This is a genomic window from Rhodococcus sp. BP22, assembly GCF_014281965.1.
In the GTDB taxonomy this organism is placed as follows: Bacteria; Actinomycetota; Actinomycetes; order Mycobacteriales; family Mycobacteriaceae; genus Rhodococcoides.
Genome location: NZ_JACFTB010000001.1, coordinates 634,388 through 692,058 on the forward strand (window position 1 = coordinate 634,388; position 57,671 = coordinate 692,058).

Annotated in this window: 48 protein-coding genes, 2 tRNA genes and 1 other RNA gene (2 of these 51 running past the window's edge); 25 read left to right on the plus strand and 26 right to left on the minus strand. The window is 62.0% G+C overall.

Annotated elements, in window-relative coordinates:
• Window positions 1–958 carry the 5' portion of a GTP 3',8-cyclase MoaA gene (gene moaA, locus H2510_RS02960; RefSeq protein WP_186626840.1) on the minus strand. It extends 149 nt beyond the left edge of the window, so the window shows 958 of its 1,107 coding nt (coding positions 1–958); the start codon lies at window positions 956–958; its stop codon lies off the left edge, out of view.
• A gap of 174 nt (window positions 959–1,132) precedes the next feature.
• Here moaA and glp point away from each other — a divergent pair, with 174 nt between their 5' ends.
• Genes glp through H2510_RS02975 form a run of 3 tightly spaced genes read left to right on the plus strand, consistent with a single transcriptional unit; the run spans window position 1,133 to window position 3,725 of the window.
• A complete protein-coding gene (gene glp / locus H2510_RS02965) occupies window positions 1,133–2,320 on the plus strand; it encodes a gephyrin-like molybdotransferase Glp (protein WP_186626841.1) in 1,188 nt (395 codons plus the stop codon).
• The gene (gene moaCB, locus H2510_RS02970; protein WP_186626842.1) at window positions 2,317–3,315 is read left to right on the plus strand and encodes a bifunctional molybdenum cofactor biosynthesis protein MoaC/MoaB; all 999 of its coding nucleotides are present in this window, start codon (window positions 2,317–2,319) and stop codon (window positions 3,313–3,315) included. The genes glp and moaCB overlap by 4 nt, the downstream gene beginning before the upstream one ends.
• Window positions 3,312–3,725 (plus strand): molybdenum cofactor biosynthesis protein MoaE, encoded by a 414-nt coding sequence (locus H2510_RS02975; protein WP_186626843.1) that lies wholly within the window; start codon window positions 3,312–3,314, stop codon window positions 3,723–3,725. Before moaCB ends, H2510_RS02975 begins: the two co-directional genes overlap by 4 nt.
• A 21-nt stretch (window positions 3,726–3,746) precedes the next feature.
• On the opposite strand, the gene H2510_RS02980 is transcribed toward H2510_RS02975, so the two are convergent.
• Entirely contained in the window at window positions 3,747–4,802 is a 1,056-nt protein-coding gene (locus tag H2510_RS02980; RefSeq protein WP_186626844.1) for a GTP-binding protein, read from the minus strand.
• An 11-nt stretch (window positions 4,803–4,813) separates the two neighbouring features.
• Window positions 4,814–5,857, minus strand: a complete 1,044-nt coding sequence (locus H2510_RS02985) for an N-acetylmuramoyl-L-alanine amidase (RefSeq protein WP_186626845.1) — start codon at window positions 5,855–5,857, stop codon at window positions 4,814–4,816.
• A 255-nt stretch (window positions 5,858–6,112) separates the two neighbouring features.
• Between H2510_RS02985 and H2510_RS02990 the strand changes: the two genes are divergently transcribed.
• Complete coding sequence (locus tag H2510_RS02990; protein WP_186626846.1) at window positions 6,113–7,819, plus strand: FAD-dependent oxidoreductase; 1,707 nt, start codon at window positions 6,113–6,115, stop codon at window positions 7,817–7,819.
• Window positions 7,820–7,994: 175 nt separating this feature from the next.
• Window positions 7,995–8,342, plus strand: coding sequence for an Lsr2 family protein (locus H2510_RS02995; RefSeq protein ID WP_186626847.1), 348 nt, complete (start codon window positions 7,995–7,997; stop codon window positions 8,340–8,342).
• 142 nt (window positions 8,343–8,484) lie between these two features.
• Here the strand turns inward: H2510_RS02995 and H2510_RS03000 are convergent.
• The 4 genes from H2510_RS03000 to pgm form a co-directional block, all read right to left on the minus strand.
• Window positions 8,485–8,557, minus strand: a tRNA-Ala gene (locus H2510_RS03000).
• A gap of 96 nt (window positions 8,558–8,653) precedes the next feature.
• The gene (locus H2510_RS03005) at window positions 8,654–9,406 is read right to left on the minus strand and encodes a thioredoxin domain-containing protein (RefSeq protein WP_186626848.1); all 753 of its coding nucleotides are present in this window, start codon (window positions 9,404–9,406) and stop codon (window positions 8,654–8,656) included.
• Window positions 9,407–9,461: 55 nt separating this feature from the next.
• Window positions 9,462–10,691, minus strand: a complete 1,230-nt coding sequence (locus H2510_RS03010) for an MFS transporter (protein ID WP_186627144.1) — start codon at window positions 10,689–10,691, stop codon at window positions 9,462–9,464.
• Window positions 10,685–12,325: a phosphoglucomutase (alpha-D-glucose-1,6-bisphosphate-dependent) gene (gene pgm, locus H2510_RS03015; RefSeq protein ID WP_186626849.1), complete on the minus strand. Its 1,641-nt coding sequence runs from the start codon at window positions 12,323–12,325 to the stop codon at window positions 10,685–10,687. The genes H2510_RS03010 and pgm overlap by 7 nt, the downstream gene beginning before the upstream one ends.
• A gap of 234 nt (window positions 12,326–12,559) precedes the next feature.
• On the opposite strand from pgm, the gene H2510_RS03020 reads away from it, so the two are divergent.
• The 3 genes from H2510_RS03020 (at window position 12,560) to H2510_RS03030 (ending at window position 13,968) form a co-directional block, all read left to right on the plus strand.
• On the plus strand, window positions 12,560–12,700 hold the full coding sequence (locus H2510_RS03020; protein WP_186626850.1) for a DUF3263 domain-containing protein: 141 nt from the start codon (window positions 12,560–12,562) through the stop codon (window positions 12,698–12,700).
• Window positions 12,701–12,761: 61 nt separating this feature from the next.
• Complete coding sequence (locus H2510_RS03025; RefSeq protein ID WP_186626851.1) at window positions 12,762–13,535, plus strand: DUF2510 domain-containing protein; 774 nt, start codon at window positions 12,762–12,764, stop codon at window positions 13,533–13,535.
• A gap of 88 nt (window positions 13,536–13,623) precedes the next feature.
• Complete coding sequence (locus H2510_RS03030) at window positions 13,624–13,968, plus strand: tyrosine-type recombinase/integrase (RefSeq protein WP_315901191.1); 345 nt, start codon at window positions 13,624–13,626, stop codon at window positions 13,966–13,968.
• A gap of 65 nt (window positions 13,969–14,033) precedes the next feature.
• On the opposite strand, the gene ssrA is transcribed toward H2510_RS03030, so the two are convergent.
• The 8 genes from ssrA to prfB form a co-directional block, all read right to left on the minus strand.
• Window positions 14,034–14,404, minus strand: a transfer-messenger RNA (tmRNA) gene (gene ssrA / locus H2510_RS03035).
• 94 nt (window positions 14,405–14,498) lie between these two features.
• On the minus strand, window positions 14,499–15,875 hold the full coding sequence (locus H2510_RS03040) for an NAD(P)H-binding protein (protein ID WP_186626852.1): 1,377 nt from the start codon (window positions 15,873–15,875) through the stop codon (window positions 14,499–14,501).
• Window positions 15,876–15,954: 79 nt separating this feature from the next.
• Window positions 15,955–16,806 (minus strand): DMT family transporter, encoded by an 852-nt coding sequence (locus H2510_RS03045; RefSeq protein WP_186627146.1) that lies wholly within the window; start codon window positions 16,804–16,806, stop codon window positions 15,955–15,957.
• 8 nt (window positions 16,807–16,814) lie between these two features.
• Window positions 16,815–17,288 carry an SsrA-binding protein SmpB gene (gene smpB, locus H2510_RS03050; protein WP_084346912.1) on the minus strand — a complete coding sequence of 158 codons (474 nt, stop codon included), beginning with the start codon at window positions 17,286–17,288 and terminating at the stop codon, window positions 16,815–16,817.
• Between the two features lie 206 nt (window positions 17,289–17,494).
• Entirely contained in the window at window positions 17,495–18,400 is a 906-nt protein-coding gene (gene ftsX, locus H2510_RS03055) for a permease-like cell division protein FtsX (RefSeq protein ID WP_186626853.1), read from the minus strand.
• A 159-nt stretch (window positions 18,401–18,559) separates the two neighbouring features.
• Window positions 18,560–19,249 (minus strand): cell division ATP-binding protein FtsE, encoded by a 690-nt coding sequence (ftsE, locus tag H2510_RS03060; RefSeq protein WP_084346910.1) that lies wholly within the window; start codon window positions 19,247–19,249, stop codon window positions 18,560–18,562.
• 549 nt (window positions 19,250–19,798) lie between these two features.
• Complete coding sequence (locus H2510_RS03065; RefSeq protein WP_186627147.1) at window positions 19,799–20,728, minus strand: mechanosensitive ion channel family protein; 930 nt, start codon at window positions 20,726–20,728, stop codon at window positions 19,799–19,801.
• 9 nt (window positions 20,729–20,737) lie between these two features.
• Window positions 20,738–21,847 carry a peptide chain release factor 2 gene (gene prfB, locus H2510_RS03070; protein WP_186627148.1) on the minus strand — a complete coding sequence of 370 codons (1,110 nt, stop codon included), beginning with the start codon at window positions 21,845–21,847 and terminating at the stop codon, window positions 20,738–20,740.
• A 125-nt stretch (window positions 21,848–21,972) separates the two neighbouring features.
• On the opposite strand from prfB, the gene hisN reads away from it, so the two are divergent.
• From hisN to H2510_RS03100, 6 genes are all read left to right on the plus strand, one after another.
• Window positions 21,973–22,755 (plus strand): histidinol-phosphatase, encoded by a 783-nt coding sequence (gene hisN / locus H2510_RS03075; protein WP_186626854.1) that lies wholly within the window; start codon window positions 21,973–21,975, stop codon window positions 22,753–22,755.
• Between the two features lie 148 nt (window positions 22,756–22,903).
• A complete protein-coding gene (locus H2510_RS03080; protein ID WP_186626855.1) occupies window positions 22,904–24,310 on the plus strand; it encodes an acyl-CoA dehydrogenase family protein in 1,407 nt (468 codons plus the stop codon).
• Window positions 24,311–24,351: 41 nt separating this feature from the next.
• Entirely contained in the window at window positions 24,352–25,575 is a 1,224-nt protein-coding gene (locus tag H2510_RS03085) for an acyl-CoA dehydrogenase family protein (protein ID WP_186626856.1), read from the plus strand.
• A 201-nt stretch (window positions 25,576–25,776) separates the two neighbouring features.
• On the plus strand, window positions 25,777–26,112 hold the full coding sequence (locus H2510_RS03090; protein ID WP_186626857.1) for a YciI family protein: 336 nt from the start codon (window positions 25,777–25,779) through the stop codon (window positions 26,110–26,112).
• Between the two features lie 11 nt (window positions 26,113–26,123).
• On the plus strand, window positions 26,124–27,404 hold the full coding sequence (locus tag H2510_RS03095; protein WP_186626858.1) for an RNA polymerase sigma factor: 1,281 nt from the start codon (window positions 26,124–26,126) through the stop codon (window positions 27,402–27,404).
• A gap of 172 nt (window positions 27,405–27,576) precedes the next feature.
• Window positions 27,577–29,259, plus strand: a complete 1,683-nt coding sequence (locus H2510_RS03100; protein WP_397517312.1) for an acyl-CoA synthetase — start codon at window positions 27,577–27,579, stop codon at window positions 29,257–29,259.
• An 87-nt stretch (window positions 29,260–29,346) separates the two neighbouring features.
• On the opposite strand, the gene H2510_RS03105 is transcribed toward H2510_RS03100, so the two are convergent.
• Window positions 29,347–29,420, minus strand: a tRNA-Met gene (locus H2510_RS03105).
• A 553-nt stretch (window positions 29,421–29,973) separates the two neighbouring features.
• Between H2510_RS03105 and H2510_RS03110 the strand changes: the two genes are divergently transcribed.
• Complete coding sequence (locus tag H2510_RS03110; RefSeq protein WP_186626859.1) at window positions 29,974–30,609, plus strand: transglycosylase family protein; 636 nt, start codon at window positions 29,974–29,976, stop codon at window positions 30,607–30,609.
• Window positions 30,610–30,806: 197 nt separating this feature from the next.
• Here H2510_RS03110 and H2510_RS03115 read toward each other — a convergent pair whose 3' ends face one another.
• On the minus strand, window positions 30,807–33,776 hold the full coding sequence (locus H2510_RS03115) for a UPF0182 family protein (protein ID WP_186626860.1): 2,970 nt from the start codon (window positions 33,774–33,776) through the stop codon (window positions 30,807–30,809).
• A gap of 219 nt (window positions 33,777–33,995) precedes the next feature.
• Between H2510_RS03115 and H2510_RS03120 the strand changes: the two genes are divergently transcribed.
• On the plus strand, window positions 33,996–34,601 hold the full coding sequence (locus tag H2510_RS03120; RefSeq protein WP_186627150.1) for a PPA1309 family protein: 606 nt from the start codon (window positions 33,996–33,998) through the stop codon (window positions 34,599–34,601).
• A gap of 21 nt (window positions 34,602–34,622) precedes the next feature.
• On the opposite strand, the gene H2510_RS03125 is transcribed toward H2510_RS03120, so the two are convergent.
• Window positions 34,623–35,645, minus strand: coding sequence for a PDZ domain-containing protein (locus tag H2510_RS03125; RefSeq protein ID WP_186626861.1), 1,023 nt, complete (start codon window positions 35,643–35,645; stop codon window positions 34,623–34,625).
• Between the two features lie 141 nt (window positions 35,646–35,786).
• Here H2510_RS03125 and H2510_RS03130 point away from each other — a divergent pair, with 141 nt between their 5' ends.
• From H2510_RS03130 to H2510_RS03140, 3 genes are all read left to right on the plus strand, one after another.
• Window positions 35,787–37,148, plus strand: a complete 1,362-nt coding sequence (locus tag H2510_RS03130; protein WP_186626862.1) for a zinc-dependent metalloprotease — start codon at window positions 35,787–35,789, stop codon at window positions 37,146–37,148.
• 161 nt (window positions 37,149–37,309) lie between these two features.
• Window positions 37,310–38,170, plus strand: a complete 861-nt coding sequence (locus tag H2510_RS03135) for a TOMM precursor leader peptide-binding protein (RefSeq protein WP_186626863.1) — start codon at window positions 37,310–37,312, stop codon at window positions 38,168–38,170.
• 65 nt (window positions 38,171–38,235) lie between these two features.
• Window positions 38,236–39,570, plus strand: coding sequence for an AarF/ABC1/UbiB kinase family protein (locus H2510_RS03140; RefSeq protein WP_084346898.1), 1,335 nt, complete (start codon window positions 38,236–38,238; stop codon window positions 39,568–39,570).
• A gap of 37 nt (window positions 39,571–39,607) precedes the next feature.
• Here the strand turns inward: H2510_RS03140 and H2510_RS20685 are convergent, their stop codons facing one another.
• Together H2510_RS20685 and H2510_RS03150 are read right to left on the minus strand one after the other, a co-directional pair.
• Window positions 39,608–39,886 (minus strand): WhiB family transcriptional regulator, encoded by a 279-nt coding sequence (locus tag H2510_RS20685; RefSeq protein WP_186627151.1) that lies wholly within the window; start codon window positions 39,884–39,886, stop codon window positions 39,608–39,610.
• Between the two features lie 681 nt (window positions 39,887–40,567).
• Entirely contained in the window at window positions 40,568–42,694 is a 2,127-nt protein-coding gene (locus H2510_RS03150; protein WP_186627152.1) for an ATP-dependent DNA helicase UvrD2, read from the minus strand.
• Between the two features lie 102 nt (window positions 42,695–42,796).
• Here H2510_RS03150 and H2510_RS03155 point away from each other — a divergent pair, with 102 nt between their 5' ends.
• Window positions 42,797–43,054, plus strand: a complete 258-nt coding sequence (locus tag H2510_RS03155) for a mycoredoxin (RefSeq protein WP_088944653.1) — start codon at window positions 42,797–42,799, stop codon at window positions 43,052–43,054.
• 19 nt (window positions 43,055–43,073) lie between these two features.
• On the opposite strand, the gene nudC is transcribed toward H2510_RS03155, so the two are convergent.
• Both nudC and H2510_RS03165 read right to left on the minus strand, forming a co-directional pair.
• On the minus strand, window positions 43,074–43,976 hold the full coding sequence (gene nudC, locus H2510_RS03160) for an NAD(+) diphosphatase (protein WP_186626864.1): 903 nt from the start codon (window positions 43,974–43,976) through the stop codon (window positions 43,074–43,076).
• 94 nt (window positions 43,977–44,070) lie between these two features.
• Complete coding sequence (locus tag H2510_RS03165; RefSeq protein ID WP_186626865.1) at window positions 44,071–45,138, minus strand: TrkA family potassium uptake protein; 1,068 nt, start codon at window positions 45,136–45,138, stop codon at window positions 44,071–44,073.
• Between the two features lie 110 nt (window positions 45,139–45,248).
• On the opposite strand from H2510_RS03165, the gene H2510_RS03170 reads away from it, so the two are divergent.
• Window positions 45,249–45,635 (plus strand): hypothetical protein, encoded by a 387-nt coding sequence (locus H2510_RS03170; RefSeq protein WP_186626866.1) that lies wholly within the window; start codon window positions 45,249–45,251, stop codon window positions 45,633–45,635.
• 14 nt (window positions 45,636–45,649) lie between these two features.
• Here H2510_RS03170 and H2510_RS03175 read toward each other — a convergent pair whose 3' ends face one another.
• Entirely contained in the window at window positions 45,650–49,054 is a 3,405-nt protein-coding gene (locus H2510_RS03175) for an ATP-dependent DNA helicase (RefSeq protein WP_315901192.1), read from the minus strand.
• Window positions 49,051–52,431 (minus strand): ATP-dependent DNA helicase, encoded by a 3,381-nt coding sequence (locus H2510_RS03180; protein ID WP_186626867.1) that lies wholly within the window; start codon window positions 52,429–52,431, stop codon window positions 49,051–49,053. Before H2510_RS03180 ends, H2510_RS03175 begins: the two co-directional genes overlap by 4 nt.
• Window positions 52,432–52,543: 112 nt before the next feature.
• Between H2510_RS03180 and H2510_RS03185 the strand changes: the two genes are divergently transcribed.
• Window positions 52,544–53,320, plus strand: a complete 777-nt coding sequence (locus H2510_RS03185; RefSeq protein ID WP_315901194.1) for an alpha/beta hydrolase — start codon at window positions 52,544–52,546, stop codon at window positions 53,318–53,320.
• Window positions 53,321–53,620: an MGMT family protein gene (locus tag H2510_RS03190; RefSeq protein WP_186626868.1), complete on the plus strand. Its 300-nt coding sequence runs from the start codon at window positions 53,321–53,323 to the stop codon at window positions 53,618–53,620.
• Window positions 53,621–53,626: 6 nt separating this feature from the next.
• Here the strand turns inward: H2510_RS03190 and H2510_RS03195 are convergent, their stop codons facing one another.
• A complete protein-coding gene (locus H2510_RS03195; protein ID WP_186626869.1) occupies window positions 53,627–55,105 on the minus strand; it encodes a PLP-dependent aminotransferase family protein in 1,479 nt (492 codons plus the stop codon).
• 209 nt (window positions 55,106–55,314) lie between these two features.
• Here H2510_RS03195 and H2510_RS03200 point away from each other — a divergent pair, with 209 nt between their 5' ends.
• Window positions 55,315–55,749: a PaaI family thioesterase gene (locus tag H2510_RS03200; RefSeq protein ID WP_186626870.1), complete on the plus strand. Its 435-nt coding sequence runs from the start codon at window positions 55,315–55,317 to the stop codon at window positions 55,747–55,749.
• Window positions 55,746–57,509: an NTP transferase domain-containing protein gene (locus H2510_RS03205; protein WP_315901196.1), complete on the plus strand. Its 1,764-nt coding sequence runs from the start codon at window positions 55,746–55,748 to the stop codon at window positions 57,507–57,509. The genes H2510_RS03200 and H2510_RS03205 overlap by 4 nt, the downstream gene beginning before the upstream one ends.
• Here the strand turns inward: H2510_RS03205 and H2510_RS03210 are convergent.
• Window positions 57,466–57,671, minus strand: the 3' portion of a protein-coding gene (locus H2510_RS03210) for a sirohydrochlorin chelatase (protein WP_186626871.1). The gene runs 526 nt beyond the window's last position; only the last 206 of its 732 coding nucleotides appear in the window; its start codon lies off the right edge, out of view; its stop codon occupies window positions 57,466–57,468. The two genes, H2510_RS03205 and H2510_RS03210, sit on opposite strands and share 44 nt — an antisense overlap.

Here is a 57,671-nt window from a genome sequence, read left to right on the forward strand (position 1 = left end):
CGGTTTCCTCATCGCTGAACAGACACGACCGCACTGTTCCTTCGGCAGTGAGCCGAGTTCGGTCGCAGTCGGAACAGAAGGACCTGGTGACGGACGCGATGATGCCCACGGTGGCGTCGGTTCCGTCGACTGCCCACTCCTCGGCCGGCGCGGACGGATCCTCGCGACCGACTTCGGTGAGGTCGAAACGGGTGGCGAGCACATCGAGCAGTTGCTGCGCGTCGAGCATGTTGGAACGCGCCCATTCGTGATCGGCGTCGAGCGGCATCTGCTCGATGAATCGAAGAGCCACGCCTTCGTTCAGGCACCACTCGAGCAGGTCACCTGCACCGTGCAGTGTCTCCGGCATGAGTACGGCATTCACTTTGACAGGGTTCAATCCGGCTCGCTTCGCTGCCCGGATTCCCGCCATGACAGACGGCAGACGATCGCGTCGGGTGAGTTCGGCGAAATGCGCGCGGTCGATGGAGTCGAGCGAGACATTGACTCGGCTCAGTCCGGCTTCGACGAGGCTCTCCGCCCGATGCTCCAAACCGATGGCGTTGGTGGTCATCGCAAGGGGAATGCCGGGCACTCGCTGTGCGCATCGGGCGAGAATGTCGGTCAGATCGGCCCGCATAAGCGGTTCGCCACCGGTGAAGCGCACTTCCTCGACCCCGAGCCGATGTACCGCGAGGGACACCACTCGCGCGATCTCCTCGGCAGTGAGCAGGTTCTCGGCCGGAATGGCAGGCAGACCTTCTTCAGGCATGCAATAAGTACAACGGAGCGAACACTTTTCGGTGATGGACACCCGCAGATCGCGCGCCACCCGGCCGAACCGGTCTATCAGAACCGGTACATCGGGCCGGTCGTCCACCGAGAACACCCCAGGGCTCTTCGAAGATTCGGTGTTATTGGAAGATTCGGAGCCCTTCACCGAGGGGATACCAAGTCCGACGACACTGCTGACGGTCATGTGCACCCTCCTCGAGAAACAAGAGCGAATCCTCGCTCCGACAACGCTACGCGGTCCAGTATGCCGTTCCTCACAGAACGGGGGGCCTCGGCCGTCTCCAATTTCGAAAACACGCACGCCTAGGATCGAATATATGAAGACCCGCGCCAAGTCGGCCCCGAAGGCGAGCGGAGCATGAGCGCGGCCTCGGTCGAGGACCATGCCGCTCACGTTCGACGCCTACTCGATCCCTTGAAGACACGCACCGCGGAGTCGGTCCTGCTGAGCGATGCACTGGGCCGTGTCGCCTACGCCGACGTCGCTTCGCCGGTCGATCTTCCACTGTTCAGGAATTCGCAGATGGATGGATACGCAGTCCACTCGTCGGCGATCACCACGGTTCCGGTGACCCTCGAGGTTGCGGGCACAGTGGCCGCGGGAGCGACCGGACCGAGTGCAGTGCAACCCGGCACCAGCGTCAAGATCATGACCGGCGCCCCGGTCCCGGAAGGTGCGGACACCATCGTGCCCGTCGAGCACACGACTGCAGGTGACGAGCATTCCGTAACTATCGAAGTGTCCAGACAACCCGGTGACTACATTCGCGAGCAGGGCAGCGACGTCATCGCTGGTACCACGCTGATCCACGCAGGCCAGCTTCTCGAACCTCGTCACATTGCAGTCCTTGCCGCAGTCGGCTTGTCGCACACGCAGGTTCGCAGTCGACCACGGGTTGCCGTGATCACCACCGGCGCCGAACTCGTCGAGGCGGGCTCGTCGCTTCGGCTCGGCCAAATTTTCGATTCCAATGGAATCGCACTGGCATCTCATCTTCGCAGCAACGGCGCCGAAGTCACGGGCGTACACCGCAGCTCGGACGAGCCGGCGGACTTCTATCGCATCGTCACCGCTGCTGCCGCCGAATCCGAGCTCGTCATTACCTCCGGCGGGGTGTCCATGGGCGATTTCGAGGTCGTGAAGGATGTGTTGCTCCCACTGGGCGGGCAATTCGGGCCGGTACGGATGCAGCCAGGCGGACCGCAAGGTACAGCCGTCGTCGACGGCGTTCCCGTTTTGAACTTTCCGGGTAATCCGGTGAGCACCGTCGTGTCGTTCCTGGTCTTCGCACGCGATGTGCTTCGTGAAGCAGCAGGCTTACCGCCGGTGCCCACCCGGGTGGCGAAGTTGGCAGCAGACGTCACCTCCGTCGCAGGCAAGCGGCAGTTCTTGAGAGGAAAGCTGGAGGGAGAAACCGTGACACTGATCGCCGGAGCAGGTTCGCACCTCGTTGCCGCGATGGCATGGGCTGATGTGTTGGTGGACGTGCCCGTCGAAGTGACCGAGATGACCGCAGGGTCCGAAGTGACAGTGGTGCCGTTATGACAAGTTTTTCCCATCTCGATTCCGAAGGCCGCGCCCGCATGGTCGACGTGTCGCACAAGTCCGACACCACCCGAATAGCAGTCGCTGCAGGCGAACTGGCCACCACTGCCGAGGTTGTGTCCCTCGTCCGCGCCGATGGAATGCCGAAGGCAGATGTGTTGGCCACGGCTCGAATCGCGGGTATTTCCGGGGCCAAGAAGACCTCCGAGCTGATACCGCTGTGCCATCAGCTGGCACTGTCTTCGGTCGATGTGCGCTTCGGATTCACCGAAACGACGATCACTGTCGAGGCGACGGCAAAGACCACCGGCCCGACGGGAGTGGAAATGGAGGCGCTGACGGCCGTAGCCGTCGCCGGTCTCACCCTGCACGACATGGTCAAGGCCGTCGACCCGTCCGCAACCATGAACAACGTCCGTCTGCTGAGCAAAGAGGGCGGAAAGAGTGGGCGATGGTCTCGGAGCGTCGAGAAGGCCCACGAAACACCCTGCGCTGGAACGAGATCAGCTGTTGTACTCGTAGCGTCGACCGGTGGTGCGCGAGGAACCCGCGAGGACACCACCGGACCGGTGATAGCGCGGTGGCTGCGCGAGCGCGAGTTCACTGTTCGCGGGCCGTTGGTATTTGCCGACGCCGATATCGCATCCGGCCTGGACGACGCATTGACCGGTGCGCCATCACTGGTGATCACCACCGGGGGTACAGGCGTGTCACCGACCGATGCCACCCCCGAGGCGACACGAGCAGTTCTCGATTGCGAACTCCCCGGGATCGCCGACGCGATTCGGGCCAAGGGAACCACCGTCACTCCTCATGCGACCTTGAGTCGTGGACTGACCGGGCTTGCAGGAACGACCGTCATCGTGAATTTGCCTGGGTCACCCGGGGGGGTCAAGGACGGACTTTCGGTCCTCGGGCCGATCCTCGACCATCTGCTCGCGCAGGTTGCCGGTGACGGTCTGCACGCCGAAACACAGGAAGGCGAATTGCCGTGAACGAGCCTCTGGCAGAGATCTCGAAGGATCGGATCGATATCGAAATCGTCGAGGCCGCAGTCGCCGGGCCGGAGCACGGCGCGGTCGTGCTCTTCAGCGGCGTGGTGCGCAATCACGATGGCGGTCAAGCGGTTTCCGCACTCGAATATCAGGCGCATCCTGACGCAGAGAAATTTCTCCGCGCGTGTTGCGCCGAAGTGGCGGCGCAATCAGGGTTGCCCGTCGCGGCAGTACATCGCGTCGGGGACCTGGTCGTCGGCGATGTCGCGCTCGTCGCCGCGGTCGCGTCACCACATCGCGCGGAAGCCTTCGCGACGTGCGCCACGCTCGTCGAACGCATCAAGTCCGAAGTTCCCATCTGGAAGCGTCAGCATTTCGCCACGGGTACTTCGGAATGGGTCGGCCTCTGACTGATGTGGCAGGGCGTCTGTTCACGCCGGATTCGGCGTGTATCGATGAACCGGTAGCATCGCTGCTCGATCGGTCGGGTCCCCGGCCCGGCGGATGCAGTCGAGCAGGCGGACCTCCACCAATTCTTCGTCGATATCCGTTCCGATCAATACCAGTGAGGTCGCTCTTCGCTCGTCGCGGCCCCACGTGGTCGATTCCAGTCGGATATGACGGCCGACCGTACCGAGTACGTATTTCCCCGCGTAGCCATCCACACCGAAATATACGAAACCCTTTGCGCGGTAGACCTCTCCCGAAGGATTCTCCATCACCTCGATGAAGCGGCGCGGGTCCATCGGCTCTTCGGTCTCGAAACTCGTAGTCGTATAGGCGGCGTGCAGATGCTGCGAGTGATCGCCGAGATCCTCGTCCTCGTACAGCACCTCGTCGAACGACAATTGCCGTGCCGAGCTTCTGTCGTCAGCACGTGTCGGAACATCGAAGAGCAACGCTGCGTCGACGCGGCCATGTCTGGTCACCACGATCGGGACGTCTCCGACTATCTCGCGGACACTGTCGAGGCCCGCAGCCGTCTCGGCATCGTCGAGTCGGTCGGTCTTGTTGAGTACCACGAGGTCTGCGAGGCGGAGGTGTTGTTCGATCTCGGGATGCCGTTCGACGGTGCCGCCGAATTCGACTGCATCGACGACTCCGACAAGGCCGCCATAGACGATCGCAGAATTGGCGCTGGCCAGCACCATTCGAATGAGGCTTCTCGGCTCCGCAATGCCACTGGCCTCGACCACGATCACGTCGAGTGCCCTCGCGGGCTCGGACAGAACGTCGAACATCGAATCCATTTCCTCGATGTCCACGGCGCAGCAGATGCACCCGTTACCGAGGGCCACCATCGAATCGACTTGACCTGCAACCATCATCGAATCGATATTGATCGAGCCGAAGTCGTTGACGATGACTCCGATGCGAATTCCTCGATTGTGGCGAAGCAGGTGATTGAGCAACGTCGTCTTGCCCGCACCGAGAAATCCTGAGACGAGAATTACGGGAATCCTTCGGTCTCCGAGTGCACGCGCCACGAGTCGTGAGGCTACTCGGTTGCGAGCATCTGCTTCAGCAGGCCCTGCGCGAAGTTCGACACCGACCGAACGTTGTCGTCGGTCACCAGATCCGACAATCCGTCGATCCCGACGGAATCGACGTAGGGTGCGATCCCGGCAAGCAAGCGCGCGAGCGGACTCCCCCCGGCCGAAGTCGGGGCGGCTTCGAGCTTCGGCTTACCAGCAGCAGGGGTCGCCGTGGCCGAGTCGGACGGTGCTTCCGGTCCATCCTCCACCGGTAGTGCCGCGACAGTGGTGTGCGGGCCGAGGAGATAGTCGATCAGCCCGGTGGAGATCGCGATGGCGTGCTTCAGCTGCCCCTCCGGGCTTTCGAGCACAGCAGCGTCGTCAGGATTGGAGCCGTTTCCCATCTCGACGAAAACCAAAGGCACACTGGTCAGTGCCGGCCCGGCGATGTCGGAACGCTCCTGCAGTCCGTCGACTACCCCCGCGTAGTTGGCGGCACTGAACCCGGCTCGCTCGTACGCGTCGCGCATCAGTTTCGATGCGGCCAGACCACCTTCCGACTGGGCCGCGTTGGCAGCCGCGTCGGGAATGGGGAGCGTGGGGACGATCAGGTGGAACCCGTACTTGTCTGCATCGGTGCCCACAGCCGTCGAGTCCGCATGGATGCTGACAGCGACGTCCGCCCCGGACGCACTGGCCGCTCGTGCTCGGTCATCGACACAGCCGCCCCACGCAGAGTCGTCGGCACGGCTCATGACGACCGAGGCACCGAGGCTTTCCAAACTCGATTTCACCAGCTGAGCGACGTTCCAGTTGATGGTGTGTTCGGCGACGCCGTTGACGGTGGTCATCCCTGATGTCTGGCAGTCCTTGGTACCGCCGCGGCCGTCGTCCACCTGCGCAGCCAGATTCTCGGCGTGGCCCGCTCCTTGGTGACCGGGATCCACGAAGACCGTTTTGCCGTCGAGGTCTACGCCCGAAGGTGCAGCCGACGCTGTTGCGGGAATCATCAGCGCGCCGGCCATCACACCTGCGGACAGCACGCCGAGCACAGAGGTTCTATTCATCAAGCAGTTGGACACACTCCGACGAAGTCGAGCGTGTCACTCCCCTTCCACATAGCGAATCAGCAGCCTCTGTGGCACACACCAGCAACAGCAGACACTTTCGTCACAAGTGAAGCAGAAAGTGAAGCCGAGTTGGTCGCGCGATACCGGCTGATCCGAATCTGCAAGCGGAATGTGAGCAAGTCGACACCGAACCGTTGCAGTAGGAGTAGTGAACCTGCCACGCAGTTGTGCATCTCGCGGTAGAACAGGTTCATGACGTTCGTGATTCTTCAACCCTGCTGCAACGACGCATCGTGCGTCGATGTGTGTCCAGTCGACTGTATTCACCCCACGCCGGACGAACCTGGCTTCATGACCTCGGAGATGCTGCACATCGATCCGGCTACCTGCATCGACTGCGGTGCGTGTGTGGACGAATGCCCCGTCGACGCCATCCGCGCCGACCACGAATTGGAGCCCGAGCAAGAGCGATACCTCGGGATAAATGCCAACTACTTCCAATTCCACCCGATGCAGAGCAGTGGGTACAACACGGTTGCTTCGCCCTTCAAAGGCGTCGACTTCACGGGCCGAAGAATTGCCGTCGTCGGATCAGGCCCTGCAGCGTTCTACGCCGCCACCGAACTCGCGTCCATCCGCGGTATCGAGGTCGAGATGTACGACCGCCTGTTGACCCCGTACGGGCTTGTTCGGGCGGGCGTGGCCCCCGATCATCCAGGCACCAAGGCGGTGACCGATCTCTTCCGCGCGGTCGGCGGCAAGAAGTCGGTACGGATCCATCTCGGCGTCGAGATCGGCTCCGATATCTCTCACGAAGAACTTCTCGAACACCACGATGCGGTCATCTATGCGACAGGCGCATCCAACGATCGACGCCTCGGAATTCCAGGGGAAGACCTTCCCGGCAGTCACGCAGCAGCCGAATTCGTCGGGTGGTACAACGGCCACCCCGACTACGCCGACCGCAACTACGACCTGACCAACGAGAGAGCAGTCATCGTAGGCAACGGAAACGTCGCCCTCGACATCGCTCGTGTTCTGCTGGTTTCGCCTGCAGAACTCGAGAACACCGATATCGCCGACCACGCGTTGGAGGCTTTGCGAGGCAGCAAGATTCGCGAGGTGGTAGTTCTGGGTCGACGTGGGTCCGCCCAGGCCGCATACACGAACCCCGAATTGATCGGGTTGATGAATGCTGCCGACATCGACATCGTGTTGTCGGCCGACGAAGCCGAACCAGACGCCGCCACACTGGCAGCTCTGGAATCCGGCACCGCCGAACCCTCCACCGCGTTGAAGGTGGAACTGGCTCGCGAGATTTCAGCCGGAGCCGGCCATGGCGCAGGATCCGACCCGAACCGGAAGCGCATTGTGCTCCGTTTCTGCGTTTCCCCTGACGAGATACTCGGAGAAGAGTCGGTCACCTCGATCCGTCTGATACACAATGAACTGCGAACCGATGAGTCCGGCACGGTGAAAGCCGAGCGAACCTCGACCGAGGAGATGCTCGACACCGGTCTGATTCTGCGTTCGGTCGGTTATCACGGAAGCGAGATACCAGGCGTGCCGTTCGATTCCGGTGTCGGCGTGATTCCTAACAAGGAAGGCCGCGTGATCGACAATTCAGGCGAACCGGTATCTGGAACCTACGCGACAGGCTGGATAAAGCGCGGGCCCACCGGCGTGATCGGAACCAACAAGAAGTGTGCAGCTGAGACCGTTCGGAGCCTGCTCGAAGACATAGTTGCTGACCGTCTTCCTCATCCCCGCGCGGATCGAGCGGAACTCGACCTATTGCTGGAGAAGAAAGCGCCCGACGCACTCGACTTTCCTGCATGGGCACGCATCGACAAAGCAGAGATTTCGGCTGGAAAAGACACTGGGCGTCCCCGCGTGAAGTTTGTCGGCCTGGACGAGATGCGGCTCGCAGCTCAGCCTCCGAGTACAGATCGTTCCTGATTCCAATTATTCGGATCCGAGAACTTGTTTCGTCGATATCGTAGATTCCCAGTGGGCAGATCAATACATGAACTTTCGATACACAGTCGCTGACATGGATTATTCGAGTGTTCGGTCGTATAGTTTCTTGAGTTATACGCGGATTCATCCCGATTGATCATTGGAGACCTCCAGAATGGCCAAGAAAGTTTATGTTCAACTGGTCGACGATATCGACGACAAGCCGATCGACTCCGGCGGAGAGCACATAAGCTATTCCGTCAACGGCGTCAGCTACGAAATCGACCTCAGCGACAAAAACGCCAAAGAGTTCCACCGCAAACTCGATTACTACATCGAACACTCGGCCCGTGTCGGCGGTAAGCGGGTCAAGAAGGCCGTCGGCTCCACCTCGACCGGTCAGAAACGCGATGCCAATCAAACGAAGGCTATCCGCGAGTGGGCAAAATCGAACGGATACACCATTTCGGCCCGGGGCCGAATTCCCTCGGACGTCGAGAACGCATTCGACGCTGCTCACTGACCGGGGCTGCGGCACGTCTGGGCAAGTAAATGGGGGCCACCACGAGGTGGCCCCCATTACTCGTTCACCCCCGCAAACAGCGCAAGCCCTGACCAGGATCACCGGTCCGGGCTTGCGTGTACTTCTTTCAGGACGAACTCGGTGGAGCTAAGGGGACTCGAACCCCTGACCCCCACACTGCCAGTGTGGTGCGCTACCAGCTGCGCCATAGCCCCGTACTTCACAGCCGCGCTGTTTTGCGGTTGCTCGAACGAAGTTACACCATGGCCGCATACTGCTACAAATCCGCTGCTGGGACAGGAAATGTTCGGTCAGCCGATCGATTCGATCCAGGACGAGTCGCGGAGAGCATCGACGACCTGACCATCGACGAGAACACCAGGGGTTCCGGCTGCGCCGGCCGCGGACAGGGCTTCACGGGCGCTCGCCGCATCTGCTGCGGCCACATCGGTCATCGCCCCGGACAGAATGCACTGCGTGGTCGCCTCTCCTGCGCCACTCTTCTGGGCAAGGTCGGCGAGTTCGGTGTCGGTGCGGTCGGAATCACCGTTTTCTTCGGGTTGGAATTCTGTGCCGAAAAGTCCCGCGTGAAATGCCGAATACACGATGGCATTCTCCGATGCGGCGACACAATGAGACGCAGCAACCGCCCGACTCGAGTAGCTACCGCTCGCCGAAGAAGCGTCCAGTTGTGGAAGCACAACCAGGTGATATCGGACGGCTACCGCACCGTCGTCGATCTTCTGTGCCAACTCCTGGCCGTGCTTGACTTCTAGGTCACCGCAGAAGGGACACATCGGATCTTCGAACAGATCCACGACCGGCGCGGCATTTGCTACTGCGAGCTGGACGACGCCGTCGGGAAGAACCGTCAATTCAACATTCGAATTTTTGACCGTGCCGTAACCGTCGTTGCGTGGAGTGTCACTGCCGCGCTGCCACATGACCGCCACGACGACGACCACAGCGACCACGAGTACCGCCACCGCGGCCAGAACGTACGTAGAGGTGCTCGACGTCGGTTGTGGGGTGTACTTCGCACTCGATGTTCTTTTTTGGCTCACGGTGGAAATAGTACGGAGTGCTACCCAACCGAGGCGCGAGGCGCCGGGAAGCACTTCATTGCTTACGGGCAGCTGCTTTTGCCGCGCTCGCCGTATCCTTCACAAACAGCCACCACACTGCCGCAGCGAGCAGAATCGCCCCGGACATCACGAAGGCCGTTCCGTAGGAGTAGTACTCGACCACCATTCCGGCGACGATGGGCCCGAAGATCGCCCCGACGTCGGATGCCATTTGGAATGTCGAGAGAACTGGGCCACCGCGTGCACGGGAGCCGATGATGTCGGCCACCGAGGCCTGCTGCGCCGGTGTCATCAGACCGGACCCGAAACCCGCAACGAAAGAGGCGATCATGAACAGCGCCACGTTATCGGTCAGACCGATGGCTGCGGTGCCCAGACCCGCAACGATCAGGCCTGCGACGACAAAAGGTTTTCGCCCGCGTACGTCGGAAAGCCGTCCGGAGGTGATCAGCACGAGGGCATTTCCGACCGCGAAGACCGCCAGCGCCACAGCAGCCACCGCAGCCGAGCGGTCGAGAACTGCAACGACGAACAGCGGAACCAACGCAACGCGGACACCGAACACTGCCCACCCCGTCGCGAAATTCGAGGAAAGAGCAGCACGGTAGGCGGGCACTCTCAAAGCAGCGCGTAGCGACATCATCGGCACTGCAGAACCGTGCTCGGATTCGGTCGAATCGACATTGCCGAGGCTGAAGAAGACGACGGCAGCAGCGATGATCAGAGCGATCGCGTAGATGATGAAGGGTGCTCGTAAACCCAATCCGACGACCGCTCCGCCGACGAGCGGGCCACCTATCGAACCCATCAGAAAACTCGTCGCGTAGAACCCCGATACGCGTCCACGGCTGTCCGCCGGGCTCATTCGGATGAGAAGGCCCAGAGCCGACACCGTGAACATTGTCGATCCGATGCCGCCGAGCCCCCGAAAGATCAGGAGCTGCCAATAGGTTTGGGCGAAAGCGCAGGCACCGGTCGATGCAGCCACGATCAACAATCCGGCCAGGTAGACCGGCCGCTCACCGAGCTTCTGCACCAAAAGCCCGCTGGCAGGCGCAAACAACAGTCGCATCGCCGCGAACACGCTGATGACCGCCGACGCAGCAACTACGCCGACTCCGAATTCGGTGGCGAACTGTGGAATTACCGGTGCGACGATGCCGAATCCGAGAGCTATCACGAAGCTCGCCGAGATCAAGACCCAGATTTGCGACGGCAGTGCGCCGCCCTTCACAGCGTCGGTGGGTTTCGAAGCTGTCACGATCGGTCGAGTGCCTGAGACACCAGTTCTCTCGCAGCAGTCTGAACCCGCGCGAGATGATCTTCGCCCTTGAACGATTCGGCGTAAATCTTGTAGACATCCTCGGTTCCCGATGGACGTGCGGCGAACCACGCGTTTTCGGTGGTCACTTTCAGTCCCCCGATCGCGCCACCATTACCGGGTGCGGTAGTCAGTGTGGCCGTGATCTTCTCCCCCGCAAGTTCGGTTGCCGTGACCTGATCAGCAGAGAGCTTGGCCAGGATGGCCTTGTCCTCACGTGAAGCCGGCGCATCGACCCGTGCATACACGGGACTGCCGTACTGCGCAGTGAAGTCGGCGTAGCGCTGAGACGGCGTTTTGCCCGTGACAGCGGTGATCTCGGAAGCGAGCAACGCAAGGATGATGCCGTCCTTGTCCGTCGTCCACACCTGCCCATCGGTCCGCAGGAACGACGCTCCCGCCGACTCCTCGCCGCCGAATCCGAGACCGCCGTCGAGGAGTCCCGGCACGAACCATTTGAATCCGACAGGTACCTCGAGCAGATCTTTACCGAGGCCTGCGACGACACGATCGATCATCGACGACGACACCAAAGTCTTTCCGACTTTGCAGTTCGGCGACCAGCCCGGCCGATGGGTGAACAGGTAATCGATTGCAACTGCCAGATAGTGATTGGGATTCATCAGACCACCGTCAGGTGTCACCACGCCATGGCGATCCGAGTCGGCGTCGTTTCCGGTGGAGATGTCGTACGAGTTCCGTGCCGCGATCAACGACGCCATCGCGTTGGGAGACGAACAATCCATTCGGATCTTTCCGTCGGTGTCGAGCGTCATGAAGCGAAAAGTCGCATCGACGAGCGGATTGACGACAGTGAGGTCGAGGTTGTGACGCTCGGCGATCGCCTGCCAGTAGTCGACACTCGCACCACCGAGCGGATCGGCGCCGATGCGCACCCCGGCCGACCTGATCGCGTCGAGATCGACGACGTTCGGCAGATCCTCGACGTAAGTTCCAAGGAAGTCGTATTTGTCCACCGAGGTACTCAGAGCGGTCGCCAACGACACACGCTTCACACCTGCCAGTCCACCGCGCAGAATCTCGTTCGCACGGTCCGCGATCACAGACGTGGCGTCACTGTCGGCGGGACCACCGTGCGGAGGGTTGTACTTGAATCCGCCGTCGCGCGGCGGATTATGCGAAGGTGTCACGACGATGCCGTCGGCTTTGGCCGAAGATCCGGTCGAGTTGTAGCGCAGAATCGCGTGACTGACCGCGGGCGTCGGCGTATAGCGATCTCCGGAGTCGACGAGTACCGAAACATCGTTTGCGGCAAGAACTTCCAACGCGGTGGTCCAGGCGGGCTCGGACAGAGCGTGCGTGTCACGGCCGATGAACATCGGCCCGGTGATTCCCTGCGCGGCGCGGTATTCGACTATCGCCTGCGTCGTTGCGAGAATATGGGCCTCGTTGAACGCCGTATCGAGGCTCGATCCACGGTGACCGGAGGTCCCGAAAACGACGTGTTGGCCCGGATCCGACATGTCCGGAGTACGCGAGTAGTAGGCCGTGACCAGCTGTGCGAGATCGACGAGATCCTCGGGTAGAGCAATGGAACCAGCTCGTTCGTGCGCCACGATGCGCCTCCTTCTTGTCGCCGAGTAAACCCGGAGACAACACTAGTTCCCCGGTGAAGTTTCGCATCGGCGCACCTGCGAACTGCACCCTTGAGAATGTGCAAGAGGTACCTGCTGATTTTGGCTGATCATTGCGGTCACAAACAAGAGCCGCCGTCGTGGCGGGACTGGAGACCACCTTGTCGATGCCCTCGCCTGGGAGCGATGTCGGATCGACGGCGAGAGGCGATACTCGTGTTCGAGCACAAGTGGTGGCGGGTGGCCGAGAAAGGACCTTCGATCGCCGACGAGCTCGAAATGTCGGCGGTGCGCCACTATCTGGTGTTGTTTAGTTTGTTTGATGACTGGACGCGCAGGCTGCGGAACCGGTGTTGAAGGGACTCCGCAAGATCAAAGACTCACGCCTGAAGTGGCGTGCCCAACAGAGGGGAATTACATGGCTCAGCCAGGTTGGCATTCGGACCCGGAGGGATCGGGACAACTGCGGTGGTGGGATGGGCGGCAGTGGACGTCGGCGGTTCAGCGGATACCGGTGGCTCCGACACCACCAGACGCGCCAAAGAAAACACCGCAGACGCCGGAGCAGAAACGACGGAACTATATCGCGGCCGGTGTCGTAGCCGCCGTCATAGTTGCCTTCGTCGGCTACACCGCATGGAACGACACCCGCAGCGACGATTCACACATGCAGGCAGCGTCGACCCGCAGTGAAACCACCGCAACGTCGGCATCTTCAACCCGTACAGAACGAGCGGTAGTTCCATACGAGCAGCCCCCCGTGACAGTGATGCCGCGCGTCTCTGCACCCATGGCAACGACAACGACAGCACGTCCAGGGGTTTCGCTACTGCCGCCGGCTACTTCGGCGGCCGACGCAGGCTGTACCGAACCGGACCCCAGCGTGCTCGCTGCCATCGAGGCTGCGCTCACGGACGGCCGCGTCTTGCTCGACGTCGCTGCCGCGTCCGACATCATCAACGGTGTCCAGTACGAATACGTCGGAGCCAACGTCTATCGATCCGATGGTGTCACTCGGTCCGTCTCGGGCGTGGTGTGGTTGTCGCCGGGAATCGGTGTCGTCAACCTTTCGGGCAATTCTCGTGACGTCACACCAGGGTTCGCATTCGGCCGTGGCACCTTCGGTAATGCAGGCGACGACGCAGGCTTGAAGGTTCAGGACTGTGTCAGTGCATTGGCCCGCGGCAGGTAGCCGGTGCCTCGTCCGAGCCTGCCCGTGGGTGCGCACGGGAAGATCAGCCGCACACCACTGCCGGATGGTCGGTGGCAAGCGTTGTGCCGTGCCTGGGACGCAGACGGTGAATGCTTCGCTACGTCCGGACGGCGTAAAGGATCGGCCAGCGCGGGGGACGATGCTGTTCGAGTCGTCTTCGGGGACGTTGCGTGATCCGGATACGGTGGCGCGGCAGTGGAGGCAGGTGGGGGCGACGCTCGGTTCGGATTGGGTGACGTCTCATACGTTCCGCAAGACGGTCGCGGCGATTCTCGATGATGAGGGATTGTCTGCTCGGGTGGCGGCGGATCAGTTGAGTCATGCGCAGGTGTCGATGACTCAGGATGGTATTTCGGTCGGAGTCGGGTTCATACGGTTGCGCGGATGGCGTGATGTTGAAAGCGTCCAGTAAGCGTCCTGTGGGTGCAAAAAAAAGGACCAGATCGAGTAACCCGTTTAGGTTAGTCGACCTGGTCTTTGTGGAGCTGCCGGGAATCGAACCCGGGTCCTCTGCTGCATTGCCAGGGCTTCTCCGTGTGCAGTCTGCTATGCCTCTACTTGGATCTCCCGATCTCGCAAACAAGCCAGGATGACGATCCCAGCCACTGTTTGATTTTCCTCATCACTCCGTGGCCGAGTGAATCGGTAAGCCCTCTAGCTGATGCCAGTACCCGGACCGAGGGCAAGCCCGGACTGACAGACACGCAGTCGCTACTTAGGCAGCGAGTGCGTAGTCGCGCTGATTGGAATCGGCGCTTATATTTTTGCGATGACGCTTACGGTGGTCTCTCGCCTGCACCGACACGCTTCCCCTGACTCAACATACAAAGTCGAAACCGTTCAGCCCCGTATGTTCCGAAGCACTGTGCTCCGGCTTGTCAGTGTAACGCGTGCGCCGAGCAGAATCATCCCGATACCCATGGGGATACCAACCGTGGTGTGTCAGGCGCGGTCGACCTGCCGCACAACCGCCTGCAGCGTACGACCCAGAAGGACCTTGCGGGCAGGCAGAGACCCGTACCAGAACACCCTCCCTGCGAGTCCGCGTGGGAAGAAGTAGGTTCGCTGTTCGAGTCGAGTACCACCACCCGCCGAGATGACCTGGTACTGCATCCGCGCGTCGCCCGGCAGTGATGCGGTAGACCGCAACCGCACCTCACCCGAGTTTTCCCCTTCACGATCCTCCCGACGCCAACCCTTCAATTCACCCGATTCGACAGCGCCTCGCAGTCGACTACGGATCTCGCTCGGCCCACTACCGAGAAATACGCTGCGACTGTCGCAATAGACGACCTCCCCGGCCCATGTCGGATCGGTCGGCAGTGGATCGGACGGTTGTGCCGAGTCGGAGTCGGACCACGTCGTTTCGGCCTCCCCCTCCTCGATGTTCCGCAGCGCGAGACGCACGGACTCGCGATACGAAGTCAGACCGCCTGCAGGTCGAGGGATGATCGAATCGACGTCCATTTCGTGTGCGACGGCGTCGAATTGCAAAGATTCGATGAGTGGCATGGCCAGTCCGCGCGGGATCGGGGTGACCAGTCCGATCCAGTGGCCGGCGAGACGCGGCGTCAACACCGGCAGCACCACCATCCGACGCTGGCGCAGCCCGGCCACTCCTGCGTAAATGTTCATCATTTCGCCGTACTCCATGACGTCGGGGCCTCCGACGTCGAACGTTCGGCTTTCCTTCAGATCGGCCTCAGCGGCACCGATGAGGTAGTGGAGCATGTCTCGCACCGCTATCGGCTGAATCCTGTTGTGCACCCATCTCGGCGTAGTCATGACCGGTAGACGGTTCGTCAGGTGCCGGATCATCTCGAAGGACGCCGATCCCGAACCGATCACGACACCGGCCTGGAGCACCAGGGTGGGGACCGAGGATTCGATGAGAATCCGACCTACTTCGGCGCGAGATTGCAGATGCTCCGACAGCTGGCCGTCGGTGGGGTGCAATCCGCCGAGGTAGACGATTCTTCCCACTCCGCTTTCAGCGGCGACCTCGGCGACGTTCTCTGCGCCGGCACGCTCGGCGTCCGCGAAATTGTCGTGGCCCACCGAGCCCATCGAGTGAACGAGGTAGTAGACGACGTCCACGTCCGCGAACGCAGCCTTCAGAGAATCTCGATCGTTGAGGTCACCCTGCGCGATCTCGACGTCGTCTGCCCACGGAACACCGTCCAGCTTGTCAGGGTTACGCGCCAACACTCGCACTGTGTAACCGGCGTCGAGAAGCCGCGGAGCGAGGCGTCCTCCGAGATAGCCCGTCGCTCCGGTGACAAGCACGCGAAGCGGGGTCGAGTTGATGTTGGCGGTCATCAACCCCTGATACCCCCGTAGTGGGTGATTCAACCGGGATCGGCACGGCAATCATGTGCACCCAGCCGGAATCGGATCATCACGCGACGGCGATCATCCCGACCGCACCGAGAGCTATGACCATTCCGATCTGCTGCAGACGACCAACACGCTCGCCGAGCATGACCATCGCCAACAGCACCGTCGCCGCCGGATACAGCGACGCGATGACGCTGACAAGCGAGAGCATTCCGCCCTGGTAGGCGTAGAGCAGTGCGGCGTTCGCGACGACGTCGAGCACGCCGACGAACGCCGCGAGTTTCAGGACACTTCCATGGGGGGCGGAAAAGTGACCGGTTGCCAAGGCAACGCTCCACACGACGGCGGTCGCAGAGGCTCGCGACGCGGCCAGTGGCCACAGCCCAGACCCTTCGCCGATCTGATGGAGACAGATGAACGCCAACGCGAAAGTGATACCCGAGCCGACTGTCAGCCAGGCGACAGTACGGGTGAATTTCATGTCGCGACCACCCGCGACCTCACCGGTCGCCTCGTCCGGCGACTCCTTACTCACCAAGACGACCGCAACGAGCGCGAGAGCAATTCCGCAGAACGCGAGTATGCCGGGTCTTTCCCCGATCATGAGCCCAGCGAGCACTGGAATACCTGCGACGAGAACGGCCGTCAGCGGCGACACGACGGCCATCGGTCCCGACGCCAAGGCGAGATAGAACCACCACACCGCAAGCCCCCCGGCGACCCCGGACGCCAGCCCCCACAACATCGGAACCAACGACACGGTCCCGCCTACGAATGGGGCTATCAGCAAGACGACGACCAACGAGAACGGGTACGAGACTATGACGACTCGAAGTGCGGCTACCCGCCTCGATGCGACTCCGCCGACGAAGTCGCTGACTCCGTAGCCGACGGCTGCGACGAGCGCGAGCAGGATTGCTGTCAGCGCATGCCCTTGATACGACGTCCGAGTTCGCGCGTCACCTCGCGCTCGGCGGTGCGGCGCGCCAGGTCCTGACGCTTGTCGTAGTCCTGCTTACCTCTGGCCAAGGCAAGTTCGACCTTGACCTTGCCATCGGAGAAATACATCGACAGCGGGACGATCGTCAGGCTGCCTTCCTTGACCTTGCCCGCCAAACGCTCGATTTCTCGCTTGTGTAGCAAAAGCTTCCGAGTGCGCCTCGGTGCATGGTTGGTCCAGCTGCCCTGCGTGTACTCGGGGATGTGCAGTCCACGCAGCCACACCTCACCGTCATCTACAGTCGCAAAAGCGTCGGCCAAGGATGCTTTGCCTTCGCGAAGGCTCTTCACTTCGGTTCCGACAAGGGCGACACCGGCCTCGTAGACATCGAGGATCGCGTAGTTGTGTCGCGCTTTTCGGTTGGTCGCGATGGCCTTACGGCCCTTCTCTCTCACTGCAGGGCCCTTTCTCGAGCGCGGGAAGGCGTGTGCGCTCGTGTACACAGCCGCTCCAGCATAGAACCGGTGCGCAATCGGTTTTCTTCCGGCCGGAGCGGAGCCTGCGGAGTGACCAGGATTAGCCGGAGCGCAGCCTGCGGAGTGACCAGGATTAGCCGGAGCGGAGCCTGCGGAGCGACCAGGGTGAGTGTATGGAGCGGATTTTATTCTCTGACGTAGAGGCGCAGCGTGATGTAGGCAGTCACGGCAGCCATACCGATGCCGACGAGGGCCAGGAACGGCGACACCAGCAGCACGTCACTGTTGGAGATGCGGGCGAGAATGTTGGCTTCGTATACGTCGGCGAGTACGTCGTCTATGAAGATGTTCTTGGCTCCGAACAGGCCTGCGATCGCAAGTGCAGATCCGATGATCGCGGCGACGACGGCCTCGAGCAGGAACGGCAATTGCGTGTACCACCGTGTTGCGCCGACCAGTCGCATGATGCCGACCTCGGTTCGCCTGGTGAACGCGGCAATCTGAACCATGTTGGCAATCAATAGAACTGCGGCTATCGCCTGAACGATGGCGATTGCGAAGGCGGCGTTACGTACCCCGTTCAACACGCTGAAGAGCCGCTCGACCAGATCGCGTTGGTTGAGCACGCTCTGCACTCCGGGACGTTCGGCAAAGTTGTCGTTGATGACGCCGAACCGCTCGGGATCACTCAACTTGACTTTGAACGACGCCGGGAAGCTGTCGGGGCTCACCAACTGTGCCAACTCTGGTTGGTCCTTGAAGACTCGCTCGGTGGCGTCCTTGACCGCGTCATCCCGATTCAGGTACTCCACGGACACGACTGAGGGAGTCGACTCCAGGTCTCGACGCAGCGCCGAGCATGTGTCTTGCGCGCACTCTGGGTCGGTCGCGGAAATGTCGTCGGTGAGGAATATCTGCACCTCGACGCGATCGAGAAAGATCTGTTGCGTTTTTCCTGCCATCTGTACGACCAGCAGACCGCCGCCGAACAGGCCGAGCGAGATCGCGGTCGTGAGAATCATGGCGATGGTCATGGTGATGTTGCGGCGAAGTCCGGTCAGAACCTCACTGAAAATGAAACTTGCGCGCATCGCGGAATCCGAGCCCTTCGGTGTGTGCGGTCGAGAAAGTCATGTCAGCCGGCCTTGCCGGCGGGAGTGGAGCCTGCGGAACGACCCGAGGTCCGGGAGTGGAGCCTGCGGAACGACCCGAGGACTGCACTAGTGGAGCCTGCGGAACGGCCGGGGAGGCTATCTGCCCACGCCGTAGACCCCGCGAGCCTCGTCTCGCACCACTCGGCCGTTGTCCAGTTCGACGACGCGTCGCCGCATCGAGTCGACGATGTGATTGTCATGGGTAGCCATGAGAACAGTCGTGCCGGTTCGGTTGATCCGCTCGAGCAGCATCATGATGTCTTGGCTGGTGTCGGGATCGAGGTTTCCGGTCGGCTCGTCGGCCAACAGAACCAGAGGTCGGTTGACGAATGCGCGTGCGATCGCGACGCGTTGTTGTTCGCCGCCGGATAACTCGGAGGGCAAACGATCGGATTTACCACCGAGCCCGACCAATTCGAGAACCTCGGGCACTGTCCGCTTGATCATCGAGCGCGGCTTGCCGATTACTTCCAGGGCGAACGCGACGTTCTCGACGACGGTTTTCTGCTGCAGCAACCGGAAGTCCTGGAAGACACAACCCATGCTCTGCCTCAACCGTGGAACCCGCCGTGACGCGAGCCGATTGACGTGAAAGTCCGCTACGTGGATGTCCCCTGAGGTCGGGCTCTCTTCCTTCAAGAGCAGACGCATGAACGTCGACTTGCCCGAACCCGATGGTCCGATGAGAAAGACGAACTCGCCCTTGTCCACGGAAACGGTCACGTTGTCCAGAGCAGGCCTGGTCGACGTCTTGTACGACTTGGACACATTCGTGGTGCTGATCACGGCTCGCAGTGTAGTCCTTACCGGCGGGTAGCCGACCGAAGCGAGGACCGCGATTCGAATGTCATGGGGTACTCGACGGAGCTGAGGGGGCAGGCGCCTGCGGATACAGCGATCGCAGTTGCGGAGGAACGGTCAAACCTGGCAAATAGGTCGGATCCTGCGATGTCGTGCTCCCCGACTCTCCGGTTGACGACCCGGGCTCTCTCTGTTGTCCCGGCTCCTGCTGTTGCCCTGGCTCCCCCGGTGTCCCGCTTGTGCCCGAGGGGTCCTGCGATGTCGTGGGCTCGGCGCTCGACGATGGCGGGATGCTGGCCGACGGAATCGAGGACTCGGGTACGTCGCTCGGAAGGCGGTTCTGGTACTGACCGGTGTCGATCGGAGTCGGGCCATTCACCGCACCTTCCGGCTCAGGCCGCACCTGACCGTAAAGCAGCGCGGTCAGCACGAAGCAGATTCCGAGGGCGACTGTCGAAGTCCGAGCACGCCCGAAGATTCGCGCCGGAATCTTCCAGTGGCGAGTCCAACGATCGGTTTCGGTGTTCTCTTCGGTCACCTGTCCGCCCCTCGATCTCCTTGGGCAGAGTCGGGTGCGACTCCGGCAGTCGAGATGTCCGGGGCCACACTGATCCCCTCGGGCTGCAACGCTGCTGCCACCCGAACACGCAGTTCGCGTCCGACCTGAAATTGCTTACCCGGCAACGTTCTCGCCACCAGGCGCACATGCACCAGATCGACTTCGATGCTCTCCACACCCATCACGGTGGGCTCGTCGAGCAGCAATTTTCGCAGTCTGGCGTCGGCGAAGGCAGCGTGCCCGACGCGTCGCAGAATTTCGTTGACGTGCGTGAGGTCGGCAGTGGAAGGAATCGGAACATCGACCACCGCACGTGCCCAGTCTTTCGACAGGTTGATCGCTTTGACGATCTGCCCGTTCGGAACGGTGATCACTTCACCGTCCACGCTACGAACCCGCGTGACACGCAACGTGACGTCCTCGACGGTCCCTTCGGCATCTTCCGCCGAGCCGAGGACGGCGATCTGTACGACATCACCGAACCCGTACTGCCGTTCGGTGATGATGAAGAACCCGGCGAGAATGTCCTGCACTACGCGCTGCGCGCCGAAGCCGAGCGCTGCACCCAAGACGGTTGCGGGTGCGACGAGCGAGGTGACGGCAAATCCGAACCGTCGGAGAACTTCGATGGTGACGAGTATGTAGACGATGGTGACGGCAACCCAGGTGATCACTTGAGCGAGTGCGTGCCGGTGCTTGGCTGCCTCGGACCGGACCAGCGCGTCGCTGTGCTGGTAGTTCGAGTCGATCCGCGTAGTGATTCTCGATCCGGTCCAGCTGATCAATCTGGCCACCAGCATGCCGCCGAGCACATAGAGCACGATCTCCAGACCTCGGCCACTGAGCCATAGTGCAAGATCTGGCGGCACTCCGAACGATAGAGCGCTCACGGTCGTGGCGGACATCATGTCGATTTACTCCCCCCGCATACGCCAGCGAATTCCGGCCTCCAAGAAGCCGTCGATGTCGCCATCGAGCACGGTGGAGGGGTTGTTCACCTCGTATTCGGTGCGCAGGTCCTTGACCATCTGATATGGATGCAGAACGTAGGACCTCATCTGGTTGCCCCACGAGCTTCCGCCGTCGCCCTTGAGCGCATCCATCTCGGCCCGCTCTTCTTTGCGCTTGACCTCGAGGAGCTTGGCCTGCAACACGCGCATCGCGGACACCTTGTTCTGCAGCTGCGACTTTTCGTTCTGACACGTCACGACGATGCCGGTCGGAATGTGTGTCAGTCGGACGGCAGAGTCGGTGGTGTTGACGGACTGACCACCCGGACCGCTGGACCGGTAGACGTCGACACGGATGTCGTTCTCGGGAATCTCGATGTGGTCGGTGGTTTCGACTACCGGCAGGACCTCTACCTCGGCGAAGGAAGTCTGACGTCGACCCTGGTTGTCGAACGGGCTGATCCGAACCAGCCGGTGCGTTCCCTGCTCGACCGAGAGCGTGCCGTACGTATATGGGCCCTTGATCGCGAACGTCGCACTCTTGATGCCCGCTTCTTCGGCGTACGACGTGTCGTAGACCTCGACACCGTATCCATGCTTTTCGGCCCACCGTATGTACATGCGCATGAGCATCTCGGCCCAGTCGGCCGCGTCGATTCCGCCGGCGCCGGAACGAATGTTGACGAGCGCCTCACGCTCGTCGTATTCACCGGACAGCAGCGTCCGGACTTCGGCGGCAGCAATGTCTTCTCGCAACGCGGCGCGCTCGGCATCGGCATCCGCCGTCGCGGCAACCTCGGCGTCACCTTCTTCACCCTCTGCCAGTTCGTACAGAACCGGGAGGTCGTCGAGCCGTTGTCGCAGCGCCTCCGCACGACGCAGTTCCGCCTGTGCGTGCGAGAGCGCACTGGTCACCTGCTGAGCGTGGTCCTGGTCGTTCCACAGGTCCGGCGACACAGCTTGATGCTCCAACTCGTTGATCCGTCTGCGCAGCTCCTCGATGTCGAGGACAGACTCGATCGTGGTGAGGGTGATGTCGAGTTCGGCTAGGTCTGCGGAAACGTCAGGATGCACGAGAGCCAAGGTTACCGGCACCGTCGACGGCGCGGAGACCGCCGTCCCCGACACGACCCCGGACTGCGGAGGCATCGACTGACGAGGGTGACGTCGACTGCGTCGACACCTCTAGTCTTGTTCGCGTGACCGACTACGCTGCCGACCTCCGACTCGCGCTTGCTTTGGCCGACGACGCCGACTCCATTACGCGGAATCGTTTTCTCGCCTTGGACCTCGAGGTCGACGACAAACCGGACCTGACCCCGGTCAGCGACGCGGATCTGGCCGTCGAACATCAACTGAGGTCTGTGCTGACAGAGCAACGCCCCGATGATGCAGTGCTAGGTGAGGAATTCGGCGGTGATGTGGCCTTGAAGGGACGACAGTGGGTGATCGACCCCATCGACGGCACCAAGAACTTCGTCCGCGGCGTACCGATCTGGGCAACACTCGTCTCACTGCTGGTCGACGGAGTCCCGGTCGTCGGCGTCATCAGCGCGCCGGCACTGAACCGGAGATGGTGGGCCTCGGAGTCCGCAGGAGCATTCACAGCCTTCGACAACGGTTCACCCCGGCGACTCGGTGTTTCGGCGGTGCGGGAATTGTCCTCGGCCAGTTTGAGCTTCTCCAGCCTGTCTGGCTGGTTGGAGCGTGGAGTACGCGAGGAGTTCATCTCGTTGACCGACGATGTGTGGCGCGTGCGTGGCTACGGCGACTTCTTTTCCTATTGCCTGGTGGCCGAGGGCGCTCTGGATATTGCCGCCGAGCCGGAGGTCTCGTTGTGGGACCTGGCACCGCTGGACATTCTCGTCCGCGAGGCCGGTGGAAGGTTTTCCTCGGTCGACGGCCGACCCGGCCCCCACGGCGGCAGTGCCATCGCGACCAACGGACTTCTGCAGGACGAGGTAGTTCGCCGCCTGAGCTGAGACATGAGGACGACGGTGCTGCGGTGTTCGGATGCAGCCGCACTGGCGCTGACGTGCGGCGACCGCCCACAACTTACTCAGGAGTAGACAGCTATCTTACCCGGGAGTAAGATAGTCCGAGTCCGAGCCCGACACCGAGAAACAGCTGGTGATCATGAGCAAGCAAGACAGTGTGACCGAAACGAAGCGCAAAGCGCCTCGCGACACGTCCGCGGTTGGCCTCAATCCGTTCAAACGAGATGCCATAGGCACGGCTATGCGCGTGCTCACGGCAATCACCGGATCCGAGCTGGCAGAGAAGTACAACCTCCGCCAAACAATCGACCGCGTCACCTACGAGAGCACCAAGAGCGGGTTCAAGACCCTCGGTGCTGCAACTCGTACGTTCGCGAAGGCGACCGGTAACGAGAAGCCGAAGCGCCTCGACGATTCAGCGGCCAAGAACCTCGGGTACTTCGACCTGACTCCCGACGACGAGCAGCGCATGATCGTCGAGACCGTCAGGGAATTCGCCGAGGAAATTCTGCGGCCCGCAGCATTCGATTCGGATGCCTCCGCATCCTCTCCAGAGGACCTCGTTCGCAGATCCGCCGAACTCGGCATCACGTTGATCAACGTGCCGGAGGAGCTCGACGGCGCGGCCTCCGAGCGCGGTGCCGTGACCAACTCCCTGGTGGCCGAAGCATTGGCGCACGGAGACATGGGACTGGCACTGCCCATTCTGGCGCCCAGCGGAGTTGCCGTTGCACTCACCCAGTGGGGCACCGATGCTCAGCAAAAAACCTACCTTCCCGCATTCGTCGGCGACAAGGTGCCCAATGCAGCCGTCGTCGTCAACGAGCCTCGCGCCTTGTTCGACCCATTTGCATTGTCCACCAAGGCAGTTCGCTCACCCAGCGGCTTCAAGCTCAACGGCGTCAAAAGCCTCGTTCCCGCGGCAGCAAGTTCCGAATTGTTCATCGTCGCCGCAGAACTGGAGGGCCGTCCGGCCTTCTTCATCGTCGAGTCCGATTCCAAAGGCCTTGTCGTCGAAGCCGATCCGAGCATGGGCCTGCGGGCCGCAGGCCTTGGAAGGTTACTTCTGACCGACGTCTCCCTTCCGGAGTCCGCGCTGCTCGGCGATGGAGATTCGGACCAGCACGCGCTCGACTACGCCGATGCCATCAGCCTTGCGCGCCTCGGTTGGTCCTCCCTCGCAGTCGGTACCAGCCAAGCTGTTCTCGACTACGTCATCCCCTATGTCAACGAGCGCGAGGCGTTCGGTGAGCCGATCAGCAATCGGCAGGCCGTCGCCTTCATGGTCGCCAACATTGCCATCGAGTTGGACGGCATGCGGTTGGTCACCCTCCGCGGCGCCTCGCGTGCAGAGCAGGGACTGTCATTCGCCCGCGAAGCTGCCCTCGCACGTCGTCTCGCGTCGGAAAAGGGTATGCAAATCGGTTCGGACGGAGTTCAACTCCTCGGCGGGCACGGCTTCACCAAGGAGCACCCGGTAGAACGTTGGTACCGCGATCTTCGCGCCATCGGCACTGCCGAAGGCATCGTTCTCATCTGATTCGCGCCCACCTTGAAGAAAATGACCCAAGGACACACACGATGATCAATCTCGAACTACCCAAAAAGCTTCGGGCACAGGCGAATCAAGCGCATCAGGTGGCGGCCGAGATCTTCCGTCCGATCTCGCGCAAATACGACCTCGCCGAGCACGAATACCCGGTCGAACTCGACACCATGGCGTCCATGATCGAGGGAATGTCCGACGCAGGCAACGATATCGGTGGCGCCGCAGGTGGCCGGCAAAAGGACAGCGAATCCGCACCCAAGCCCAGCAAGACCGCCAACGCCAACGGCGGAAACATGTCCGCACTGATCAACGTCATCGAGACCTGCTGGGGTGACGTCGGATTGACGTTGTCCATCCCCTATCAGGGCCTCGGCAACTCGGCTATCGCCGCAGTGTCCACCGACGAGCAACTCGAACGATTCGGCAAGGTATGGGCTTCCATGGCCATCACCGAGCCTAGCTTCGGATCCGACTCGGCTGCTGTGACCACAACTGCAGTGCTCGACGGCGACGAGTGGGTTCTCAACGGTGAAAAGATCTACGTGACCGCTGGTGAGCGCTCGAGCCACATCGTCGTATGGGCGACCGTGGACAAGTCGAAGGGACGCGCAGCGATCAAATCGTTCGTCGTACCGCGCGATGCCCCTGGGCTGAGCGTCGCTCGCCTCGAGCACAAGCTGGGAATCAAGGCCTCCGACACAGCAGCGCTTCTCTTCGAAGACTGTCGGATTCCGAAGGACAATCTCCTCGGGAACCCGGAAGTGGATGTGGACAAAGGGTTCGCGGGCGTCATGCAGACGTTCGACAACACGCGACCACTCGTAGCAGGTATGGCGATCGGCGTAGCCAGGGCTGCTCTGGAAGAGCTGCGGTCCATTCTGACCGACGCCGGTGTCGATATCTCGTACACCACTCCGGCATACAACCAGCATGCCGCTGCAGCCGAGTTCTTACGGCTCGAAGCAGACTGGGAGGCATCTCACCTCCTGGCACTTCGGGCAGCCTGGATGGCCGACAACAAGCAGCCGAACTCGCTTCAAGCTTCGATGGCCAAGGCAAAAGCCGGCCGTTCGGCAACCGACATCACGCTCAAAGCCGTCGAGCTTGCCGGGACCGCAGGCTACTCCGAGCGACTACTCCTGGAGAAGTGGAGCCGGGACTCGAAGATCCTCGACATCTTCGAAGGAACGCAGCAGATTCAGCAACTGATCGTCGCCCGTCGAGTACTGGGAAAGACGTCGGCGACGTTGAAGTAGTCGTTCCAGACAATATCTCCCCAAAGAGCCCGTGGTCGCGAGTCGACCACGGGTTCTTTGCGTCTTTGCAGAAGTATCGTCGATAGATGTGTGGCGGGATAATTTCTGTCGCAGTGTCGAAAACGCTGAGCGCCGTTCGTCGTCATCATGTAAGACAACGAACGTGCCGAACGAGGCACCGCTGATGCAAGGAGACGAACCATGAAGTACATGCTGCTGATCAACGCGCCGAGCGCGGATTTCGACAACGGTTGTTCGGTGGAGGACTGGATACAGTTCGGTAAGGAAATGCAGGATGCAGGCGTGTGGGTTACCGGCCACGCTCTCGCAGATCTCACCACGGCGACAACAGTGCAGGTCGACGCGTCCGGGCAGCGCAGCATCACGGACGGGCCGTTCGCGGAAACGCGAGAGGTATTGGGGGGCTTCGAGGTCATCGATGTGCCGGACTTGGACGCCGCACTCCATTGGGCCGAACGCTGCCCGGGTTCTCGCGGAGGTGGTGCGGTAGTCGTACGACCGATCGCCGACTTCTGAAAGCTAGCTTGATGAGCCGCAGACCGGCACTGTCTCTCGAAGCAGTGTTCCGCGAAGAATACGGGCAACTTCTGGCAACGCTCGTGGGGAGATTCGGCGATCTGGATTTGGCCGAGGACGCCACCTCCGATGCACTCGAGGCCGCGTTGAGTCGATGGCCGGTCGACGGCGTCCCCTCGAGACCCGGCGCTTGGCTGCTGACCACAGCTCGGCGTCGGGCCGTGGACAGACTTCGACGCGATCAGACCTACGCCGCGAAACTTGCGGAAATTCAGGTCGAGCAAGATCGCGCATTTCAGGCCCCGTCCGCCGATCCCGTCGACGGCGGTCTGCCCGACGAACGTCTCCAACTCTTCTTCACGTGTGCACATCCCGCGCTGGCACCGGATGATCGGATTGCGATCACGCTTCGCTGCCTGGTCGGCATGACCACAACCGAGGTTGCGCGCGCCTTTTTGATTCCTTCGTCGACGGCCGGACAGCGAATCTCCAGAGCCAAGAACAAGATCCGGGTCGCACGGATTCCTTTCCGCGTCCCGGATCGACATGAAATGGCGCAACGGTTGCCCGGAGTTCTGCAGGTCGTGTATTCGATCTTCACCGAGGGCTACGCAGCGTCGTCCGGCGAAAACCTGCTCCGAACAGATCTGGCCGACGAAGCGATACGGCTCGGCCGGATTCTGCATGGCCTGCTTCCGGCCGAGCGTGAAGTTACCGGGCTGCTGTCGCTGATGCTCTGCACTCACGCCCGGAGTTCTGCACGCGCAGGCAAAGACGGTGAGATGGTGATGCTCGAAGAGCAGGACCGTCGGTTATGGGACCGCGAGATGATCGACGAAGGGCGCACATTGGTGGTACTCGCTCTCACCGGCGGCTCCCCTGGGCCGTACGGCGTTCAAGCAGCCATTGCGGCCTTGCACGACGAAGCTACCGATGCCGAGAGCACGGATTGGCCTCAGATCGCAGAATTGTATGGCGTGCTGGCCACGATCACGCCGTCGCCGATCGTCTCTCTCAACAGGGCGGCGGCTATCGCAATGTCCGAGGGTCCCAGCGCCGGCCTCGAAGTGATGGAAGCGTTGTCCACCGAGCCCCTGCTACAGAACTACTATCCATATCCTGCCGCCCGAGCGGATCTCCTCGCACGGCTCGAACGCTGGTCGGAAGCTGCTCGATGGTTCGAACGCGCACTCGGCCTCGCCGGCTCCGAACCCGAGCAAAGATTTGTCCAGCGCAGATTGGCCGCGTGCTATCGCAACGCGCCGACTCCGGAAGACACCCCTGGATTCTGACACTTGTCCGCAACTCCGGATCGAACGTCAGTGCGACTCCAGGATCGACACTTTCACCCCGGAGTGAACTGAATCACACTATGATCGAGGCCGCAGGGTGCTGGTCCACGGTCTTCGACCCACCTGCAAGCGAAGCAGTTTCGGCACGACGCACGATCTCGAGGGGATGATCATGTCGGTCAAACACAGCATGGTTCGACACCGCACGCTGTCACACATTATCGAAGGAGCCGGTGCAGTACGCGTCATGAATCGAGCGGGACTCATACCGTTTCCGCGACTGGATCGAGGAATAGCATCGATCCGTGCAGTAGGTAAGTACGGACCGTTCGCCGGTCCGGTCCACGCACACGCTACGGCGGGCGTCACCACAACCGCTCTCGTCGACGAGATGGGATCGATGTCGTACATCGACCTCGAGCAGCAGTCCAACGCGCTCGTTCGAGGCTGGATGAATGCAGGCGTCGGAGCGGGATCCGTCATGGGCGTCATGGCTCGCAATCACCGGGGGCTCGTTCTCACCATGCTGGCCGCTGCGAAAGGAGGCATCCGGCTCGTGATGATGAACACCGGTTTCGCTCCCCCGCAATTGGCCGACGTCGCAGTCCGCGAGCAGGTCGGCACCTTCGTGTACGACGAAGAGTTCGCCCCTGTCGCGGCCGTTCTCGCACCCGAGGTGAAAACTTTTCTGGCCTGGTCCGACTCGTCGAATCCCACGATCGCCACCCTGGCCGACGTGGCGAAAGGGCAATCCACCTCACCTGTCCCAGCACCGACGACGCAAGGAGGTTTCGTTCTACTCACGAGTGGCACGACCGGGACGCCGAAAGGCGCTCCCCGAAATCACACCTCCCCGCTGGCGTCAGCGCAGTTCCTGGATCGGGTTCCACTGCGCCGCGGACAGACGATGGTGATGGCAGCTCCTGCTTTCCACGGAACCGGTGTCTCACAATTCGCGTTGGCCCTGGCGCTGTGCAACACCGTGGTGATGCATCGAAAATTCGATCCAGAGAACACTCTCGCGCTGGTCGCCCGTCATTCCGCGGACTCCTTGGTGTTGGTTCCGACGATGCTGCAACGGATTGTCGATCTCCCGCCCGCTGTACTCGCGAAGTACGACACATCCTCTCTACGAATAGTTTTCGCAGCAGGCTCGGCAATCTCACCCGACTTGAGCCGTCGTACGACCGAGGCATTCGGCCACGTTCTGCACAATCTCTATGGGTCCACCGAGGTCGCAGTTGCCACCGTCGCAACACCCGAGGATCTCGCGGTAGCACCCGGCACCGCGGGTCGGCCACCGGTTACGTGCCATGTCGAACTGTTCGACAACGACGGACTACGCGTGACCGACGTCGGAGCAGTCGGCCGGATCTTCGTCTCAAGCGGACTGAGCTTCTCCGGCTATACCGATGGACGTGACAAGGAGCGGATCGACGGAATGCTGTCGACCGGCGACATGGGCCACTTCGACGAGAACGGTCTGCTGTTCGTCGACGGACGCGACGACGACATGATCGTCTCGGGTGGTGAGAACGTCTACCCACTGGAAGTGGAGAACTTGCTCGCCGAACGTCCGGATGTCGTCGAAGCCGCCGTGATCGGAGTCGCTGATCCAGATTTCGGACATCGCCTCAAGGCCTTCATCGTCCCAACGGACGACTCGACGCGAAATGCAGACGAGATTGTGAGCTACGTGAAGTCGAACCTGGCTCGGTACAAGGTTCCACGCGAAATCGTGTTCCTCGACGAGTTACCCAGAAACGCTACCGGCAAGATCCTGCGGCGCGCGCTGACGGAGCATGCCGGCCCGGTTGCCGACGTGAACGATCTACGGACCGAGAAGACCTGGTAACGGATCGACCAGATGCCGAACGGACTGAACTCAGTCCAAAAAGAACTAAAGCCGGTACCCGTGGTGGGTACCGGCTTTAGTTCTTAGTAGCGGGGACAGGATTTGAACCTGCGACCTCTGGGTTATGAGCCCAGCGAGCTACCGAGCTGCTCCACCCCGCGATGCAGGACCTAAGTTACCGGACCATCTGGAACGAAAGCAAATCGCTTCTACCGATGAAGCGAGACCTGAACTCTCAGCCCTACGAGAAAACCGGACGCGCGGTCCCTTCACGCCTTTCATCCAACACAATGAGTCCGAAACTTGTTGGACACGCCGGTTCAGTAGACCGAATACGGTGCTCTGAGTCACTCAAACTACGTGATGTATGGCACATAACGAGCACGTAACGATGTGGATACGAAATGGTCCCGACCGCTCCCCAGCAGCGGAAACGCCGTGATTCATCCCAACAGGTGGACGGCCGTACAGGAAATTCTTAGTGTGACGTCACGAAAATCCTCGACTACCTTCGCTCTCGGTCCTAAAACACAGGGCCAGTACCACCCCCGCCGCTAGCGTTGCTCTGCCCCGCGGGGGATGGATCCCCGAATACGAACGGGGGCAGAGCCGCAACACGTGCGAGTTACTCGTACACAGTGCCTTGGACACGTAACACTCGCGAAGTCCAGTACGGCCGGTTGCGTCAGCATGCGCGGAGAGGATTTTCCCCACATGTCCAATGGAACCAATTTCGGCAAGCGTGCACTCGGATGGGCGACCGTCACCGGCGCAGTCGTAGCAATCCCCCTCGGCCTCTCGATGGGCACTGCGAACGCTGCAGAGCACAACTGGGACGGTGTCGCGGCGTGCGAGAGCGGCGGCAACTGGAACACCAACACCGGCAACGGCTACTACGGTGGCCTGCAGTTCTCGCAGAGCACCTGGACCGCCAACGGTGGCAGCGGATCACCCCAGAGCGCGTCCAAGGCCGAGCAGATCCGCGTAGCGGAGAACACTCTGCAAAGCCAGGGACCCGGAGCTTGGCCGGTCTGCGGTCAGAACCTGACCACCGGCGTTTCGGCATCGGCACCCGCCGCCGAGGTCGAGCCTGCGCCAGCAGCACCCGTCCAGGAAGCACCAGCAGCACCGGCCGAGTACATCGCCCCGGTCGAGCCCGTCGTCACACCGGAACTTCCTGTTGCGCCTCAGTACCAGGCGACCGCACAGCAGTACGTCGATCAGGCCACCACAGTCGCACAGCAGTACGTCGACACCGCGTCGAAGCTCGCCGAGCAGTACGGAGTCAGCGCACAGTTCCAGCAGCTCGTTGCAGCCAATGCACCGATCTTCAGCGCGATCGGCCGGTAGTCGATCGTCCGTTCGGCATGGCTGATCCGTCAGCGCTGATCGACGCGACATAGCTTCGCAACAACGCGAACGGCGCCGTCACTCATATGAGTGACGGCGCCGTTCGCGTTGGTCTTCGTCTTCAGATCTCTGTCACCGATGTTGTCTGTGACCCGGTGACTGCGAGTACCCAGTAGTTCGGGTACTCGCAGCTGCCGTTAGCTGCCGCCGTTGTTATACGCGTCGATAGCTTGCTGAAGTGCGTCGAATGCAGTTCCCAATCGTCCGAGATCACCGCTCTGTTGAGCGGTGCGCACATCGGTGAGCGCACTGTTCAATCGCTGCACAGCAGCTTGACTCGGCTGACCCTGAGCCGGTGGCGAAGTGGCAGGAGGAGGAGTCGCGCCGGGCGTTGCGCCTGGCTCGACGGTGGGCTGGGGTTTCTCTGGTTCGCCGCCGGGTGCGGTTGCCGCAGTTCCAGTGCCCGATCCGAAGACCTGATCGAGCGCCTCCGACAACGTCGCTGCGTATCCGACGCGCACACCACCTCCCGAACCCGGTTCGCGGTAGCTCACCAAAACCCTGGTCAGCTGTGGGAACGTCGACGTAGAAGCCGTATTTCGCTCCGTGTACAACGGTTCCACGTACAGAATGCCGCCGTCGGCAATCGGCAGTGTCAACAGGTTTCCATATTGGATCTTGTTGGACTGCTGCAACAACGTTTTGTCCGATGCAACTCGTGCATCCGATGTCATCGAGTTCTGCGCCTGCTGCGGACCCTGCGTCTGAGTGTTGGTCGGCAATTGGAGAATCGTGAACTTGCCGTAATTGTCGGGATCGGAACGCACCGATATGTACGCCGACAGCAACTGCCGATCGAATCCGACCATGGCACTGGTCAATCTGAACGAGGGCTTGCCGGTCTCGGGATCGCCGATCAGTACATAATACGGAGGCTGATTGAGATCGGTACCGCCGTCAACGGTCGGATCGCTCGGAACCGACCAGAACGCGTTGTTGGTGAAGAACTCGTTCGGATCATCGACGTGGTACTTGGCGAGCATTTCGCGCTGAACCTTGAACAGATCCTCCGGGTACCGGAAGTGCGACCGAAGATCGGCGGGGATTGACGACTCCGGCTGGACCGAGTCGGGGAAAACACCCATCCATGCGTCGAGCACCGGATCCTTGTCGTCCACCTGGTACAAGGTGACCGTGCCGTCGTAGGCATCCACCGTCGCCTTGACGGAGTTCCGAATGTATGAAACCTCTTTCTTCGGAAGCGGCCGACCTGTCGTCGGTTCCACACTGTCCGCGGTGAGACCGTCCAACGACGCACGCTGCGCGTAAGGATAGTTCTCCAACGTGGTGTAGCCGTCGACTATCCAAACGATCTTCCCGTCCACAACAGCTGGGTAGGAGTCGCTGTCCGTGGTCAGCCAAGGAGCGGCCTTCTGAACACGCTCGCGGGGATCACGATTGAACAGAATCTTGGAATCGTCGCCGATAGCGCCCGAGAACAGGATGTTGCGCTCGGCGTACTTGGCTGCGAAGGCCAACCTGTTGAACCAGTTACCGATTGGGACGCCGCCCGCACCGGAATAGGTGTAGCGAGAAGTATCGGTGTCGTACTCTCGATCTCCGCTCGAACCGCCGGTACCGACGATGGCGTAATCGGGATCGGCTTGTGCAATGACCTCGCCGTAGTAGATGCGGGGCTGATCCACTGGAATGACCTGATCGGTGCCCTGCGAAGCAATGTCACTGACGGTGTAGATCGGGTAGCCGCTGTTGCTGTTGGACCCCTCTGCAGTCGGATCCTGCACCGCTTTGTTTACGCGGTTGGCTGGAGCTGCCACGAAACCGTTTCCGTGCGTGTAGACCGTGTGCCGGTTGATCCAGTCCGTCTGGTTGCCTGTAAGACTCTCGGGCGACAGCTCACGTGCAGCGACGATGTAATCCTGAAGCTGGCCGTCGATCTCGTACCGATCGACATCCAGCGATGTCGGAAACCCGAAGAAGTTCTTCAGCTGTTGCTGCTGAGTGAAGGTGCGCGACAAAACATTCGGATCGAGCAGACGGGTGTTCGCAATAGTGGTGATGTCCGCTGGGCTTTCCCGCGGAGACTGCGAACCTTCGCCCGAATAGTCCTGATACTCGACGTTGTCGTCCCCGATACCGTAGGCATCTCGGGTAGCCGCGATATTTCTCTCGATGTATGCCTGCTCTTTGACTGCAGCGTTGGGACGAACCGAGAACTGCTCCATCAGGAGCGGGAACACTGCACCGACGAGGATCGACGACAGCACCAGCAACGCAGTTGCGAGCGCTGGAACACGCAAATCGCGGAGGAAGATCGCCGCGAAGAAAGCTGCGGCACAGATCAATGCAATGGCCAACAGAATCAGTTTGGCCGGGAGCACAGCATTGATATCGGTGAAGCCTGCACCGGTGAACGTCGGTTCCTTCCGACTACTGGACAGCAGTGAGTATCGGTCGAACCAGTACGCAATTGCCTTGAACAGAACGAACGAACCGGCAAGGACTGCCAACTGAATACGTGCGGCCCGAGTGAGAGCGCCCTCGCGGCCGGCCAGACGAATGCCGCCGAAAATGTACTGCGTCACCAAGTTCGCAAAGAACGCGATGAGGGTAGAGACGAACAACCAGTTCAGAATGAATCTGTAGAACGGAAGGTCGAACGAGTAGAAGCCGACATCGAGACCGAACTGCGGATCGGCAACTCCGAAATCGCCGCCGTGCAGGAACAACTGGACCGTGACCCAGTTGGTCTGCGCGATGAGACCGGAGATGAGACCGAAGATCAAGGGAATTCCGACGCCGAACAGACGGAGCCTGCTCATAACGGTCGTGCGGTACCGAGCAATCGGATCGTTCGGCCCGGCAACGGGAACGAAGACCGGACGATTCCGGTAGGCAAACCAAATCGACAGAAATACGAGGCCACCGACGAGCAAGCCGACAACCAGGAAGATCACCAAGCGAGTCAGCACTGTCGTGGTGAAGACCTGGCGGAAGCCGACTTCGTCGAACCACAGCCAGTTCGTGTAGGTATCGATAAGGCGTGGGCCGATCAGCAGCAACGCTGCGAGGACCAAGGCCAGGACAAGTAGAATTCGGCTCCGTCGCGACAGCGACGGTAGTCCGGAGGGGGCCCTCATGCCCACGTGCCACACTCCAACTTCGGGCGGTACAAATCTGTACCGCAGATGGCTTCGGCGGCACACATCGTGCGCCGCCATGTCCGATTTGAGAACCACTGTACGGAAGACGTCACCGACTCGCCCACACCCGTCGACTCTTTCGTAGCCCTGCGAGGTGCATTTTCTGCTCGGTGGGAGGATGAACACGTGAGCGATTTCAGTGACGACCTGTACGGCGACGGCATAGACCACGAAAACGACCCCGAAGAGCTCGGTGCCGCCCTGGCGCGATGCGCGCACGAAGTGGCAGATTTCGTCGACGCCGAAGGGTGGGGACAGCCACCGCAACTGTTCGCATTGGTCCCGACCTCGGTATTGGCCGCCGCGGAGCCTGGACTACTGGAGGAACTGGCCGACGGTTCGAAGCTCACTCCTATTCAGCAGCACTCGCTTCCCGATGACATCAAGGGCGGTTCGCCGGCACTGGACGAGTTTCTCGCCACGACCAGCTGGCCGGAGGGCGTCGTCGGATGCGCACTCGTCCAAGAGATCGTCGTGTTACCACCGGCAGCCGAATCAGCGCTCGACGAAGCACTCGTGCCGTTGCTCGCGAACAGTGACGCAGCAGACGAGGCAGCGCGGATCGCCGCTCGGACCCACCCTGATCGCAAGGACGGCCGACTCATCGCCGCGGTGATCAAGGACGGCCCCACGTTGACGCTGCTACAGATGCAGCCGGACGACGACGCCGACCCCTTCGCCCCGATCGAACTGCTCCTCTACGACAACCTCGCGCCCAATGTCGTGCACGCGTTGTACTCGACATTCGACAATGTGGAAGAGGACTGAACCGGGTCGATGAGTCCTCACTCAGCAGGCAGGCGCGTCTCCCCCGTCGCCGATCGCCTGCAGTGACTCGATAGCGCCGTCGAGCGAGTCGACCCTGACGAGCCGGAGGCCGTCGGGAACGTTCTGTTTCGCCTCCTCGCAGTTGCTCGACGGAACCAGGAATGTCGTCGCACCAGCTTCACTCGCGGCGATCAACTTGTACGGGATGCCGCCGATCGGTCCGACCGTCCCGGCTGCGTCGATGGTGCCGGTGCCGGCCACGAAGTCACCGTTGCTCAATTCGCCGGGGCTGAGCTTGTCGACCACCGCGAGACTGAACATCAGGCCGGCAGAGGGTCCGCCGACGTCCGCCAGGTTGAACTTCACGGTGAACGGGACATCGGGTTTCTCGGCCGGCGTGACACCGAGATACCCCTTTTCCGGGTCGTCCGGTCGGGCCCCGAGCGTCACGGATTCGGTTCGTTCGCCGTTTGCGTTCGACACCACGATCTCGACGACGGCACCGGGTGCCCGAGCACTGACGGCGTCACGGACCCCCGCAACGGTGTCGGCGGGAACGCCGTCGATCGAGATCAGGCCTTCACCTTCGGTCAGCTTCCCTGCCGCCGGCCCGTCGGCGGCGACCGATCCGACCGTGAGCACCACAGGCAGGCCCAGGTGGTGCAACGCGGCAAGTTCTGCGCTGGCCTCCGACTGCTCGAAATCCGCCTCGTTACTCTGCTGGACTTCTTCCTTCGTCTTGTCCGGTGGATACACCTCTTCGCGCGGCACCAGTCCCTGCCGTCCGCTGACCCAGTAGCCGAACGCCTCGAAGATGTTCAATTGATCGCGCACCGCGACGGTGGTCATGTTCAGATGGCCGGTGGTGGGGTCTACGCCCACGCCGTCGATCTCGACTACGGGCACCCCGTCTGCATCACCGAGGGTGTTGTAGGTGGGCCCCGGACCGAGCGCAGCGAACGGAACGGTAACGACCGTTCCCGCGACACCGAGTACGACAACGGGCACAAGGGCGGCGACCAGAGTAGCGATCCTACGATTCACCCGACAAACAGTAGAACCGATCGAACAACGGACGGTGCGAGACCCCTCCTTTCCGCATTCTCGGCGGGCAGGTGCGCGTGTTCGCCGACAGCGTGATCGCCGTTGATACCCTCGAGCGCTGCAGCCTTGTACCGTTGACCCATGAGCAATTTTGGTTTCGAGAGCTCCGACGAGGATCCGGACAAGAAGAAGGATCAGGGCGGAAACAGCACGCCTGGCGGCTTCGGATTCGGCAGTGAGGGTTTCGACCCCGCGGCCCTGGGCCAGATGCTTACCCAGTTCGGGCAGATGCTGAGCGGAATGGGCGCCCAAGGACAGGGAGGCGCGAATGCGGGGCCGGTGAACTACGACCTGGCCTTGCAACTCGCTCGTCAGCAGATCGGCACGATCACTCCGGTGGCTGCGGGAAAGTCCGAGGCTGTCGCGGACGCCGCACACCTCGCCGAACTCTGGCTCGACGGCGCTACGACGCTGCCTGCCGGGGCGAGCAAGACACTTGCGTGGACTCCTGGCGACTGGCTCGACAACACCATCGAAACCTGGAAGCGGTTGTGCGATCCAGTCGCAGAGCAGATTTCCGGAATGTGGACTTCCGGTCTTCCGAGTGAAGCTCAGCAGGCCGCCGGGCCGATGATGGGCATGCTGACTCAGATGGGTGGGATGGCGTTCGGGTCTCAGCTGGGTCAGGCTCTCGGCCAGCTCTCCAAAGAAGTACTGACCTCTACCGATATCGGCCTTCCGCTCGGACCGAGCGGGGTCGGAGCGTTACTGCCCGAGGCCATCGCAGCGTTCTCCGAAGGTCTGGAACAACCCGAACGCGAAGTTCTCGTGTTCCTGGCTGCCCGCGAAGCTGCACATCACCGGTTGTACAGCCATATTCCGTGGTTGCGCCAGCGCGTGCTCGCCACGGTGGAAGAGTATGCCCGGGGAATTCGGATGGACTTCTCGGCAATCGAGGAGGCAGCGGCCGGCCTCGATCCCGCATCCCTGACCGATCCGTCGAAGATCGAAGAAATTCTGCAGCAAGGCGCGTTCGAGCCGCAGACGACGCCTGAACAGAAGCACGCGCTCGAACGCCTCGAGACCATGTTGGCGCTCGTCGAGGGCTGGGTCGAGACCGTCGTAGGTGAAGCTCTCGGCGAGAGGCTTCCGGGCGCGGGTGCGCTCGGCGAAACCATTCGACGACGTCGCGCATCGGGTGGACCGGCGGAACAAACCTTCGCAACGTTGGTCGGTCTCGAGTTGCGGCCACGCAAGGTTCGCGAGGCAAGCGAGCTGTGGCGTCGACTCACCGCCGCAGTCGGCATCGATGGACGCGACGGTGTGTGGTCTCACCCTGATCTGCTGCCCGTATCGGCAGACCTCGACGATCCTGCCGGATTTATCGACGGTGTCGTGGGCGGCGGATCGAGCAGTTTCGACGACCCGATCGCACAACTCGAAGCTACCGAGGCTCAGGAACGATCCGAACGGGAAAAGAAGGACGGCGATAAGTCCTCCTAGAAATACACGCTGGGAAATGCGCGGCAGGGAACTGGGTGGATCGAAAATCTTCGATCCACCCAGTTTTTTGCTTTATACGCTGTTCAGCCATGTTGGCGGCCTGTGGATAACCGACGGTTCGCGGCGCAGTGGGACCGTGCCGGGGTGTCATCGTTCGATTTATGAGCACATCAACGATCCGTCGACCGAAGCTTCGTGTATCGGCGTTCGCACAACGGGACGGAACCGTTCGTCTCGGTTGGGATCCCTACCGGTCGTACATCCTCACTCCCCCACCCGGGATCGCACCGAAGGTGCTGCTCGACATCCTCGGCCAACTCGACGGCGCCCATTCCCGTGCTCACGTGGTGTGGTTCGGGTGCACAGTGGGGTTGACGGGCAACTCGATGTCGACTCTCCTCGCCGAACTCGACGAGGCCGGACTGCTGAGCGAGGGAGTCCTTCCCTCGACGGACGGAACTGCAAGCAGTGTGATGACCGTCCACATACTCGGACGAGGACCGCTGTCGGACGCCTTGGCCGCGGGGCTGACCCCTTCCTCGATCCTCGTCGTAGTGCGTTCGAGTGTCGCGCCTGCACAACTGCTGAAAGTGGACGACGCCGGGTGGCCCTGTGACATTGCCGTTCTCGCCGACGATATGGCGCCCGATCCGCGTGTGATCACTTCGCTCGTGCGTTCACGCACCCCACATCTTCAGGTCCGAATCCGCGACGGCAAGGGGATCGTGGGTCCGTTCGTCGACCCCGGCAATACCAGTTGCCTTCGGTGCGCGGAGTTGATTCGCTGCAGCTTGGATCCACAGTGGCCGCACGTTTCGGCACAGCTTCTCGGCCGTGTCGGTGAAGCCACCAAGCCCACCGTCCTGGCAACCGCTGCCGTTGCGCTCGCCCAGATCGAAGCATTCGTCGCCGGACATGACGCGGCGCTGCGGGACATGTCGCTGGAGCTCGATCTCGTGGCGCACACCATGGACTCCCGCCACTGGGTTCGGCATCCAGGATGCGACTGCGCCCTCGTATAGCAGTCACATGTGTGCTCTCACCTGCTAGGTGGGCAAGAAGTTCTTCGTTCAGCCATGATGGGTATGTGTCAGACATTCCTCGCCGCGGCTCAGCCCGAACTGCCAAGCTCGCACGAATTCCAATCGGTATCGCCGGGCGGGCTGCGGTGGGCTTCGGGAAGAAGCTTGCCGGCGGCAATCGCCAAGAAATCGACAGCGCACTTGCCGCCAAAGCAGCCGAGCAACTCTTCTCGGTGCTCGGCGAGCTCAAAGGTGGCGCAATGAAGTTCGGGCAGGCACTCAGCGTGATGGAGGCCGCCGTCCCGGAGGAGTTCGCTGAGCCGTATCGCGAAGCGCTCACCAAACTCCAAGCGGATGCACCGCCCCTACCAGCGGACAAAGTGCATCGAATGCTCGACCGGCAGCTCGGCACCACGTGGCGATCCCGATTTATTTCTTTCGACGACACTCCGGTGGCGTCGGCGAGCATCGGACAGGTTCACCGCGCGGTCTGGGCTGATGGCCGAGACGTCGCGGTCAAGGTTCAGTACCCAGGCGCAGACGACGCTTTGCGTGCCGACCTGAAGACATTGTCGCGTTTTGCCAACACATTCAGCGCCATCTTCACCGGCGCAGACGTCAAACCTGTCCTCGAAGAATTGATAGCTCGGACCGAGGACGAACTCGATTACCGTATCGAGGCAACCAACCAGCGGGCTTTCGCGCAAGAGTTCGACGGTGACCCACAATTCGCGGTACCCCGCGTCGTCGCCAGCGCGCCGAAGGTCCTGGTCAGTGAGTGGATGAGCGGTACACCGTTGGCCACCATCATCGCGGGCGGAACAGCGCAGCAACGCAACGACGCGGGAGCTCTGCTGGCGTTGTTCGCTTTTGCGGCACCGGCACGGGCAGGTCTGCTGCACGCCGATCCACACCCCGGAAACTTCATGCTGCTGCCCGACGGCCGACTCGGCGTCATCGACTTCGGTGCGACCGCCCCGATGCCGAACGGCTTACCGCCGGTGCTGGGCAGGATGGTTCGGTTGGCGCGCGAGGAACGATTCGACGAATTGGTCGAACTGTGTACCGACAATGGATTCGTCATTCCGGGGCGCACTGTGACCGCGACGGAAATATCGGACTATCTACGGCCGTTCACGGATCCGATTCGCACAGATACATTCCACTTCACGCGCGCATGGCTTCAAAAGGCAGCGGGTTCCGCAGCTGAATTCGACAGCGCCCAGCTCAAAACAGTTCGCGCACTGAATATGCCTGCCGAATACATCATGATTTTCCGCGTTCTCGGTGGCCTTGTCGGTATCTGTGCACAATTGGACGCATACGCGCCCTACATGTCGATCTTGACCGAATGGATGCCCGGCTTCACCGACGACGACGCTCAGTCGAGCGAAGGCTGATCGGACCGGCGCACGCGCCGGGCATCCCATACCGATCTCACGCAACCTCCCGTTGGTTGCTCCTGTCTTTCCGGGGTCGACCACGCGGACGTTTACGAGCAATGACGACACCCTGATCGAGTATCTCGCCGCCCCACACACCCCATGGTTCGGCGCGATCGAGGGCGGCACTCAAACACATGGTGCGGATGGGGCACTCGACGCACAGCTCCTTGGCTCGCTCCAGTTCATGTGGACTCTCCGCGAACCATAAGTCGGGATCGTCTGCCCGGCAGGGTACTTCGACTCCGAAGATTATTCCGTTATCGGTCGATATCGCTACATGTTGCGGTGACGCAGCGATACGTGCTGCGCTCGAATGTGAAACGGTCGAACTCTCGACCTCGTATCGGCATGTCGTCCGGGTTATGACGGTAGACACGTCAGTCTCCTCTACTTGTCGTACGGCGTATGTGCGGTTCTGCGACTTCTGTGCGAACCCGGGGCCGAACGTTCGAGTCAGGAGGGGGACTTCTCGAACAAAAATGGCCACGGTCCGCGTGAGCGGGTCCGTGGCCTTTCGGAGGCGATTCTCGAAGCGTTCCTATCGAGGCTTTCCTCGATATCGACTTTCGATCACGGACGTACTCTGTGCTCGGCGATGAAATGCTGCTGCCGCTGCGGGACGTACTGCTGCGCCTGCTACCTGGACTGGCCAGTTCGCGAGCATCGTGTCAATCCCTGCCGGGGTGGCACCGGCACCAATGGTTGCTCCGGCTGTAGCGCGGTAGGCAGAAACACGAGCCAGAGGCACGGACCGAACAGCATGCGTGTCGTCAGCAACAAAAATCTGATTCTTCATCGTTTCTCCCACCTCCTCTTCGACCAATGGATAATTCATTTACCAAGTGAATATTTACCGCTCGCGGTCTACCACGGGCGGTGGAAACAGACTAAACCCCACGCTTCGAACGGCACAAGCTATTTTCTACCTGCAGTTTTGTTGCCGCGACACCACTTACTTGGCCGAAGAATCACGAACCACCGTCAACACGTCCTCACCGAACCGCTCGAGCTTCTTGGCGCCGATGCCCGGGATGGCGACGAGACCGCGATCGTCCTGTGGAAGCTGTTCTGCGATCGCCGTCAAAGTCGTGTCACTGAACACAACGTATGCGGGCACCTTCAACTCGCGGGACTTGTCCAGTCGCCACAACTTCAAGGCGTCGAGAAGTTCGACATCTACATCCGAAGGATGGCTTTCGCATCTACCCAACATCGTTGCGGCGGAACCGATCAACGGCTTCCCACATAGGCGGCACTTGGGGCCGGATTTCTTGGTAGCCGGTACTGCAATCCGAGACGCAGGTGAGTCCTCCGGAATCAATCCGTTGAGAAAGCGAGATCGTCGACGCGACTTCCGCCCACCCTCGTTGCGGGCCAACGCCCACGACAGGTGAAGATGCTCCCGAGCGCGCGTGACACCGACGTAGAGGAGTCGCCGCTCCTCTTCGATTGCAGCATCGTTGCTCGAACTCGGATCATTGCCCAGCGCGTGCGAAATGGGAAGCGTTCCGTCGGCAAGGCCGACGAGGAACACTGCATCCCATTCCAGCCCCTTCGCTGCGTGCAGGGAGGCAAGGGTGACGCCCTGTACGACCGGTGGATGCCGGGCCTCGGCACGCGCTGCGAGTTCACCCAGGAGACGATCGAGGTCCAACTCGGGATCCTGCGCCAGCAGTTCCTCGGTCACCTGAACCAGACCGCCGAGTGACGCCCATTTCTCACGGGCCTGAGCACCTGCTGGTTCCGTTGCGGTCAGACCGAGCGGTGCGAGAACAGCGCGCACGAGTGAGGGCACACCACTACCCGACTTGGACTCCATCGGGAGATCGTCTCGACCAGACGCCGTGCGCAAAGCAGAAATACCCTGGCGAACTTCCGGTCGGTTGAAAAATCCTTCGCCGCCCCGAACCTGGTACGGGATCTTCATTTCCGTCAACGCCTGCTCGTGAACCTCCGATTGAGCGTTGATCCGATACAGCACCGCGATTTCCGAAGGTGCCACACCCGAAGAAATCAATCTCTTCACAGCGCGGGCGACTCCATCGGCCTCGGCCGGCTCGTCGTCGTATTCGAAGAACGCTGGTTCCGGCCCTGACGGGCGCTGCCCGATCAACTGCAACCGGGTACCGGCGATGCGTCCTCTCGCTGCGCCGATGACTCGGTTGGCCAACGACACGACCTCGGGTGTCGAACGGTAGTCGCGTTCGAGTCGGACGACTGTGGCGTCGGGGAAGCGTCGGGAGAAGTCGAGGAGGTAACGCGGGGTTGCCCCGGTGAAGGAATAGATAGTCTGATTCGCATCTCCGACGACGGTGAGATCGTCGCGTTCTCCGAGCCAAGCGTCGAGGACTCGCTGCTGAAGCGGCGTCACGTCCTGGTACTCGTCCACCACGAAGCATCGGTATCGCTCGCGAAATTCGTCAGCGACCGCGGAGTGCTCTTCGAGAGCAGCCGCAGTGTGCAACAGCAGGTCGTCGAAATCGAGCAACATGCCGTCACCGCCATGAGTCTTGAGGTCCTCGTAGCCCGCGTAGACCGATGCGACCTTCGAGGCGTCCATGGGAACTTCTCGATGCAGGCGCGCCGCTACCGCGGGATAGTCCTCGGGCGCAACGAGCGAACCTTTGGCCCATTCGATTTCACCCGCCAGGTCCCGGATCGAATCGGTGGACGTCGACACACCCGCACGATGGGCGGACTGGCTCACCAGTGCGAACTTGCGATCGAGCAGTTGCCAGCCGGTGTCACCGACAACCTGCGGCCAGAAGTATTTGAGCTGCCTGAGCGCGGCAGCGTGAAAGGTTCGCGCTTGCACCGGCGGGCCTTCACCACCGACACCCAACTCGCGGAGGCGGCCACGCATCTCCCCTGCCGCGCGTGCGGTGAAGGTCACCGCAAGCACCTGGCCCGCCGATACGTGCCCGGCCGAGACCAGGTGCGCAATCCGCCTGGTGATGGTCCGAGTTTTACCTGTTCCTGCACCTGCCAGAACACACACGGGACCACGTGGCGCCGACACGGCAGCAGACTGTTCGGGATCCAACCCGGCGATCATCGAGTCCACTGGCATGCCGACCATCATGTCAGGAGGCACCGACGGTTCTTGGAGCGCGGTTCCGGACGCCGGCTGGCCGACTGCTGCCATGGAACAATCACACACCGGACGGTGTTGAATCTCCTCGTGACTACTTCCGAAAACCAGGCCGCACTCACCGTCTACTCCACTACGTGGTGTGGCTACTGCCGCAGGCTGAAGACCCAACTGGACGAAGCCGGTATCGAGTACAAAGAGATCGACATCGAGAAAGATCCGGCGTCGGCCGAGTTCGTGGGCAGTGTCAACGGAGGCAACCACATCGTCCCCACCGTGCTGTTCGCCGACGGCACCACTGCAACCAATCCCTCACTCGCTGCAGTGAAAAGCGCTTTGTCGATGTAAGGAGCCCGGGCCGAGACCGCTAATCGACGGCGGCCCAGGCCTCGAGCATTCCGCGTGCGATGGAGATGGACCCGGGGAGAAGCAATCGTGAGTCGGAATCTGCTGCCCAATCCCCCAACTTCAGCGCCGCTCGCACTTCCTCGCGGTCGAACCAATGAGCCTCCACAATTTCGCCGTCCAGAAATCGCAGGGGTACTTCCGGGTCGCCTACTGCCGAGAAGCCGATCATCACCGACCGGGGAAAAGGCCACGGCTGACTTCCCAGGTAGGTGATGTCGGACACGGTGATGCCGACTTCTTCGGAGATCTCACGGACGACACATGTTTCCAGGGACTCCCCCGCCTCGACGAATCCCGCGAGAATGGAGAACCTTCGCTCGGGCCACGTCGGTGCACGTGCGAGCAGGACCCGGTCAGCGCCGTCGTGAACCAGGCAGATGACCGCGGGGTCCGTGCGGGGAAACTCCTCGTGACCGTCGGACGTGCTCGTCCTCGACCATCCGGCTGCCGACGGCGTGGTTGCCGCCCCGTCGATGGCGCTGAAGCTGGCTCTGGCGTGCCAGTTGAGGATGGCGAGCGCGGTGGTGAGAATCGACAACTCGGTCTCGTCGAGGCGCTCTCCAATTGTTCGTAGATCCCCCAACTCTCCGGTCAGGGCGCCTACGCGCTGAGCCCAAAGATGGTGGCCGTCTCGAATTCCGAGAAATACCGCATCCAAGGCAGGCTCGGCCGCAACCTCGGAGGTAGGTGTGTGGACGAGGCCCGATGCATCGATCCGGAACCGACCTCGGTGATCGATCTGTACGACTTTCGCGGTCGGCCAGCCCGCCCGAAGAGTTTCGGTATCTTTTCTCGACTCCTCGGCGCGATCGAGCGGCGACCGTGACAGAAGCGGGGGTTGAGCAAGTTCGAATCGTGGCACAACGACGACACTATCGTGGAGGCGTCGGACCCGGCCGTAGGACTGGAGCGACTACGCCGAGCGAACGCAGGCTCGCGTGCTCGACATCCCGCCGTCAGTCTCCGACGCGACGAATGTAGAGCAACCTGTCGGTCGCCTCGACTGCATCGACCTCGGGCGATCCGACACGGAAGAGCTTGCCGCTGCGGACAACCCCCAGAACGATGTCGGTCAGATGGCGAGGAGAACCCCCGACCTCGTCGCGTTCGACTTCGCGTTCGGCGATGGCAAAGCCCGCCTCGGGAGTCAGAAGATCCTCGATCATTTCCACGACGTTCGGCGTCGTCGTAGCGATTCCCAGCAGTCGGCCGGCGGTCTCGGAAGACACGACCACCGAGTCGGCACCGGATTGCCGCAGCAGGTGAGTGTTCTCTGCTTCCCTGATCGCCGCGACGATCTTCGCTTTGGGCGCGATCTCGCGCGCAGTCAGCGTCACCAGGACCGCGGTATCGTCCCGGTTGGTGGCGACGATGATCGCTGCCGCATGTTGTGCACCGGTCAACCGCAGAACATCGGACTTGGTAGCCGAACCGTGCACGGTCACCAACCCCATGCTCGACGCCGATTCCAGCACAGCGGGGTCGGTGTCGACGACGACGATCTCCGACGCAGGAACACCGTCACCCAGCATGGCGTCCACAGCAGTGCGGCCCTTGGTTCCGAAGCCGATGACCACGGTGTGATTGCGCACTTTGTGCCTCCAACGCTGAATTTTGAATGCCTGCCGGGAGCGCTCGGTGAGTACTGCGAGCGTCGTACCGACCAACAAGATGAGGAAGAAGATTCGTAGCGGCGTAAGGACGAGAATATTCACCAGCCGCGCCGACGGCGTGATCGGTGTGATGTCACCGTAGCCGGTCGTGGAGAGCGAGACGGTTGCGTAATAGAGGGAATCGAGGAACGAGAGTTCGTCGCCCTGCGCGTCTATGTAGCCGTCTCGGTCGATCCATACGATCAGCGCCGCGAAAAGCAACACTGCCAGTGCGACCAGAATGCGTCGATAGATTGCGCGCCACGGACTGCTCTGTAGTTCGGGCACGCGAAGTACGCCCACGAGTGCAAAGTCGGGTCTGTCGGTCAGCGTGTCCCCGGCGCTCAGACGCGCTCGTAGCCTACCTGCCACGTCGGCTACCTAAGTCGATGTCATCCACGGCTGGCAGCGTAACCCTGTTCGAGGACTTCGTAGTACCGCAGCGGAGAGTTTCTCTCGTACCAGTGTGGGACGGTATACGCATGAGCGAGCACAAAAGCCAGGCTGCAGCAGTCCGCCTCGCAGTGATATTGGGCGGCGCGGGTGTTCTCCACTTCGTCACGCCCCAGTTCTTCGACATTCAGGTTCCTGCCGCGTTGCCGGGCAAAGCACGGACCTACACCCAGGTATCAGGGGTGGCCGAACTCGCCGTCGCTGCGACGCTCGCGGTGCCGCGGACCAGACGTCTCGGGGGTGCACTGGCCGCTGCGCTCTTCGTGGCCGTATTCCCCGCGAACATCGACCTTGCAAGACGGTATGTCCAGAATCCGAAGACCTCCCCCGCAGTCAAGGCTGCATTGATAGCCCGGCTTCCCCTTCAAATACCGTTGGTGACCCAAGCACTGAAAGTGCGCCGTAACGCATCCTAGGTCGCTTCGAAAACCTATGCCTCGCTGGCTAATTTCCCGTGCGGGGTTCCGTCGATGAGCGCGGCGAGCATCTTGACGTCCGGCAAGTCGCTGGGGGCGACAGTGCGCCCGCTGCGCACGTAGTGGAATGCCGCACGAACCTTCTCTAGCGGGACAGGGTCCGATTCGGGGCGCGCAGCGGACATCAATTCAGCCCAGGCGATTCGATAGGCCGCCAGCTGCATGACCACCGACTGCTCTTCGGTGGCTGTCGGTTCCTTTCCGGTCTTCCAATCGATGACAGTCCAGCCTCCGTCCGGATCAGCGAACACCGCATCGATGCGACCGCGCAGAACTGTGCCCGCGACCGATGTCTCGAAGGGAACCTCGACTTCGATCGGGCTCCGGAGCGCCCAATCGGACGCGAGAAACGCGTGTTGCAGAGTCTCCAGATCGATGTCGGCCGCCGCGCCGTTGTCCGCAGAGCCCGGAAGTTCGTCCAGGTCGAGCAATCGAGTTGCCCCGAACCGCCGTTCGATCCAAGCGTGAAAGGCTGTCCCGCGCCGCGCGAGCGGGTTCGGTGGGAACGGTAGCGGTCGCCGGAGCCGTTCGGCCAACGCATCGGGATCTGCGGCGAGGTCGACCAATTGGCTCACCGAAAGATTCTCGGGCAACGCAATCGTCACCGTCGGGTGAAAGCGCTCCTCACGTTCGGCCAGGAGGGCATCTACATCGGCAGCCCAATTCTCAGGATCCGCGACGCTCTCGGGGTCCGCCTCATGCGGTGACGTCGCTGCCGAAAGCGCCGCGATCACCGAGCGCGCGCCGTTCTCCACGGCAGGGCGACGTGCACCGAGTGGGTCGCGTGGCCAGATCGCTGAATACGGTTCTGCGCTCAGCGGATTGGCGGTACCGCTTTCCGGTGCTGGGGCCCATCCGTCGATCACCGCAACCGGCTCGGATCCTGTGGCGGCGGACTCGTCGACGAACTTCTTCAGCTCGTCCAAGAACGGGGACGGACCGCGAGGCTTGGAACTGCTCTCGTCCCACTGGTGGCCGGAAACGAACAGTGCACGCTCCGTTCGGGTAAGCGCAACGTAGAACAATCGGCGATCCTCGGCGAGACGGCGACGGGCCAGCGCGTCCTTGTGCCGACCGACAGCTTCTTGGAGATCCTTCCGGCTGTACAGCTCACTCAGATCCAACACGGGCACACCGTCGGAACCCTCCGCATCGAGCGCTCTGTCTCCCCGAAGGGCGGGCGGTAGCTCGGCCATTGCGCCGAGCCAGGTCGACGATGCAGTCGACGACGGGAACACGCCCTTCGAGACATGAGGGACAGCAACGACTTCCCATTCCAGGCCCTTCGCCGAGTGCACCGTGAGCACCTGCACGCGATGCGGTGACACCTCGACCTCACCGGGGGCCAAACCGTTCTCGACTGTTTCCGCGGCCGAGAGGAACGAAAGAAACCCTGTGATCGTTGCCTTGGGGTTGTCTGCGTAATCAGCAACGACACCGGCGAACTCGTCGAGATGTTCCCGGCCGACGTCTCCTCCAGTTGTGAACGGTGTACGTGCCTGAGCCTCGGTCCCGATTCCCATCAGTCGTTCGATGTCTGCGACGAGCTCGGTCAAAGGCTGACCGATGCGCTCACGCAACGTGTGCAGTTCTGCTGCGAGTGCAGTGATACGGCGTCGGCCCACCTCCGAATAGTGCTCTGCCGGGCCTGGATCGGCGATTGCGTCCGCCAGACCCGCATCTTCGGAGTGCTCGCCGGGCAACGAGCTCCCGAGCGCAGCGTCCAGTTCGGCGGCATCCTCGACACGTCCCACTGCTCCATAGCCGGACCTTATGCCCAGCTCTCTGGCCCGGCGAGAAAGCGCACGAAGGTCTGCGGCACCGATTTGCCAGCGGGACCCGGTGAGAATCCGCATTGCTGCGCTACCTGCCAACGGATCGGCCACTACCCTGAGCATCGCGATCACGTCGGCGACTTCGGGGATGTGAAGCAAACCGCCGAGCCCCACGACCTCCACCGGAAGGCCTCGTTCACGCAGAACCTCGGCAATCGGTTCGGCGTCTGCGTTGCGCCGCACCAGCACTGCCGCTGTCGGGGGTGTACGTCCGTTCTCGGCTGCGGACCGATACTCCCCTGCTATCCGGTCGCCCACCCACTCACGTTCACTGAGCACTGTGTCGGTGACCGTCAATCGAACATCACCAGGGGTTGCCCCCGGACGTGCGCGAAGTGTCGGCACACTGACTCCTGTTTGCCGGAGTGGCGCCGTGACGAGGTTGGCCAGCTCGAGCGCCTCCGGTGGGTTGCGCCAACTGGTCGACAGCTCGAGTCGCGGGGCAGGTGCACCTCCCACCAACGGAAAATCCGTCGCGAAACGCGGAAGGTTGGCCGCCGAAGCACCACGCCAACCGTAGATCGATTGCATCGGATCTCCCACTGCTGTCAAGGCAAGGGTGGAATCGGAACCTCCTCCGAACAGTGAAGACAGCAAGACTCTTTGAGCGTGCCCGGTGTCTTGGTATTCGTCGAGCAGCACCAACCGGAATCGTTCTCGCTCGGATCTGCCTACCTCGGGATGCTCGGCAGCGACTCGCGCAGCCATGGACATCTGACTCCCGAAGTCGAGTGCCCCCTCACGTCGAAGTGTCTCGGCGAGGCGGCTCACGAGGGGCAACAGCGCGACTCGCTTATGTTGCGCATCGAGAATATCGAGCAGCTCTTTCGTGGGTCCGCCGCGCTGCCCAGCACCTGGCGCGAGGGTGTGCACGAGCTTGTCCAGATCGGTGTGTGCCTGTCGCAGATCATCGGGATCGACAAGGTGCTCGGCAAGTTGACCCGACAGAGCCAGTACGGTCTCGGTGATCGAGGTCGGGTTGCGGTCGGTATCGAGGTCGCCGTCCCAGGTGCTGACGACGCGGTGGGCGAGTTGCCACAGTTCGGTTTCCGAGAGCAACGTGGCAGAAGGCTCGATCGGCAACAGGAGTCCGTGTTCGGTCAACAATCGTCCAGCGTACGAGTGGTAGGTGCTGACCTCCGGTTCTCCGCTCACGATGCGGTCACGTAGCTGCAGACTGGGGTCGAGCGCACGCACGACCTCCGATCCGGCCAGCCGCGCCAAACGAGCTCGGATTCTCGACGTCAGTTGCTGCGCAGCCTTTCTGGTGAAGGTGAGCCCGAGAACGCTGTCCGGGTCCACGAAGCCGTTGGCAACCATCCACACCACTCGGGCCGCCATCGTTTCGGTCTTCCCGGCACCTGCTCCGGCGACGACGAGTGTCGGTCCGAACGCAGATGCGATGACCGCGGCTTGTTCGGGGGTCGGTGGATGCTTCTGACCGAGCGCACTCGCCAGTTCGATCGGATCGATTCGAGCTGAACCGACGTCGATCGGAGCCCGATTCTTGGAGCGAGCCATCATCGGTCGGTCACCTGTCTGCCGGTCTCGTGCGCTGGGCAACTCGATTTCACGGGGCAGTGTCGACACCCGTCGTTGACGAACGCGGCGAACGTCGGCCCCTGTGTCGCGGACGCCGCCTCGTGCACGGCATCACGCCACTCCTCGAGGACCTCCGGAGTCGGCGCCGGCTGGATTCGCTGCGTCGCCCCATCCTTGTTGTGGGATTTGGCCACGAACACCAATCGCGCTCCTCCGGGTTCTCCCGCAGGCTCACCGGCGATGGCACCCGCCGCTGCGGCGACCTGATACGTCGCCAGCTGACTATGTCTGCGGGCGTCCTCTTTCGACATCACGGTCCTGGCAGTCTTGACGTCGATGATCACGGGGCGTCCGTCGGCATCACGCTCGAGTCTGTCGATCCGTCCGCGAAGAGCAACCGACGGTTCTCCCTCGGACCGTGACTCCAGAATTCCGTCGACCTCGACTTCGACGCCTATTTCGGTGAGTTCGCCGCGAGTACCGCGAAGCCATGCCTCGAAGGTATTCAACATGGCTTCGGTTCTTTCCAACTCGTGCCGCGAATACCACTGCGAACCCAAGTCCACGCCATCCCAGGCAGTTTCGAGTGCCCGCCGAACCTGCTCCGGTGGCATCTTGCCTGCCACAGCCTGCACGAGGGTATGCACGAGAGTGCCGGTGACGGCGTGCGTATTGGCGCCGTCGTTTCCGCCGTGCCGATCGAGCATCCAGCGCAAAGGGCACGTGGTGAGCTGCTCGACCGTGGAGGGTGAGAGCGGCACCGGCCCGTCTTCGAGGGTCCACAGCGGAGAATCGGTACTGACTCCACCGATACCGAACCACTCTTTCGGGTCCGCCCCTTTGACACCTGCCCGCGCCAGCCGAGCAAGTTGCTGCGCAGCCCGGTCGTGTTTGGCTGGATCATGTTCTGCGACAATCGGATCACAGACCGCACTACGCAATTCTGCGACGAGCATAGGCAGTGCCAGGATGCGACCGGACACGTACGCCGGCGGAGCGGCGGGCGCATCGAGGTCCGGCTCCCCCCGCCCCTGTAGCTCGTCGATGAACCGGGACCTCACCAGATCGGTGTCGCCGGTACTCGAATCCACGGCGGTCACCAATAGCACCGACCGCGCGCGGGAGCAGGCGACGAGAAAAAGCTTGCGTTCCGCTGCCAGCAGGGGTGCGGTCTTCGACAGCTTGTCATCGATCAGCTCACCGGCATCGGCGATTCCGGCAGCGAGATCGACCAGGACCTCGGTACCGAGAAGACTTCCCCGCGAGCGAAGCCCCGGCCACAAGCCTTCCTGCACGCCCGCGACTGCGACCAGTTCCCACTCCCGACCAGCTGCTGAGTGCGCACTCAGCACCGTGACCGCTTCGGGTTGCACGGTCGAACGGATGGAGTTGGACGTCGAAATCTGCTGTCCGGAGATGTAGTCGACGAAACCTGCGAGTCCCGCCTGGGGTAACCGGTCGACATACGAGGCAGCTGATTCGAACAACGCGACAACGGCGTCGAGATCCCGATCGGCCTGCGCACCAGTGGATCCACCTCGCGTCGAACTGGCGGCCCAGCGCCTCTCCAAGCCCGATGCCTGCCACGCTGCCCACAGCACGTCCTCGACCCCGCGGCTTCGGCGCGCAGACGCTTTACGGACGACACCGAGTACCTTGCGCAGCGGCGCAGATTCGACATCGGACAACGCTGCGACAAAGCGGGCACTGGACCGGGCTGACGCGTCGCGGTCCTCGGAGTCAGGGGATTGTGCAGACTCAGGGGGTTGTGCAGCCTCTACGATCACGGCGCGAAGCAGTTCGGCAGAGTCGCGTTCGCCTCCCGAGGAGAGCTCGATACGCCGTATTCCGCGGCGCAACCGACGCAGGCTCACCGGATCCGCACCGCCGATCGGGCCGGACAACAATGCCAAAGCGTCTTCGCCGTCGAAGGATTCGTCGACGATCGCACGCAGCACGAGCAGTAGACCGACCGCCCCGTGTTGTCGATGCACGGGGATCTCGGAGGCAGGCGTGACGATCGGTACACCCGCGGACTGCAACGCCCGCCGCAGTGGCGCGATCGTCCTGGGCACGGATCGCACTACGACGGCCATGTCCGACCAGGGCATTCCGTCGTCGAGATGCGCTCGTCGCATGGCATCGGCGATGAGTGCCGCTTCCTTGGCCACTGACGGCAGGGTCTGCACGAGGGTGCGAGTTGCACCGTATCGAGGCTCTCCCACCGCTTCGGCACCCCGGTGTCTTCCTGTTCCGGCGAGCCTGCCCGCGATCGGTCCGGTGATCTCGACAATCTCGCTGCTACTGCGGAAGTTTCGATCGAGGACGATCCGTCGCTCCGAACCAGGCTCGGCGAGATCGGCGACGAACGATGGATCGGCGCCGCGGAACGTGAATACGGACTGGTCCGGATCTCCGGCTATTACCGTGCTCTCGGTGTTGATGCCGATGAGCCGAACCAGCTGCGCGGCCTGCGGATCCAAGTGTTGGGCATCGTCCACCACGAGATGTCTGATCCGAGCGCGCTCCGACGCCAGCAACTCGGGGTCGGTGGCGAATGCCATGAGTGCGCTGCCGATGAGCTCGGCGGCATCGAGGCCAGGCGCCGTCGCTCCCGCTGCTTCTACCCCGACAGCACCACGCAGCAACAACGACTGCTCGTACCTCGCTGCGAACTTTCCGACTGCGACCCACTCGGGGCGAGTGTGCCGACGCCCGAGCTTGACGAGATCTTCCGGGCCGAGGCCACGCTCGGCCGAGCGGAGCATCAAGTCACGAACCGCGGTGACGAATCCCGACATACCGAGAGCAGGACGCACGCGCTCGGGCCAATCAGCGGCCCCGTCTTCGATGTCTCCCCGCAACATCTCTCGCACCACTGCGTCCTGCTCGGCACCGGTGAGCAAGCGTGGTGGCGGATTGCCGTAGATGGCTGCCTGCAGGCGGAGAACGGCGAAGGCATACGAGTGAACGGTCCGAACCAGTGGCTCACGAGTTGCACGTGGTGCGCGCTCCCCGGCGAACAGTCCAGCCGTTATTTCTTCCCGGACCGCCGTGGCAGCGTGCTTCGATTGCGTCAGTACCAGCACCGATTCTGGGTCGCCACGCACAATCCGCGACACCGCGTAGTCGGCGACCAGCGCTGTCTTTCCCGTACCCGGGCCACCGAGGACTTGCCACGGGTTCCATCCGGGCGATCCGTTCGATGCGGCTTCGGCCGCGTTTTCATCGCTGGAGAGAAGGCGGGCAGCGGGCCCGGTCCAGATACGGCGAGGGGACTTCACCTTGGGCGCCCGAACGAGCGTGGTGGTACCCGCGCCGCTGATGGTCGGTACTCCGCTCGGATTCGCCGTAGTCATGGAGAGGATTCGATCATGCGCCACCGACAGACCCTCAGCCGCGCGCGTGTTCGATGCTCGAATTCTCGTCCACGTGATGTGGGTCGGGCCGCGATGCGGCATAGTGTCAGCAGTGCCAGAATTGAACTTTCACCAGTACGGCCCGGACACCGGACCCGAGATCCTAGCAATCCATGGGATGACCGGCCACGGCGCTCGCTGGGGTGACCTTGCCGACAATTATCTTCCGCAGGCCCGCGTGCTCGCTCCGGACCTGATCGGCCACGGCCGTTCGCCTTGGACGCCGCCGTGGGATATCGGTGCGCAGGTCGATGGGCTCAAGACACTTCTCGACAACCATGCCCACGGGCCTGTTCTCGTCGTCGGCCATTCGTACGGGTGTGCGTTGGCGGTCCACCTTGCCGTGAAGCATCCCGAGCTCGTCCGCGGGCTCGTCCTGCTCGATCCCGCGATCGAACTCGACCCCGTCGACCTGCTCGAAGTGGCCGAGCTGACTGCGGTGCATTCCGACTACACGGACGCCGAGGAAGCAAAAGCCGAGAAGATCAACGGTGCATGGGCCGATGTACCCCAGGCGTTACTCGATCTCGAGGTCGAACAGCACCTCGAGACGATGGACAACGGCCGAGTCAAGTGGCGGATATCCACCGCAGCAATAGTCGCGTCCTGGGGCGAACTGGCCAGGCCGCTACTGGTACCGCCGACGGATACACCGACCGTCGTCGTGCAGGCAAAGCGGGTGCAGCCGCCGTACGTCAGCAAGGAACTGAAGGCCGCATTCCGCGAACAATTGGGCGAGAATCTCACTCTTGTCCAGTTGGATTGCAATCACATGGTGGCCCAGGCGAAACCCAAAGAGGTTGCCAAGTTGGTCCTCGAATTGCTGTAGATGGCTGCGATCACGGAGGAACACGTCGAGCGGGTACGCGAGATCGTTGCCTCGGTTCCACCCGGAAGGGTTGTGACATACGGCGATATCGCAGCGGCCGCAGGATTGTCGAGTCCTCGAACAGTCGGGTGGATCATGCGCACCGACTCGGCGGACCTACCTTGGCACCGCGTCGTGCCCGCCAACGGAAGACCGGCCGCGCATCTGGCGACACGGCAACTCGCCGAGCTACAGGGTGAGGGCGTCGAGATTCGCGACGGCCGTGTAGACCTCCGAACTGCCCGCTTCGATCTGGGCTGAACAACTTCAGACGATGTGCTCGACGGCAGGCGCGTCGGCCCGCAGGCCGAGATCTCCTGTTGCCACCTTGGCCAATACATCCACCGCCGCAACGATTTCCGAAGCGGATCGGGTGAAGGGAATGCGCAGCCTGTCGTCGAACGCATAGCCGGTTCCAAATCTGGTCCCCGAGACGAGAAGCAGATCGCGGGTGGCCGCACGGCGAACCAGATCCTGCGAGGACAAACCCTGCGGCAGTCCGCACCACAGTGACAATCCCCCGTCGGGAACGCGAAATGTCCAGTCGGGTAACTGGGTAGCCACCCGGGAGACGAGCAGATCTCTACGCTCGCGTAACCCTGCAACACGCTCGGCGACAATATCGTCGAGCACCGCGAACAATCGGACAGCGGTGGCTTGCTCGACCATGGAGACCGACAACTGGCGGCGGTTGTACACCCGAGCCATGCGGGAGATCAACTGCTGATCCGATCTGACCCATCCGACCCTTAGCCCACCCCACACCGTCTTGCTCAACGAGCCTATCGAAATGGTTGCCGTACCTGGAACGGGAACTCCGAAGGGCTCGAGGGGATCCGAATGATCCAGTGTCAGATCGGCGGCGACTTCGTCCACGATGGTCAACACGCCGTGCCGAGCCAACGTCGCCGCCAGTCTGCGCCTGCCGTCGGCTGTCATCCGGTTGCCCGACGGGTTGGAGAAGTCCGGCATGAAGTAGGCAAGTGTCGGGGCGTTCTGGCGCGCGGCACGGTCCACGTCCTCGACAAACGCGTCGGGGTTCCCCGCGTCGACCGCCACCGGGACGGGGAGAGCGCCGAAGCTTTCCAGTAGTTCCGGTGCCCCCGGATATGTCGGATGCTCTATCAAGACGCGGTTACCGGGACTGACGAACGTATCCAGTACGAGATGCATTGCGTCGCCCGCACCCGAGACGACCAACACCTGATCCGGCGTGGTGGGCAGGCCGCGACGGGAGTATCTGTCCGCGATGGCTCTACGTAGATCCGAGGTGCCCGGTGGGGCGTAGCCGTGCCCTGCCATGGTCTTCGCCAGTGACGACACCGCGTCGACGAGAGCATCTGCAAGGAACGGCGAGGCCTCCGGCGCCGCATTGACGAAATCGAGAACGCTCGAACCCTCAGAGCCCATCATCGATACCCAGGAACTCCCGTCACTGGGGATCGCGACGAAGGTGCCTGCCCCGTGTATCGCTGCCGCCCAACCTTGCTCGCGTAGTTCCCGGTACGCAGAGGTGACCGTCACACGGCTGACGCCGAGTTGGGCGGACATAACCCGCTCGGGCGGCAGTCTCTTGCCGGCCGGGACGGTGCCGTCGGCAATGATTGCGCGTAACTGATTCGCCAGCGAACGGTAGAGCGGCATCCCCTCGATCTTGACCGATCCCATCAGTCCCGCAAGGGTGCGCGCATCTACCTCGGATTGAGTGTCGGCGGAATTGGCGGAAGAGCCGACGCGGGATGACATCAGTCCAGTTTCACACACAGGCCCTAGTAAATCTGTCCTATTACAGTCCAATAATGAGTCATGTTGATAATAGGACTGCTTCTGGTGATCCCAGTTGCCTCGTTGGCCTGGCTCCCCGTCATTGTGCGAAGTGGCGGTCGGTGCGGCCTCGACGGCCCGCCTCGCAGTCATCGGCTACCCGACGCGGCCTCACGCACTAACCTGAAAGAATGAACCTGGGGCAATTCGATCCGCGTCCGACCGCGAAGTACGCACTTGCCACTGCGAGTGGTTTCGTCGCGAGCGCCGGATTGGTCATCGAAGAGGTCTCGGGTACGCGCGTCGTAGGTCATATCGAGCTCACCCCGGAACACTTCACCCCATGGGGAGTGGTGCACGGCGGGGTCTACACGACCGCTGTGGAGTCGGCTGCGAGTATCGGAGCCAGCGAAGCGGTGAAAGAACGGGGCGAGTTCGCAGTCGGGGTCCACAACGCAACCGACTTCCTGCGCGCCAGCAAAGGCGGTCGCGTCGATGTACTGGCGGAACCGTTGCAGCAAGGCAGAATTCAGCAATTGTGGCTCGTCACCATCACGGCATCCGACAGCGGAAAAGCACTTGCACGCGGCCAGGTTCGGTTGCAGAACGTCCCACTACCGGCGTGAACAGCGAGAATCCGAAGTTCGACGCGATCGTCCTGGCCGGGGGACGCGGCTCGCGGATGGGTGGGGTCGACAAACCTGCGTTGACCGTCGGACGGCGAAGCATGATCGGGATCGCAGTGGAGGCGGTGGGGCGGGCCGGTCTGATAGTGACGGTGGGACCGACGCGGCACGACCTGGATTCTCGTGTCCTGCAGACCCAGGAGTCGCCTGCCGGATCGGGGCCGGTCGCTGCGGTCGCGGCCGGTCTGAGCGCACTGCAGGAATCATCGGCAGATGTGGTGGTCATTCTTGCCGCCGACCTACCGTTCGTCGACGCTAACAGCGTCGACGCGCTTCTCGCTGCGTCACTGACCAACTCGACAGGTGCGACGTTCGTCCGTGACGAAACAGGAAGAACGCAATACCTTTGCGGTGTGTGGGATCGCTCGAAGTTGGTGGCGACACTGGCTCGAGTAGGCACACTTGCGAACCGCTCCGTGCGATCGATCGTCCCCGACGACTGTGCAGTCCTCGACCTATCCGAAGTATCCGGCGATTGCGATACCGTCGAGGATCTTTACCGGGCACGGGCACGACACGCCGTCGCCGATTCCGTACCACCGGCGCTCACCGTCGGCCAGGCCCGCCAGCGGATTCGGGAAAGACTCGCCCCTGGCGCGCCCCGACGAGTACCACCGTTACAGGCGCGTGGAGCGGTCCTGGCCGAGCCGATGATCGCTACCCGCCCCCTCCCCTACGTGGACATATCGGCAATGGATGGTTATGCGGTTTCCGGCAACGGACCGTGGACTGTCAGAGGGGACATCGCCTATGCCGGTACCAGCGGACTTGGGGCCATTGCGCAGGGCCACGCTGTTCGAATCGCCACCGGTGCACACGTTCCCGCAGGCGCGACCTCGGTAGTCCGCGACGAATTCGTCGAGTTCGATTCCGCCGGACAGTTGCGCCTGTCCCCGAACGTGACGCAGCAGGACGACACGCGGCACCGCGGAGAGGATTGGCACGCCGGTGCAAAGCTAGCGCCTGCCGGCACCTCCGTTTCGCCTGCAGTCATGTCTGTCGCATTGAGCGCAGAGGTCGCCGAGCTGACGGTACGCGGCCCGATTCGCGCGCAAATAGTACTGAGCGGCAACGAGATCCAAGCGTCCGGTCCACTCGAAGCAGGGCAGACACGCGACGCGCTCGGACCAATCCTGCCCCTGTATCTCCACGCGTGCGGAATCACCGTCGTCGACACCGTGTACCTCCCCGATTCACCGACTGCGTTCGAGGATTTGTTGAACACGTCGACGGCAGTGGACATCACGATCGTCGTCGGAGCAACAGGCGCAGGTGCCGCGGATCAACTCCGCACGGCCCTGGTCCACGCAGATGCCGAAACAGTGGTCGGTCGAATCCTGGTGCGCCCGGGCGGCTCTCAGATCACTGCGGTACTGCCGAGCGGACGAGTGGTGCTGGGGCTACCGGGCAATCCACTGGCTGCCATCGGGACTCTGCTCCTCATCGCACCCACGGTGGCCGACGCACTGACCGGACGTACTCCGAGCGCCCCTCGCCTCGGCTACCTGACCAACCCGGAAGCCGTGGGGTCGCCGACGGCTCGGATCGTTCCGGTGATGCTCGACGGCACCGGATGGCGAGCGGACACCGCTGTTCGCACAGCACACTTGCTCCACCTGATCGATCACGACGCGTTGGCCGTGGTGCCGGCCGAAGTCAGCTCGACCGAACCGGTGGAACTGCTGCCGATCGTGCGTTGAACTGCCGAGCACCTTCGCGGTATCGATTCACGACGAGGTCGACGATGACGGGGTGCACACCCAGCGGTTCGGCGACTCCGTCGGCGCCTGCCTCGGCGAGTCGATTGTGAAAAAGGCCGCGCGCAAGTAGATACGAGGCCAGGAACACTCGGCCGTGTCCTT

What these genes read in the sequence shown, in the direction of transcription:
- glp (WP_186626841.1), top strand. Translation starts at nt 1,133, where the DNA reads ATGAGCGCGGCCTCGGTCGAGGACCATGCCGCTCACGTTCGACGCCTA.
- moaCB (WP_186626842.1), top strand. Translation starts at nt 2,317, where the DNA reads ATGACAAGTTTTTCCCATCTCGATTCCGAAGGCCGCGCCCGCATGGTC.
- H2510_RS02985 (WP_186626845.1), bottom strand. Translation starts at nt 5,857, where the DNA reads ATGAATAGAACCTCTGTGCTCGGCGTGCTGTCCGCAGGTGTGATGGCC.
- H2510_RS02990 (WP_186626846.1), top strand. Translation starts at nt 6,113, where the DNA reads ATGACGTTCGTGATTCTTCAACCCTGCTGCAACGACGCATCGTGCGTC.
- H2510_RS02995 (WP_186626847.1), top strand. Translation starts at nt 7,995, where the DNA reads ATGGCCAAGAAAGTTTATGTTCAACTGGTCGACGATATCGACGACAAG.
- H2510_RS03025 (WP_186626851.1), top strand. Translation starts at nt 12,762, where the DNA reads ATGGCTCAGCCAGGTTGGCATTCGGACCCGGAGGGATCGGGACAACTG.
- H2510_RS03040 (WP_186626852.1), bottom strand. Translation starts at nt 15,875, where the DNA reads ATGACCGCCAACATCAACTCGACCCCGCTTCGCGTGCTTGTCACCGGA.
- ftsX (WP_186626853.1), bottom strand. Translation starts at nt 18,400, where the DNA reads ATGCGCGCAAGTTTCATTTTCAGTGAGGTTCTGACCGGACTTCGCCGC.
- H2510_RS03065 (WP_186627147.1), bottom strand. Translation starts at nt 20,728, where the DNA reads ATGTCCGCCACGACCGTGAGCGCTCTATCGTTCGGAGTGCCGCCAGAT.
- H2510_RS03085 (WP_186626856.1), top strand. Translation starts at nt 24,352, where the DNA reads ATGATCAATCTCGAACTACCCAAAAAGCTTCGGGCACAGGCGAATCAA.
- H2510_RS03090 (WP_186626857.1), top strand. Translation starts at nt 25,777, where the DNA reads ATGAAGTACATGCTGCTGATCAACGCGCCGAGCGCGGATTTCGACAAC.
- H2510_RS03095 (WP_186626858.1), top strand. Translation starts at nt 26,124, where the DNA reads ATGAGCCGCAGACCGGCACTGTCTCTCGAAGCAGTGTTCCGCGAAGAA.
- H2510_RS03100 (WP_397517312.1), top strand. Translation starts at nt 27,577, where the DNA reads ATGTCGGTCAAACACAGCATGGTTCGACACCGCACGCTGTCACACATT.
- H2510_RS03110 (WP_186626859.1), top strand. Translation starts at nt 29,974, where the DNA reads ATGTCCAATGGAACCAATTTCGGCAAGCGTGCACTCGGATGGGCGACC.
- H2510_RS03130 (WP_186626862.1), top strand. Translation starts at nt 35,787, where the DNA reads ATGAGCAATTTTGGTTTCGAGAGCTCCGACGAGGATCCGGACAAGAAG.
- H2510_RS03135 (WP_186626863.1), top strand. Translation starts at nt 37,310, where the DNA reads ATGAGCACATCAACGATCCGTCGACCGAAGCTTCGTGTATCGGCGTTC.
- H2510_RS03150 (WP_186627152.1), bottom strand. Translation starts at nt 42,694, where the DNA reads ATGGTCGGCATGCCAGTGGACTCGATGATCGCCGGGTTGGATCCCGAA.
- H2510_RS03170 (WP_186626866.1), top strand. Translation starts at nt 45,249, where the DNA reads ATGAGCGAGCACAAAAGCCAGGCTGCAGCAGTCCGCCTCGCAGTGATA.
- H2510_RS03175 (WP_315901192.1), bottom strand. Translation starts at nt 49,054, where the DNA reads ATGATGGCTCGCTCCAAGAATCGGGCTCCGATCGACGTCGGTTCAGCT.
- H2510_RS03180 (WP_186626867.1), bottom strand. Translation starts at nt 52,431, where the DNA reads ATGACTACGGCGAATCCGAGCGGAGTACCGACCATCAGCGGCGCGGGT.
- H2510_RS03190 (WP_186626868.1), top strand. Translation starts at nt 53,321, where the DNA reads ATGGCTGCGATCACGGAGGAACACGTCGAGCGGGTACGCGAGATCGTT.
- H2510_RS03195 (WP_186626869.1), bottom strand. Translation starts at nt 55,105, where the DNA reads ATGTCATCCCGCGTCGGCTCTTCCGCCAATTCCGCCGACACTCAATCC.
- H2510_RS03200 (WP_186626870.1), top strand. Translation starts at nt 55,315, where the DNA reads ATGAACCTGGGGCAATTCGATCCGCGTCCGACCGCGAAGTACGCACTT.